The organism is Tropicimonas marinistellae (assembly GCF_001509585.1).
Taxonomy (GTDB): Bacteria; Pseudomonadota; Alphaproteobacteria; order Rhodobacterales; family Rhodobacteraceae; genus Tropicimonas; species Tropicimonas marinistellae.
Map to the genome: position 1 here is coordinate 111,843 of NZ_LNCI01000002.1, position 57,671 is coordinate 169,513.

42 protein-coding genes (1 of these 42 only partly in view) are annotated in these 57,671 nt (G+C 61.8%); 24 read left to right on the forward strand and 18 right to left on the reverse strand.

Annotated elements, in window-relative coordinates; all coding sequences use genetic code 11:
- Positions 1–570, forward strand: partial view of a LysR family transcriptional regulator gene (locus ARC39_RS03975; RefSeq protein WP_068110457.1) — the 3' portion only. 378 nt of this gene lie to the left of the window's left edge; the window shows 570 of its 948 coding nt (coding positions 379–948); the start codon falls outside the window, past its left edge; its stop codon occupies positions 568–570.
- 41 nt (positions 571–611) lie between these two features.
- Here the strand turns inward: ARC39_RS03975 and ARC39_RS03980 are convergent, their stop codons facing one another.
- Together ARC39_RS03980 and ARC39_RS03985 are read right to left on the reverse strand one after the other, a co-directional pair.
- Positions 612–809, reverse strand: a complete 198-nt coding sequence (locus ARC39_RS03980; protein ID WP_068111602.1) for a heavy-metal-associated domain-containing protein — start codon at positions 807–809, stop codon at positions 612–614.
- Between the two features lie 117 nt (positions 810–926).
- A complete protein-coding gene (locus ARC39_RS03985; RefSeq protein WP_068110461.1) occupies positions 927–1,958 on the reverse strand; it encodes a hydroxyacid dehydrogenase in 1,032 nt (343 codons plus the stop codon).
- Positions 1,959–2,057: 99 nt separating this feature from the next.
- On the opposite strand from ARC39_RS03985, the gene ARC39_RS03990 reads away from it, so the two are divergent.
- From ARC39_RS03990 to ARC39_RS04015, 6 genes are all read left to right on the forward strand, one after another.
- Positions 2,058–3,134 (forward strand): LacI family DNA-binding transcriptional regulator, encoded by a 1,077-nt coding sequence (locus ARC39_RS03990; RefSeq protein WP_068110465.1) that lies wholly within the window; start codon positions 2,058–2,060, stop codon positions 3,132–3,134.
- A 34-nt stretch (positions 3,135–3,168) separates the two neighbouring features.
- A complete protein-coding gene (locus ARC39_RS03995; protein ID WP_068110468.1) occupies positions 3,169–4,146 on the forward strand; it encodes a sugar ABC transporter substrate-binding protein in 978 nt (325 codons plus the stop codon).
- A 108-nt stretch (positions 4,147–4,254) separates the two neighbouring features.
- Positions 4,255–5,259 (forward strand): ABC transporter permease, encoded by a 1,005-nt coding sequence (locus ARC39_RS04000; RefSeq protein WP_068110471.1) that lies wholly within the window; start codon positions 4,255–4,257, stop codon positions 5,257–5,259.
- Positions 5,256–6,026 carry an ATP-binding cassette domain-containing protein gene (locus ARC39_RS04005; RefSeq protein WP_068110474.1) on the forward strand — a complete coding sequence of 257 codons (771 nt, stop codon included), beginning with the start codon at positions 5,256–5,258 and terminating at the stop codon, positions 6,024–6,026. Before ARC39_RS04000 ends, ARC39_RS04005 begins: the two co-directional genes overlap by 4 nt.
- 3 nt (positions 6,027–6,029) lie before the next feature.
- Positions 6,030–6,884: a sugar phosphate isomerase/epimerase family protein gene (locus ARC39_RS04010; protein WP_068110476.1), complete on the forward strand. Its 855-nt coding sequence runs from the start codon at positions 6,030–6,032 to the stop codon at positions 6,882–6,884.
- A gap of 15 nt (positions 6,885–6,899) precedes the next feature.
- Entirely contained in the window at positions 6,900–7,544 is a 645-nt protein-coding gene (locus ARC39_RS04015) for a nucleoside triphosphate hydrolase (protein ID WP_149866304.1), read from the forward strand.
- A gap of 547 nt (positions 7,545–8,091) precedes the next feature.
- On the opposite strand, the gene ARC39_RS04025 is transcribed toward ARC39_RS04015, so the two are convergent.
- A complete protein-coding gene (locus tag ARC39_RS04025) occupies positions 8,092–8,970 on the reverse strand; it encodes an AraC family transcriptional regulator (RefSeq protein ID WP_068110482.1) in 879 nt (292 codons plus the stop codon).
- 171 nt (positions 8,971–9,141) lie between these two features.
- On the opposite strand from ARC39_RS04025, the gene ARC39_RS04030 reads away from it, so the two are divergent.
- From ARC39_RS04030 to pglA, 6 genes are all read left to right on the forward strand, one after another.
- Entirely contained in the window at positions 9,142–10,566 is a 1,425-nt protein-coding gene (locus ARC39_RS04030) for a family 4 glycosyl hydrolase (protein ID WP_068110485.1), read from the forward strand.
- Position 10,567: 1 nt separating this feature from the next.
- Positions 10,568–11,452, forward strand: a complete 885-nt coding sequence (locus ARC39_RS04035) for a carbohydrate ABC transporter permease (protein ID WP_068110488.1) — start codon at positions 10,568–10,570, stop codon at positions 11,450–11,452.
- Positions 11,453–11,455: 3 nt separating this feature from the next.
- Positions 11,456–12,358: a carbohydrate ABC transporter permease gene (locus ARC39_RS04040; protein ID WP_078059059.1), complete on the forward strand. Its 903-nt coding sequence runs from the start codon at positions 11,456–11,458 to the stop codon at positions 12,356–12,358.
- Complete coding sequence (locus ARC39_RS04045; protein WP_068110491.1) at positions 12,358–13,476, forward strand: ABC transporter ATP-binding protein; 1,119 nt, start codon at positions 12,358–12,360, stop codon at positions 13,474–13,476. The genes ARC39_RS04040 and ARC39_RS04045 overlap by 1 nt, the downstream gene beginning before the upstream one ends.
- Before the next feature lie 43 nt (positions 13,477–13,519).
- Complete coding sequence (locus tag ARC39_RS04050; protein ID WP_068110494.1) at positions 13,520–14,788, forward strand: ABC transporter substrate-binding protein; 1,269 nt, start codon at positions 13,520–13,522, stop codon at positions 14,786–14,788.
- A gap of 84 nt (positions 14,789–14,872) precedes the next feature.
- On the forward strand, positions 14,873–17,491 hold the full coding sequence (pglA, locus tag ARC39_RS25530) for a polygalacturonase PglA (RefSeq protein WP_149866305.1): 2,619 nt from the start codon (positions 14,873–14,875) through the stop codon (positions 17,489–17,491).
- 22 nt (positions 17,492–17,513) lie between these two features.
- Here the strand turns inward: pglA and ARC39_RS04060 are convergent, their stop codons facing one another.
- Positions 17,514–18,542, reverse strand: a complete 1,029-nt coding sequence (locus ARC39_RS04060; protein ID WP_068110497.1) for a GT-B fold glycosyltransferase domain-containing protein — start codon at positions 18,540–18,542, stop codon at positions 17,514–17,516.
- Positions 18,543–19,315: 773 nt separating this feature from the next.
- On the opposite strand from ARC39_RS04060, the gene ARC39_RS04065 reads away from it, so the two are divergent.
- Positions 19,316–21,142, forward strand: a complete 1,827-nt coding sequence (locus tag ARC39_RS04065; protein ID WP_068110500.1) for a family 16 glycosylhydrolase — start codon at positions 19,316–19,318, stop codon at positions 21,140–21,142.
- A 262-nt stretch (positions 21,143–21,404) separates the two neighbouring features.
- Here the strand turns inward: ARC39_RS04065 and ARC39_RS04070 are convergent, their stop codons facing one another.
- The 10 genes from ARC39_RS04070 to ARC39_RS04115 all read right to left on the reverse strand — a co-directional run bounded on the left by ARC39_RS04070 (position 21,405) and on the right by ARC39_RS04115 (position 36,568).
- The gene (locus tag ARC39_RS04070) at positions 21,405–21,650 is read right to left on the reverse strand and encodes a hypothetical protein (RefSeq protein ID WP_068110503.1); all 246 of its coding nucleotides are present in this window, start codon (positions 21,648–21,650) and stop codon (positions 21,405–21,407) included.
- A gap of 91 nt (positions 21,651–21,741) precedes the next feature.
- Positions 21,742–23,373 carry an alpha-D-glucose phosphate-specific phosphoglucomutase gene (locus ARC39_RS04075; protein ID WP_068110506.1) on the reverse strand — a complete coding sequence of 544 codons (1,632 nt, stop codon included), beginning with the start codon at positions 23,371–23,373 and terminating at the stop codon, positions 21,742–21,744.
- Positions 23,374–23,376: 3 nt separating this feature from the next.
- The gene (gene malQ / locus ARC39_RS04080; RefSeq protein WP_068110508.1) at positions 23,377–25,314 is read right to left on the reverse strand and encodes a 4-alpha-glucanotransferase; all 1,938 of its coding nucleotides are present in this window, start codon (positions 25,312–25,314) and stop codon (positions 23,377–23,379) included.
- Positions 25,314–27,461 carry a glycogen debranching protein GlgX gene (gene glgX, locus ARC39_RS04085; RefSeq protein ID WP_078059061.1) on the reverse strand — a complete coding sequence of 716 codons (2,148 nt, stop codon included), beginning with the start codon at positions 27,459–27,461 and terminating at the stop codon, positions 25,314–25,316. The genes malQ and glgX overlap by 1 nt, the downstream gene beginning before the upstream one ends.
- Positions 27,401–28,837, reverse strand: coding sequence for a glycogen synthase GlgA (glgA, locus tag ARC39_RS04090; protein ID WP_068110513.1), 1,437 nt, complete (start codon positions 28,835–28,837; stop codon positions 27,401–27,403). Before glgA ends, glgX begins: the two co-directional genes overlap by 61 nt.
- The gene (gene glgC, locus ARC39_RS04095; protein ID WP_068110516.1) at positions 28,834–30,102 is read right to left on the reverse strand and encodes a glucose-1-phosphate adenylyltransferase; all 1,269 of its coding nucleotides are present in this window, start codon (positions 30,100–30,102) and stop codon (positions 28,834–28,836) included. The genes glgA and glgC overlap by 4 nt, the downstream gene beginning before the upstream one ends.
- A 30-nt stretch (positions 30,103–30,132) precedes the next feature.
- Positions 30,133–32,358 carry a 1,4-alpha-glucan branching protein GlgB gene (glgB, locus tag ARC39_RS04100; RefSeq protein WP_068110518.1) on the reverse strand — a complete coding sequence of 742 codons (2,226 nt, stop codon included), beginning with the start codon at positions 32,356–32,358 and terminating at the stop codon, positions 30,133–30,135.
- A gap of 43 nt (positions 32,359–32,401) precedes the next feature.
- Positions 32,402–34,795 (reverse strand): glycogen/starch/alpha-glucan phosphorylase, encoded by a 2,394-nt coding sequence (locus tag ARC39_RS04105; RefSeq protein WP_068110522.1) that lies wholly within the window; start codon positions 34,793–34,795, stop codon positions 32,402–32,404.
- Between the two features lie 342 nt (positions 34,796–35,137).
- Positions 35,138–35,635, reverse strand: a complete 498-nt coding sequence (locus tag ARC39_RS04110) for a flavin reductase family protein (RefSeq protein WP_201455710.1) — start codon at positions 35,633–35,635, stop codon at positions 35,138–35,140.
- Positions 35,636–35,674: 39 nt separating this feature from the next.
- Complete coding sequence (locus ARC39_RS04115; RefSeq protein ID WP_068111615.1) at positions 35,675–36,568, reverse strand: aldo/keto reductase; 894 nt, start codon at positions 36,566–36,568, stop codon at positions 35,675–35,677.
- A gap of 283 nt (positions 36,569–36,851) precedes the next feature.
- Here ARC39_RS04115 and phnC point away from each other — a divergent pair, with 283 nt between their 5' ends.
- From phnC to ARC39_RS04150, 7 genes are all read left to right on the forward strand, one after another.
- On the forward strand, positions 36,852–37,694 hold the full coding sequence (phnC, locus tag ARC39_RS04120; protein ID WP_438273251.1) for a phosphonate ABC transporter ATP-binding protein: 843 nt from the start codon (positions 36,852–36,854) through the stop codon (positions 37,692–37,694).
- A 71-nt stretch (positions 37,695–37,765) separates the two neighbouring features.
- A complete protein-coding gene (gene phnD / locus ARC39_RS04125) occupies positions 37,766–38,671 on the forward strand; it encodes a phosphonate ABC transporter substrate-binding protein (protein WP_068110530.1) in 906 nt (301 codons plus the stop codon).
- Positions 38,672–38,736: 65 nt separating this feature from the next.
- A complete protein-coding gene (gene phnE / locus ARC39_RS04130; protein ID WP_068110533.1) occupies positions 38,737–39,609 on the forward strand; it encodes a phosphonate ABC transporter, permease protein PhnE in 873 nt (290 codons plus the stop codon).
- Positions 39,606–40,934 (forward strand): phosphonate ABC transporter, permease protein PhnE, encoded by a 1,329-nt coding sequence (gene phnE, locus ARC39_RS04135; RefSeq protein ID WP_068110535.1) that lies wholly within the window; start codon positions 39,606–39,608, stop codon positions 40,932–40,934. Before phnE (ARC39_RS04130) ends, phnE (ARC39_RS04135) begins: the two co-directional genes overlap by 4 nt.
- A gap of 126 nt (positions 40,935–41,060) precedes the next feature.
- Positions 41,061–41,675: an LbetaH domain-containing protein gene (locus tag ARC39_RS04140; protein ID WP_068110537.1), complete on the forward strand. Its 615-nt coding sequence runs from the start codon at positions 41,061–41,063 to the stop codon at positions 41,673–41,675.
- A gap of 128 nt (positions 41,676–41,803) precedes the next feature.
- The gene (locus ARC39_RS04145; protein ID WP_068110540.1) at positions 41,804–43,009 is read left to right on the forward strand and encodes a glycerophosphodiester phosphodiesterase family protein; all 1,206 of its coding nucleotides are present in this window, start codon (positions 41,804–41,806) and stop codon (positions 43,007–43,009) included.
- Between the two features lie 1,021 nt (positions 43,010–44,030).
- The gene (locus tag ARC39_RS04150; RefSeq protein WP_236545118.1) at positions 44,031–46,151 is read left to right on the forward strand and encodes a GumC family protein; all 2,121 of its coding nucleotides are present in this window, start codon (positions 44,031–44,033) and stop codon (positions 46,149–46,151) included.
- A gap of 481 nt (positions 46,152–46,632) precedes the next feature.
- Here ARC39_RS04150 and ARC39_RS04155 read toward each other — a convergent pair whose 3' ends face one another.
- From ARC39_RS04155 to ARC39_RS04165, 3 genes are read right to left on the reverse strand one after another with little or no spacing between them, the layout of a single operon-like run.
- Entirely contained in the window at positions 46,633–48,000 is a 1,368-nt protein-coding gene (locus ARC39_RS04155; RefSeq protein ID WP_078059063.1) for a polysaccharide biosynthesis/export family protein, read from the reverse strand.
- Positions 47,997–48,659, reverse strand: a complete 663-nt coding sequence (locus ARC39_RS04160; protein WP_068110545.1) for a YjbF family lipoprotein — start codon at positions 48,657–48,659, stop codon at positions 47,997–47,999. The genes ARC39_RS04155 and ARC39_RS04160 overlap by 4 nt, the downstream gene beginning before the upstream one ends.
- Complete coding sequence (locus ARC39_RS04165) at positions 48,656–50,809, reverse strand: YjbH domain-containing protein (RefSeq protein WP_078059064.1); 2,154 nt, start codon at positions 50,807–50,809, stop codon at positions 48,656–48,658. The genes ARC39_RS04160 and ARC39_RS04165 overlap by 4 nt, the downstream gene beginning before the upstream one ends.
- Before the next feature lie 614 nt (positions 50,810–51,423).
- Here ARC39_RS04165 and ARC39_RS04170 point away from each other — a divergent pair.
- The gene (locus tag ARC39_RS04170) at positions 51,424–53,577 is read left to right on the forward strand and encodes a GumC family protein (RefSeq protein WP_068110552.1); all 2,154 of its coding nucleotides are present in this window, start codon (positions 51,424–51,426) and stop codon (positions 53,575–53,577) included.
- A 21-nt stretch (positions 53,578–53,598) separates the two neighbouring features.
- Here the strand turns inward: ARC39_RS04170 and ARC39_RS04175 are convergent, their stop codons facing one another.
- A complete protein-coding gene (locus ARC39_RS04175) occupies positions 53,599–54,705 on the reverse strand; it encodes a nucleotidyltransferase family protein (protein WP_068110555.1) in 1,107 nt (368 codons plus the stop codon).
- Between the two features lie 975 nt (positions 54,706–55,680).
- Between ARC39_RS04175 and ARC39_RS04180 the strand changes: the two genes are divergently transcribed.
- Positions 55,681–56,361: a sugar transferase gene (locus ARC39_RS04180; RefSeq protein WP_236545133.1), complete on the forward strand. Its 681-nt coding sequence runs from the start codon at positions 55,681–55,683 to the stop codon at positions 56,359–56,361.
- 440 nt (positions 56,362–56,801) lie between these two features.
- Complete coding sequence (locus ARC39_RS04185) at positions 56,802–57,194, forward strand: VanZ family protein (protein ID WP_068110561.1); 393 nt, start codon at positions 56,802–56,804, stop codon at positions 57,192–57,194.
- The last annotated feature ends 477 nt before the right edge of the window (positions 57,195–57,671 follow it).

Below are 57,671 nucleotides of genomic sequence, written 5' to 3' on the forward strand. Positions count from 1 at the left end.
GTCAGCCAGCACGAGTTGACGCAAGCGCAGATCTTCGACTGGCTGCGGCGCGCGGAGATCGACGTGGCGCTGGCCTACGATCTGGAAATCCCGGCGGAGCTGGAGTTCCTGCCGCTTGCCGAGTTGCCGCCCTATGTGCTGGTTGGCGCGGATCATCCCATTGCGGACCGGCCGGAGGTCTCGATCCTTGAGGTGGCGGAGCATCCGATGATCCTGCTGGATTTGCCCTATTCCTCCGACTACTTCCTGTCGCTCTTCGCGCAGGCCGGGGTGGCACCGCGGATTGCCGAGCGGACCCGCGACATGGCTGTGATGCGTTCGCTCGTGGGCAACGGGTTCGGCTATTCCATCGCCAATATCCGCCCCCTGTCGGACCGCTCGCCGGATGGGCGGGCGTTGCGATGCATCCCGCTGGCGGGCGCCGTGCGGGCGATGAAACTGGGGCTGGTGATGGTGCCGGGCGCGCGCTCTGTCCTGACGATATCGGCCTTTGCCGAACATTGTCGGGAGGTGCTTGGCGCGGGCGAGATCCCTGGGTTGGACGGTCCGGCGCCGCGGCCGGGCGCCTGACCCCCGCCGCGCAACGTCTCAGGAGGTCGGATAGGTGCCGCTCAGGCGGGTTGGGAGGGGTATCCGGCCGCTTCCATGGCCGCCTGCAGATCCTCTTGCGGAAGCGCACTGGTGATCGCGACCGTACGGTCGTCGAGGTTGCAATCAACCGACGAGCCGGTGTCGACCTCCTTGATCGCTTTCTCGATGGCGGCCGTGCAATGGCCGCAGCTCATGTCTGGCACCGTGAATCGGGGCATGGTGATCTCCTGTTTTTCCGCGACCGTGACGGCTTCCTGCGCCGGAAGGTCAAGCAAAAACTGCAGCGGCAGGTCGCGCCCATCGCCGCGGGTGGCGCGGTCGTACGGGAGGGTGGCTCAGTTCGTCTCGACCGGGCGTGAGCGCATGCGGCTGGCGGTTTCCCTTTCGGCGCGCTTGCAGCGCATGGGCGGCAGGCCACGGTCCATCAGGTCCATGTCTTCGAGCACCATGTCGCCCATTTGCTTGAAGGCCACATCGAGCGCTCCCGCTCTGTGCGCGGACCGAATGATACCGCTCAGCTGCCGTACCGGATGGTCGGGCGGCAACGGCTCTTCTGGGAAAACATCGCTGGCGGCGAGGATGTGCCCGCGCGATACCGCGTCGATCAGCGCATCGAAATCCACGACATCGGCGCGCGACAGCAGGATCAAGGCCGCACCCGGACGCATGCGGGCGAATTCTTCGGCGCCAAGGAAGCCACGGTTCTCGGCCGTGACGGCCGCCAGGACGAAAACATGGTCTGATTGTTCGAGAACCGTCTCAAGGCTGGCCGGGGTCACGCCGTGGTCTTGTAGGATCGATGGCGGCAGCCAGGGGTCGAACACCCGTACCGTGGCGCGAAATCCGTGCAGCAGGCGGTTGAGCGCCTTGCCGAGATCGCCGAAGCCGATGATACCGATCTCCGATCCGGTCAGGAGCCGGGCCGTTGCATTGCCGTCGCCGCCCCACTTCTCCGTACCTCTGCGGAAGTCGCTATCCGCGTCAACGATGCCGCGCGCGAGATTGAGCGCCAGCGCCAGCCCCATCTCTGCCACAGGCACGGCAAACACCGCACCGGTGGTCAACACGTGGATCCCACGCCGAAAGACCTCGTCATAGGGCATGTTGTCGATCAGATTCGACTCGACGTTGAGCACGGCCCGCAGGTTCTTCATCTGCGCCAGGGTCTCGGATGAGATCGGCGGCTGCCCAAGCACGAAACGCGCCTCGCGGAGCACGGCGGCGTCAAGCGACGCGACCTTGTCTTCGGTCGTTTCCACGAGGTCGTAGCGGCTGCGAAGTTGCTCCAGTTTTTCAATCGTGAAGATGAGATCCAGCGTGCGCGGCTCAGGCGCGCAAATGACGATGGGCTTCGGCTGTTCGATCATGACGAATCCTCCCGAATGACGGATAAATCGATTTACAGAGTGAGTAAACCGATTTATTTTGCGATTCTAGGCGGAATATTCCGGCCAAGGGGAGGATGTATGCCGCGGGAAGAAAAGCCACGTCGCGCCACGATTCACGATGTCGCGCGCCATGCCGGCGTCTCTGCGGCAACCGTGTCAAAGGTTCTGCGGGGCGTATCCTCGGTGAAGGCGGAGAACGCCGATCGCGTGCATGCGGCGGTGAAGGCGCTTGGGTATAGGATGGATCCGCTCGCTTCGGGTTTGCGCAACGAATACCGCCGGATCATCGGTGCCGTCGTCCCGGATCTCGAAAGTGCGTTCTTTGGCGCGTTGGTCGCTGGGTTGGAAGATGCGGCGGAACGCGCCGGCTACCACATGATCGTTTCATCGAGCCGCGAGAGCGAAGAACGCGAGGCTGATCTTGTAGCGCGAATGAACGACTGGCGTGTCGCCGGAACAATACTGGCGCCCGTGCGTTCGGAGCGCGGGCGCGGCGCGGCTATGCTGCGCGAACTCGACATGACGGCGGTGCTGGTCGACCGGGTTTCGGCCGATGATCGATACGACACCGTGACCGCGGATAATTTCGAGGCCTCCGCGGAGGTTGCCGACTTCCTCCTCGGGCTCGGTCACCGGCATGTGCTCCTGCACGGTGCGACGCAGATTTCCAAGGCCGTGCGCACGCGGCTTGCCGGTTTTTCCAAGCGGGCGAAGGCGCGAGAGCCGGGCGTGCACATCGATACGCTGCTCTCGGATGATGACCTGGAGGTCCAGCGCGAAGCCGTGCGTGAGTATTTCGACGTGGCCCTGGGCGAAAACACGCAGGGCGGGCCGACCGCAGTGTTCTCTCTCTCCCAGCACTCGACGCTTCTCGTGCTGTCGGAACTTGGGCGGCGTGGGTTGCGCGTGCCGCAGGATATTTCGCTCGTCGGCTTTGACGACGGGGAGTGGATGCAGACGACGTGGCCGTCGATTACCGCGGTGGCCCAACCCGTCGCGGTCATGGCCGAACGCGCGCTGGCCGCGCTTCTGGCCCGGATCGAGGGAGAGAATACCGGCTTCCCGGTGCAATGCCTGGAACCGTGCAAAATGCTGGTCCGCCAATCGGCCGGACCGGGAGAGGAGATGTCGCGCCAAAGGAGGGGCGGCAGGTAACAACGGACGGACGTATCAACAGGAGGAGAATACCATGTCCAAGAAGATGTCATTCGGAATGCTCGGTGCAACGGCCGTTGCGGCCCTGCTGGCCGTGACTCCGGCGCAGGCCGACGGTGAATACGCGATTCTCATGAAGACCCTGGCGAACCCCTTCTGGGGCGCAATGGGCGAAGGGGTGGAAGCCGGTGCCACGGAGGCCGGCGTACCCTATTTCGTACAGGCGGTGGAAAGCGATCAGGCGGTGGAGAACCAGCTCAACGTCTGCAACACGATGCTGGAGCGCAACCCTGTTGCTCTGGTCACCGCAGCGATCAACTCCACCAACCTGCTGCCGTGCCTGAAGGCCGCCCAGGAGGCCGGGATCAAGGTCGTCGATCTCGATGGCAATCTCGACCCGGCGATCCTGGAGCAGGAGGGGATCGACATTACCTTTTCCATTGGTTCAGACAATGTGAAGGCCGGCGGGCAAGGTGCTGAATACATGGTGGAAGTTCTGGGAGCCGATGCAACGGGTCCGGTGCTGGTGATCGAAGGCCTTTCGGGTAACGTCACCGGTCAGAAGCGGGCGCAGGGCTTCGCCGACAAGTTGGCCGAACTGGCGCCTGGGCTCGAAATCGTCGCCTCGCTGCCCGGTGACTGGGACCGCGGCAAGGCGGCCACGATCACCAACGACATCCTGACCCGCAATCCCGATCTCAAGGGCATTTTCGCAGCCAATGACGGCATGGCGCTCGGCGCGGTGGAATCCGTCTATGCGGCCGGGAAGGGCGGCGACGTGGTGATCATCGGCGTGGACGGAAACTCGGATGCCGTGAAGTCTATCGGACAAGGACGGCTGACAGCTTCTGTCGCACAGCTGCCCTATCTCGTGGGGAAACAGGCCCTTGAGAACGTGAAGACCGTTGTCGAAGGCGGATCGGTCGAGGGTCACATCACCGTGCCGACACTCGTCCTGACCAAGGAGGTCATGGATGCGGGCACCGAGCCGCTGCTCGAATTCGTGAAGTGACCCGCTTCGGCCCGGCGGGGATCACTCCCGGCCCCGCCGGGCCTCTCGGTACGATCCGAAACGTCGCCGGGGCGTGGTTTGCCTCCAGCGTATCAGCGAGAAATTGAGATGACCTCCACACCTTCACAGGCTGTCGCCGCTCCGAGCCTCTGGAGACGGCTCCAGACCGGCTCTATCGAGCAACTTCATGTGCGGCTCGAGTCGCTGATCGTGCTGATCGTGCTGGCAGGGATCATGGCGATGCTCTCGCCATATTTCCTCTCCGTCAGCAATTTCATGAACATCCTGCTGGCGACCTCCACGATCGGGGTGCTGGCCATTGCGGCGACCTTCGTGATCGGCTCTGGCGGGCTCGACCTGTCTCTGGGCTCGGTCATGGGGTTTTCGGGGGTCGTCGGTGCCTACGTGGGCGTCAACTGGGGCATGCCCATGCCGATTGCCGTTCTGGCCTGTATCGGCGCCGGCGCGCTTGCTGGTTTCGTCAACGGCACAATCGTCACGCGGGCTTTCGTGCCCGCCTTCATCGTGACCCTTGGAATGCTCGGCATCGCGCGCGGGCTGGCGCTGGTCATCTCCGATGGGCGCGTGATCTACGGGCTGCCGCAGGCGATGGTCTATCTGGGGCAGGGGCGCCCGTTGGGCATCCCGATGCCTGTCATCATATTCGTCACGACCGCAGTCATCATGCATTGCGTGCTCGCCTACACGCGCTATGGCCGCCACACGCTGGCGATCGGCGACAGCGAGAACGCCGCACGCACCGCAGGTATCAATATAGAGCACCATCGTCGTACGCTCTACACGCTGTCAGGCGCTCTTGCGGGGCTCGGCGGGCTGCTCTTCACGGCGCGGATCAACGCAGGCGATCCGACCGCGGGTCTTACCTATGAACTGACCGCGATCACGGCGGCGATTATCGGTGGGACGAACCTCTTCGGCGGGCGCGGCTCGATCCTCGGCACAATGGTCGGCGCGTTGATCATGGGCGTTCTGCAGAACGGGCTGAACCTGCTTGCGGTGCAATCCTACTACCAGCAGATGGCCATCGGTGCCGTCCTCATCCTCGCGGTCTTCATCGACCAGTATCAGCTCAGGAAGGAGACCCGCGTATGACCCTCCTCGACGTCAAAGGCATCACCAAGAGCTTCGGCGCGGTTCATGTGCTGCACGGGGTCGATTTCCGGGTGAAAGCGGGCGAGGTCGTGGGCCTCGTGGGCGACAACGGCGCCGGTAAATCGACGCTGATGAAGATCGTGACCGGTATCTACACGGCCGATGCGGGCACGATTGAGCTGGAGGGCAAACCGATCCTCGGATTCGACCCGGGCGAACGTCGCAGCCTTGGGATCGAGATGATTTACCAGGACCTTGCGCTCGCCAAGCAGCAGGACGTGGCGGCCAATATCTTCCTCGGCAGGGAGCCGGTGCGGAAGGTGCTCGGCATGGATTTCGTCGACCGTGCCACGATGAAACGCGAAGCACAGGCGATGATCGACCGGCTGGGTGCCCGCTTGCCCGCGATCTCCCGGCCCGTCGGCTCGTTTTCCGGCGGTCAGCAGCAATCAGTGGCCATTGCGCGGGCGCTCACCTTCAACCCGAAGGTGGTCATCATGGACGAACCCACGGCCGCGCTGGCGGTGCGCGAGGTGCAGGGCGTGCTCGACCTGATCCGCCAGCTCAAATCCGAGGGTATCGGCGTGATCCTGATCTCGCACCGTTTGAACGACGTACTCAGCGTTACCGACAGGATCGTGGTGCTTCGCCAGGGGCGTGCGACCGCGAATCTGACAACTGCCGACACGGACATGGCCGAAGTGGTCTCGGCCATCGTCGGCGGGAATGACATGGCCGAAGCGGCCGAACACGAAGCTAGAGGTTGACCCATGGCGAGACTTGGCCTTCACACCTTCGCCGCTGCGCCGCGGTGGGATGTTGCCGCGATGCGGGCATTGCTGCCGAAGTTCGAAACGCACAAGGTGCGCGTGCTGGAGATCCCCCTTCTCGATCCGGCGGAGATCGACGTTACGGGCACGCGGGCTTTCTGCGAGGAGACCGGGATCGAGCCGGTATGCTCGCTTGGCCTGCCGGACGACATCGACGTGATCTCGGATCCGGAGGTCGGGCTCGCCTTTTTGAAGCCCGCCTTCGAAGTGGCCTCCGGTGTCGGGTCGGCGGCGCTTGCCGGCGTGACCTACGGGACGATCGGAAAGATATCCGGCGCACCGCGTACACAGGCAGAGGTTGACGGAACCTGCCGGTTCATCGAGCGTGCCGCGAAACTGGCGGCCGAGCATGGGCTCCGGATCGGGTTGGAGCCCTGCAACCGTTACGAAACGCATATCATGAACACCGGTGCCGACGGGCGCGCCTATTGCGAGGCGGTTGGAGCCGAGAACGTCTTTATCCACCTCGATACCTATCACATGAACATCGAGGAAACCTCCTATGCCCAGGGATTCCGCGATTGCGGGGAGTTCCTTGGATACGTGCACCTTTCCGAGGCCAACCGTGGCGCTCCCGGCAGCGGAACAATCAACTGGACCGAGGTCTATGAGACTCTTGCAGAGATCGGCTTCGACGGTGTCACCACGCTGGAGAGCATGAACCATGTGCATCCGGCCATCGCGTCGGCCCTTGCCATCTGGCGCCCGGTGGCGCTCAATCCCGATGATGTGATCGATGTCGGTTTGCCGTTCCTGCACCGTGCGGCGGAGGCAGCCGGCTACCGGTACGAATGAGGGACGTTGAAACGGATGAACACGGACATTGGCGCCACGATCGCCCGCCAAGCGGCTATGGTCGCCGAACGGATCGGTGGCCTGCCGAAAACCGACGCTAGGCAGCTTTGCGCCATCGCTGGGCCACCGGGCTCCGGTAAATCGACCCTGGCGGAGGCTGTTGTGGAAGCCCTTGTTGCGCAGGGACTCGCCGCGGTTCTTATGCCAATGGACGGTTTTCACCTCGACAATCGGCTGTTGGAGCCGCGTGGTCTGCTGCCCCGCAAGGGGGCGCCGGAAACCTTCGATTTCGGCGGATTCGCCAGCACTCTGCGAAGGATCCGTACCGAGGCGTCGGTGATTTTGCCGGTCTTCGACCGCACGCGGGAGATTGCCATCGCTGGCGCAGAAGAGATCCGCCCGGAAACCCGGATCGTCGTTGTCGAGGGCAACTACCTCTGCCTTGACGAAGCTCCGTGGCGCGACTTGATGACGTTTTGGGATTTCTCGGCATTTCTGGATGTGCCTGTCGACGAGCTGGAACGCCGCCTTCTGGACCGTTGGCTCGGCTTCGGATTTGCCTCCGATGTTGCGCGGGAGAAAGCGCTCGGAAACGATATCCCGAACGCCAGACGTGTGGCCGCCGCCCGCATGCCCGTGGATTTGGTGATTCCGCACTGACGGCCGACCGATTTGCCACGCAAGATCGGCGCGCGGAGCGTTGCGCCGGCACGTTCACCTGTTTTCGCTCCCGCCGTCGCGCGGCTTGGGTGACCCAAACGCGCCAGTGCTAGCAAATTTCGTGTTGTTGTTCGTGCTTTTTGCTAGATACAGTGTAGATGCCGTAATCTAGGATACAGTCGAATATCCGGGTCTACATTGGGGGCGGGCTTATGGAAGTATGGAAGCCGTGCGTGTCAGCATCGGTTGTTTTTTCGTCGTTGTTCTTCGGAGACGCGGTCCGCGCGCAAAACGATGCCGCCCGTGCCTACCAACTTGCGGCTCAACAGGGGGCTTGTGCCGGACGCGGTATCGAGAGCGCGTTCTTCAACACGTCAGGGCAGATCCAGGTCGCATGCAGGGGCATGGCCGCGCAAAAATCGCTGAGACAAAGCGTCGTTCCGCCAACGGCTTTTGCCATGTTCGGTTTGCTTGCCGGACAGAAGGGAGATTCGGTGAGCGCGACCGGGTCGACTGCCGGAACCCAGTGAGTTCCTGGGTCAATCGCCTATTCCACGTAGTGATCGTGCATCCGCAACTCGCGATCCTTCGACTTGAGGCGGTAGGAGGATGGGCTCGCCCCGATGTAGCGCTTGAACATGCGCGAGAAATAGTACGGGTCCCGGTAGCCCAACTCGTCCGCGACGTCCTTTACCGACCGGCCGAATGACAGGTAATGGACGGCGCGCTCCATCTTCTTCAGTTCGGCGAATTTCGGCGGCGTGTATCCGATACGGTCACGAAAGGCGCGGCGGAAGTACTCCGCATTGTAGGGAACCTTCGCAAGGGCAGCCTCGACAACGCCGGCGTCCAGCGGCTCTGCCGAGATCCGGGCCGCCACCAGCATGATATGCAGTGACAGTGCATCGCGGTTTTCCACCGCCGCCATGGCGCTTTGCCGCCAACCAAGAAACGCGTCCTCAATGAAGGCCGTCAGGACAACCATGAATGCGTGGTGTTGCGCCAATGTTGTTGAGGTGAGCGGCGCGGCGTCGTGATAGTGCTGTACAAGGGGCTTAAGGTAGGGCCAGCCACTCAATCGAACGGATGGGCGCAATTCCATTTGTGAAATGAAGTCCACGTTGCCAAAAAGTTCGAGAGTGAAATGCTGCGCGATGCCGGTGTATCGCTGATCCGACGTTCTGTGGCCCCGGAACCTGCACTGGGCCGGGATGAGCATCGCATCTCCCTCCGTAAGGTGAACAGCCGTGCCGTCGACGACGTATTCTGCGCCGCCGGTCAGGCAAACGACCATGTCATGCACTTGATTCGATTTGTCGACCCGCCATGATTTTCCGTGGTGCATCTTGATCGTGGATCGCGTCAGGTGCACCGAAAGCGCCTCGGGCGGAATGCCGGTCAAAACGGTATGTTCGGTTTCGTCCATCTTTTTGTGCGGCTCCCTTCATTTAATCTGCGAATTTCCCGTGCATACTGGCATATTAGTTGAACAGGAACAAAGTGCCTCGAGTCACGGGGTGAAATTCGGGGGGAGATTGCGCGGGTCGCGCGGCTACGCTGCAAAGCAGTAGGATCGCGGGGTCATCGCTTCGGAAACATGCACGATTCCGGATTTCCGCAATGTGGGAGAGGTCTTAGGGGCGCGACAGAGGCCGTCATCGCCTATGTCGGGGGCGGCTCGCTGAACTGGGCGCCGACCCTGATGGGCGATTTGGCGGCGCACGGCGGCGTGAGCGGCGAAGTGCGGCTGTTCGATATCGACCGAGAGTCGGCCGAACGCAACGCAGGCCTCGGGAATCGGTACGCCAAGGAAACCGGCTGCAGGATCCGCTATGCCGCCGAACCCGATCTGACGCGCGCCTTGAGCGGCGCGGATGTCGTCGTCATCTCCATTCTTCCCGGTTCCTTCGAGGCAATGGCATCCGATCTTTCGATTCCGGCCGCCCACGGCATCGCCCAGTCGGTCGGGGACACGGTCGGCCCGGGCGGATTCATGCGGGCATTGCGCGCAATCCCGATGATGGCCGTGATCGGGCGCGCCATTGCCGCCCATGCACCACGCGCCTTCGTGTGCAACCTGACAAACCCCATGTCGGTTCTGACCGGCACTCTCCACGCGGTTGCACCGGAGGTTCGCTCCTGGGGCGAATGCCACGAAGTGACCAAGCTCCGCCAGATTGCGGCCCGGATCGGTAACCAGCGCCGCCCCGGCGAAGGGTATACCCACCGCGACGTGCAGACGAATGTACTGGGGATCAATCATTTCACCTTCGTCGATGCGATCAGCCTCGACGGAATGGACCTGATGGATGACTACCTGGCCTTCGCCGACGCGCACAGCGCAGATGGCTGGAGAGAAACGCCCAGCGACCCCGACAACGAGTGGCAGTCGTATTTTGAAGACGTCAACCGGGTGAAATTCGACCTCACGTCGCGATATGGGATCGCCGCCGCCGCAGGAGACCGGCATCTGGCAGAGTTTCTACCGCAGTCGGATTACCTCGCCGCTGCTCAGAACTGGGGCTTCGGCCTTACGCCCGTCGAGTTCCGGATGCGCGACCGAGATGCACGGGCGGAACTGCTGGAAGGGTGGTCGCACGGCGACGGGGCGCTCCCGCCGGTCGAACGCTCCGCCGAGGCCTTCCTCGATCAGATCGTCGCGTTGCTCACCGGCGAAGTACACATCAGCAATGCCAACCTGCCCAATCGCGGCCAGGTGGCCGGGCTGCCGGCTGGCGCTGTCGTAGAGACGAATGCCGTCTTCTCCGGCCTCGGCGTTCAGCCGATCCAGGCTGGGCGGCTACCCGCCGGGCTGGAAGCAATCGTTGCCGATCACGCCGAGCGCCAGAGCGCGTTGGTCCGGGCCGTGTTGGCCGGCGATCGCGACGCCCTGTTCCCGCTCTTTGCGTCGGACCCCGCGCTGTGGGGGCTCGGCGAGGATCAACGATACAAGATGTACACCGACATGCTGGCGGCCACCGCCGCATGGCTCCCTGAAACACTGACCCCGGAGGCCGCCTGATATGGGAGGAGAAAGCCGATACATGGGTCTGGCCTATGTGATGCCCTACGTGGTGGGGCTTCTCATCTTCACGGCCTTCCCATTTCTCTATTCCTTCTACCTGAGCTTCACCGACTACAGCCTGATGTCCGCCCCCACCTGGGTGGGCCTCGACAATTACGAGAAGCTCTTCACCCGTGACCGGACGTTCGACAAGTCGCTCAAGGTTACGTTGATCTATGTCTTCTCCACGGTGCCCCTGAAGCTCGCCTTCGCGCTCTTCATCGCGGTGATCCTCAACTACCGGTTGAAGATGATCAATTTCTTCCGCACCGCGTATTACGTGCCCTCGATCCTTGGCGGGTCCATCGCCATCGCAGTGCTGTGGCGCTACATCTTCGCTGACACCGGTCTGGTGAACATGTTCATCGGCGTGTTCGGGCTGGAGCCGGTCAACTGGTTCGGCGACCCGACCAACGCGCTTTTCACAATCACACTGCTGCGCTGCTGGCAGTTCGGATCGGCGATGGTGATCTTCCTCGCCGCGCTTCAGAGCATAGACAAGTCGCTCTACGAGGCGGCCTGGATCGATGGCGCGAACCAGTGGCAGACCTTCCGCAACATTACCCTGCCGCTGATCACGCCGGTCATCTTCTTCAACATGATCATGCAGACCGTGCAGGCGTTCCAGGAGTTCAACGGCCCCTACATCATCACCGAGGGCGGGCCACTGAAATCCACCTATTTGCTGCCGCTCTACATCTACGAAAAGGCCTTCAAAAACTTCGACATGGGCTACGCCTCGGCCATCGCCTGGGTGCTCTTCACCATCATCATGGTGCTGACTTTGATTGCCTTCTGGTCGTCGAAGAAGTGGGTCTACTACGCCGGCGACAAGAGGAGCTGAGAGATGACTGTCACAACTCCCGACATCGCAGACGAACTCGCCCTAACAGAACACCAGGTCCGGCTGCGCCGGCGTGCCAGGATCAACGCCGCGATCCGCTACACGATCCTTGCCGCCGTGGGACTGATGATGCTCTACCCGCTGATCTGGCTGATCGGAGCATCCTTCAAGACCAACAGCGAGATCTTCTCCAACCCGGGTTTCATCCCGCGCGAGCCGACGCTCGACGGCTATATCGAAGGTTGGAAGACCTCCACGCCCTACACTTTCGCTCGGTTCTTCTGGAACACCTTCCAGATCGTGATCCCGAAGGTGCTGTTCACGGCGATCTCTGCGACGATGGTGGCCTATGGCTTTGCCCGCTTCGAGTTCCCGGGCAAGAAGATCTTCTTTGCCACGCTGATCGCCACGCTGCTGCTGCCCAACGTGGTGACGCGCATCCCGCAGTACCTGCTTTTCCGCGACATCGGGTGGCTCGACAGTTTCCTGCCGCTCTGGGTGCCTTCGGCGCTGGCGGGCGACGCGTTCTTCGTCTTCATGCTGGTCCAGTTCCTGCGCGCCATCCCGCGCGACATGGAGGAGGCCGCCCGCGTGGACGGCGCGAACAGCCTGCAAACGCTGATCTTCATCGTGGTGCCACTTCTGAAACCGGCGATCATCTCGGTGTGTCTGTTCCAGTTCATGTGGACGATGAACGACTTCCTCGGGCCGCTGATCTACATCTCGTCGGTCGACAAGTTCCCGATTTCACTTGCGCTGAAACTGTCGATCGACACCACCGAAGCGTTCGAATGGAACCGCATCCTGGCGATGTCTGTCTTGGCGATCACGCCGGCGCTCATCGTGTTCTTCATGGCCCAGAAACACTTCATCGAGGGCATCTCTGCAGGGGGAGTCAAAGGCTGATGGCTGGCTTGCAACTCAGAAACGTCGAAAAGACCTACGCCAACGCCTTCAAGGCCGTGCATGGGATCAATCTTGAGATCGAGGACGGCGAGTTCATGGTGCTGGTGGGCCCGTCGGGCTGCGCCAAATCCACCACGTTGCGCATGATTGCCGGGTTGGAGACGATCACCGGCGGCGAGGTGAAGATCGGCGACACCGTGGTCAACGACCTGGCGCCGGGTAAGCGCGGCATCGCCATGGTGTTCCAGAATTACGCGCTCTACCCGCACATGAAGGTGGCCAACAACCTTGGCTTCGGCCTGCGGCTGAAGCGGCGTCCGAAGGAGGAGATCGCGAAGGCGACCGAGGAGGTCTCCCACACGCTTGAGATCGAGGAGCTTCTCGACCGGCTGCCCAAGCAGCTTTCGGGCGGGCAGGCGCAGCGCGTTGCCGTGGGCCGCGCGCTCATCAAGTCGCCGGAGGTGTTCCTCTTCGACGAGCCGCTATCGAACCTCGATGCGAAACTGCGCGCCTCCATGCGGGTGCGGATCACCGACTTGCACAAGCGCCTGAAGGCCGAAGGCCGCCCAGCGACCGTGGTTTATGTGACCCACGACCAGGTGGAAGCGATGACCATGGGGGACCGGATCTGCGTGATGAAGGACGGACACATCATGCAGGTGGCCGATCCGGTGACGCTCTACGAAAAGCCTGCCAACGCCTTTGTCGGCGGCTTCATCGGCATGCCGGAGATGAACCTCGTTGATGCCACGCTGTCGCTTGAAGATGGCGGCAAGATCCGGCTTGGCGACCAGATACTTGACGTCGAACCGGCGCTGGCCGAAAGGCTGACGCATCCCGGTGGGGCAATCACCCTCGGTATTCGTCCGCAGCACCTCGAACTGGTTCCCACCGGAACGCCCGGTGCGCTCAAGGGCACGGTGCGGATCGTCGAGTTCATGGGTCACGAAGTGAACCTGCACGCCGATATCGAGGGGCATTCCTTCATCTCGGTCGTGCCGTCGGAGCAATTCGACCGGAGCTTGAAGAACGGCGATACGGTGGCCTTCCATCCGCTCGCCCGTCACATCCACGTCTTCGATCGCGGCAGCGGGCAAAATGCCTCGCTTGGCGCGTGAAGTTCAACCGCACGAACGTAATTCCATATCAGGGAGGAATCCGATGAAACGTTCAACGACCGCACTTGCCACGGTGCTTGCGCTTACCGCGCTTTCGGCAAATGCCGCCGATCTGCGCATGTCGTGGTGGGGCGGCGATAGCCGGCACCTGGCCACGCAGGAGGCGCTCAAGGTCTGTGGCGAGAAGTATGGCCATACGATCGCGCCCGAGTTCACCGGCTGGTCCGGTCACCTCGAAAAGGTGACGACGCAGCTTGCCGGCGGCACCGAGGCCGACATCATGCAGATCAACTGGCCCTGGCTGCCGCTCTTCTCCATGGACGGATCGGGCTTTGCCGACCTGAACGATTTCGCCGAGATCATCGACCTCAGCAACTGGACCGAGGATCAGCTGGCCGCCGCCACGATGAACGGCCACCTGAACGGCCTGCCGCTTTCCACGACCGGCCGGGTCTTCATGTTCAACAAGGCCACCTACGACAAGGCCGGCGTGCCGGTACCGGCGACCTGGGACGATGTGATCGCCGCGGCGCCAGTGTTCAAGGAGAAGCTGGGCGACGATTATTACCCGCTCACAATGGCCTATGACGCCAGCGGCGTGAACACGGTGCTGACGGTGTCGCTCGTCGCTGCGCAGAAGACCGGAAAGGACCTGATCGACCCGGAGACCAATACGGTTGCCTGGACGCCGGAGGAACTGGTCGAGGCCATCGAGTTCTACAAAATGCTCGTCGACAAGGGCGTCGTGCGCGCCTGGAAGGACGCCGCCGCCGCCGGCAACGTGAAGTTGCATGAAGACCCGAAATGGGCCGACGGGCATCTGGCCGGCTCCTATGAGTGGGATTCCACCTACTTCAAGTATTCCGACCCGATGGGCGAGGATCAGGAGTTGGTACCCGTGCCGCTGCTGAAGATCGACGGTGCGGTGACCGAGGCGGTCTACCGCAAGCCCTCCATGGTCTTCTCGATCTCCAAGAACTCGGAGAACCCGGAAGCCGCGGCACAGATCGTCAACTGCATGCTGACCGAAACCGACGGCATCGACGCCATGGGGTCTGCCCGTGGTCTTCCGGCCTCCAAAGCCGCGGCGATGCGGCTCCAGGAAACCGGCGTGATCGATCCCGTGCTTGTCGCCGCCAACAAGATCATCATGGACGGCGAAGGCCCCGGCGTGTCGCCTTTCAACGAGCACCCCGAGGTCCGGTCCGCCTTCAAGGATGCGCTTGAGTTCTACGCCTATGGCGAGATCTCGGCCCAAGAAGCCGCCGAGGAGATCATCGTGAACGTCAACGAGATCCTCGAGAAGTACTGAGCGATTTACGTTCCTCCTTATCGCTCATGACAAGATGTGCGGCGGTGGCGCCGCCGCACATTCACCGAAAGCCGCGATGGTTCCATGTCCGAAGCTCCTGACCTCCGCGTGAGCTGCCTCACGCCCCGAACCGCTGTTGTCCTGTGCTCTGCGCCCGGCCTGCGCTACCGGCTGCCCGCGCCGATCTCCTGGACGCTGACCGACGACAATGGAGCCGTCGATGGAAGCGCGGAATGCGCGGCCATCTTCCTCGACCGCCTGAAACCCGGCACCGACTACGCCTTCTGCGCGGGGAGGAAAGAGATCCGGTTTCGCACGCCCGAGTGCGCCGGTCATGTTCATGCAGCAGAATACGGCCTCGACGCGGGTAGCGCGAACAATGCACCGGCCTTTTCGGCCGCCTTGGCTGCCGTCCCCGAGGGAGGCACGCTCATCGTTCCACCGGGAACATGGCGTACCGGACCGATCTTTTTGCGCCCCCATATGACGCTGCATCTGGAAACCGGCGCGCGTCTTCTTGGCGTGGCGGATCGCACGGCATACCCGATCCTGCCTGAGCGCGACGAGGCCGGTCGGATGCTCGGTACATGGGAAGGTTTGCCCGCAGCAAGTTTCGCGTCGCTTCTTACCGCAATCGGATGCGACAACCTCGCGATTACCGGTGCAGGTACCGTGGACGGTGGCGCCGACAGTGCCGATTGGTGGGATTGGCCGAAGGAGACGCGGGACGGTGCCCGGCGGCCGCGCACGATCTTTGCCACCGGCTGCACCGGCCTGACCCTGTCCGGTATCACCGTCTGCAATTCCCCCAGCTGGACGATTCATCCGGTCGCTTGCAGGGATCTGCGGATCGCCGGCGTGACCGTGACGAACCCGCCCGACAGCCCTAACACCGATGGTCTCGACCCTGAAATGTGCCGGGATGTACGGATCGAGGGCGTGCGCTTCACGGTGGGCGACGATTGCATTGCCATCAAGGCGGGCAAGCGTGCAGATGACGGGCGCGCCGACCATCTTCTGCCGACGGAACGTGTCTTGATCCGAAACTGCCGCATGGAACGCGGGCACGGGGCAGTGGTGATCGGCTCGGAGATGTCGGGGTCAGTCAGGGAGGTTCGCATCGAGGATTGCGAATTCGACGAGACGGACCGCGGATTGCGCATCAAGTCACGCCGTGGGAGAGGCGGGCAGGTGGCCGCTATCTCGATCCACGATTGCGAGATGGATCGGGTCGACACCGCCTTCGTGGCCAACGCGCATTACTATTGTGACCATGACGGGCATTCGGCGGAGGTTCAGAGCCGCGAACCGGCAGAGGTGACCGAACGCACGCCGTCAATTTCCGGGATAGACATCGCCCGCGTGAAGGTCACCAACACCCGTCTTGCCGTTGGCGCGTTTCTCGGTCTTCCCGAGGCGCCGATTGCAGGCGTTTCGATGTCGGAGGTGGATTTCAGCTTTGATCCCGGCGCGGCAGCGGCGATTCCGCTGATGGCCGACGATGTGCCTGCAATGCGGCACGCCGACCTTTGGTCGCAAAACGCGGAGGTGTCTTGGACCGGGCGAGTCAACGGGTCCTCCGTTTCCGTCGACACCCTCTCGTCAACGAAAAAGGTACTGGCCTACTTCGACGCCTTCGCCGCCCGGCACCAGCCCTACAAGAATGGCAACTGGTGCTACGAGGACGGTCTGGTCTACCTGGGGCTCATCGCGCTCCACCGCGCCACCGGCGACCGGCGATGGTTTCGTCACCTGCGCCGCTTGGTTGATGCGAGGATCGGACCGGACGGGGCCATCGATGGATACGACATCTCCGAATACAACATCGACAATGTTCTGGCGGGCCGGTGCCTGTTCCATCTGATCGACGAGGTGGGCGACAGCCGATATAGCCGTGCGGCCGATCTTCTGGCGACCCAACTCAGAAACCACCCGCGCACGAACGACGGCAACTACTGGCACAAATTGCGGTATCCTTGGCAGGTGTGGCTCGACGGTCTCTACATGGGGTTGCCATTCCAGGCCGAATACGCGCTGCGCGCGGGTGACGATCCATTGCTTGCCGACGCGCTGGCGCAGATGCTTCGTGCGCTGGCTCTGCTCTACAAACCCGAAACCGGGTTGCATGCCCACGCCTATGACGAGAAACGCATGCAACCTTGGGCCAGACCGGACACCGGGCACAATCTTGACCACTGGGCTCGTGCAAACGGCTGGCTGGCCATGGCACTCGTGGATCTGTGTAACGTGCTGGGAGCCAAGCGCGCGCACAAGGAAGGCATCGCGCAGGCGACCGACGCGCTGCTGACACGGATCGTGTCCATGCAGACAAAGGGTGGATTGTGGCTGCAGGTTCCGGACCGGCCGAAACTGGACGGCAACTACGAGGAAATGTCAGCATCCGCGATGTTTGCCTATGCCCTGCTGCGTGCAGAACGGCTGGGTGTTGGGTGCTATTCGGGCGCTGGCCTGAACGGCTATCGGGCGTTGGAGCAGCGGATCGCCGACACAGCCGATGTGGATGCCGGGACGGGCTTCGGCCCCATGTGCCACGTCGCCGGGCTGGGTCCGTTCGAAGGCCGGTTCCGCGATGGATCGGCGGCCTACTACGTGTCCGAGACGATCTGCGAGGACGACCCCAAGGGCGTTGGTCCGATGATGATGGCGACGGCCGAGGCCCTGATGGCGCGTTCTGGGAACTGATTAAAGGCCGGGACCGGCCAATTCACCGCATCCAGAGTTTTGCAGCCTTGATCCGGTTGCGGATCTTCTGTTCCGGGCTCGGGAGATCTGCGCGGTCGAACATCTCTCGAACCTTTCTGCCGCGCCCCTGGTAGACCATGCGCTTGAACGGCTCGTGCTCCTTCAGCACCTTCTTGATCCAGTTTGGCGCGGCGACCTCTTCGAGGACCTCCACCACCCGGTCGCATTCGCGCGCGTAGAGCAGCGGCAGGACGCGCCAGTGGCAGGTCACGCCCCCGTCCATTCCGTCTAGCTCCGGACCCGGTCGGCCACCGCCGAAGGAATGGATGACCAGCGGTAGAACTATCTGATCGAGCCAAGGGTCGAGCGATTGGCACACCAGTTCCTCTGGCGGGTCGTTCCGCACGGACAGCGCGTAGTCGAGGAACCGTTCACCGAACGCCTTGGGGTCGCGGTAGAAGAACCAGCCGGCGTTGAAGTAGAGGTACCGTCGCCAGAACTCATCGGGCTGCGAAAGATCCAGCGAACTGGCGAAATCGAGGCCGAAGCGACGGTAAAGGGCCCCCCAGATCGCATTGTAGCCGGGTCCGTAGAGCTCGATCTCGGGCCACGTCGCCTCCCGGCGCATCGAAGCGGCGGGACGGTCGAAGTTGAACGGCACATCCGAGAGTGCGCCGGTAATCAGCGTGTCACTGTCCAGAAACAGGAATGGCTCGCCTTCCGGAAGAGCCGTCAATGCCTCAATCTTGTTTCCCTGAGGGTAGGCCGCGCCGAAATGGTTGGCCTCGAATGGCACAACCTCCGCGCCGAGCCGTGCAAGAGCGGCGCGCGTTGCCTCGCCGCGAATACGCGGGTCTCCGGGCCACGCGCCGCCGGGCTGCGGTTCCAGAAGGATGAGCCTGCCTTGAAAGGCTGGATCGCAGGCACGCAGCGATGCCGCGAGCAGCAATGCTTCGTATTGTAACCGTCCACCCTGCGCGATTGCCGCAAGGTTGAAACTCGATCCGCTTTTCTGGGTCACGTTGCCAATGCCTGCTTGTCGGCCCGCCATTTGATGCGGGCGTGAGCATAGGCTGCGAATCCGGTCAAAAAAAGGACCCCGCCGGACGAATCGACCGACCTGTCGCGGCTTTGCCGACAGGTGATTTCTGCTGCTGGACGGCAATTGCCGAGCGAAAGTTTCGATTCGTCGAGCGATGCCTGATCGCAACGAGGGAAGGCAAGTCACGCATGTCCGATTGTCGCAGCTTTCACCGGCTGAAATCCGCCGAGCGCCTGCCAGCGTCTCGATTCGCTGCGCAATCGATCGAAATGTGTATCGGAGCGTGTCCCCTTTCCGCGTCTGGCGAGGGACATGGCAGGCCCTTCGGGCCGTATTGTTCGACAAAACCACACTGAAACAACGCCGCATGCATCAATCCGGCGAAACAGACCAGATTGTCGCCAAGCTTCTGATCTGGCGTCGCAATCTCGGGCGCCCGGTCTGAAATCCCTGGTTGTGCTTCCCCATGGACTGCCGTGGCGGGCGCCGTCCGATCGGCCCTGGGGCGAGTCGTGGCGTGCGTCTTAACCCGGTCGACACGTTTTTCTGGACTCCTTGTGATCGCGCACGCGGCCAGCTCGGAACGGGTTCTACGGCCTGTGGGGCGGTCTCCTTTCTGCCCGAAGCTCGGCACATTAACGCCGATTTTCGGTCGGCAAGCTGAATCGAATTCAAATGAAATGCTCCCTCGCTAGGTTCGCGTGAATGACCAAAACGGGGGGCACGCGGTCCCGCCGATGTGGGGACCATCGGCAAGTGGACAAGCAAACTGGGATGTACGAATGAGCTTTACGGACAACTTCGATACCATCGACCAGGACTTCTGGTATCTCGCCGATTTCTCGATTGCCAACTCGTGGCAATGGACGGCATGGGAAGCCGACTACATCAAGCAACTTGACGGCGAGATTGCGTTGGAATTCGACGCGACCACCGCCAAGGACAAGAAACACACCAAGGATTACACGGGCTCCGAGATCCAATCGAAGGACTACTACGGATACGGGTATTACGAGGTCGACATGATCGCTTCGGGAGAATCCGGGGTGGTTTCGTCGTTCTTCCTGTTCACGAACGACTTCTGGGGGGCCGACACACATAACGAGATCGACTTCGAGTTCCTCGGCGGTGACACCACGGTCGTCAACATCAACTACTACTACGGCGACAAGAGCATGGGCTCTCTGAACGGCAGCGTTCAGATCGATCTCGGTTACGATGCCGCCGAAGAGATGCACACCTACGGCTTCGATTGGCAGGAAGACTCGATCACCTGGTACATCGATGGCGAGGTCGTCTACGAGGTAACGTCTGCCGACACCGGTATTCCGATCCCTGATGAAGAAATGAAAATCATCATGGACGTCTGGTCGGGCACCTTCGACAATTGGCATGGCGAACTCAGCGACTACCTGGAAAACGGCGGCAAGACGGCGGCCTATTACTCTCGCGTGAGCTACGATGAAGATGGTGCGCCCTACGGGTCGGACGGCGGCAGCACGTCGGGTGAAGACGAACGCGACGACACCACGACAGGCGCGGAATCCGGCGACGGTTCGCGGGATGACGTGAGCATCGAGGACGGTGCGCTTCCGGGCTTCGGCACTGTGGGCACCAATGCGAACGAAACGCTGTACGGTGGCGGATCGGCCGACAGCATTGACGGTGGGCGCGGCAACGACATGATCATCTCGCGGGGCGGTAGCGATATCGTGACCGGCGGGGCTGGAAACGACGAAGTCCGCGCAGGGGCTGGCAACGATACGCTGGTCTACGTCATCGGCCGCAACTACGGATCGTCCGATCACTACAAGGGCTATTCGGGCGTCGACACGCTGCAGATCTATGGCACAAAGGAAGAGCTGGCCGATAGCGGGCTCGTTGCCGATATCGAGAAGCTCAAGGCCTTCATCGCGTCGAACTACGATGCCGGATCGCACAGTGGTAAGGACTTCACCTTCAGCAGCATCGGCTTGACGGTGCGGGCCATCGAAGCGGTGGAACTCGTTGTGATCGACGACGATGGAGCGGGCTCCGGCACCTCGGGAGAAGACATCGATGTCGTGCCCGACGTCGACGACGACAGCACCACGACCGACGAAACAGACGGCGATGACGAAAGCGGCGGCGAAACCGGCGGTGGAACGGAAGTTGACAGCGGGTCATATCCCGACGCCGACAAAAACGGTGGTTCCGGGGACGAAGACATCTATGGCAGCGGGAGCGCTGACAGCATCAACGGGCAGGGCGGCGACGATTACATTGTGAGCCGCGGTAGCTCTGATGTGATTGATGGTGGCGCTGGCAGCGACCACCTTCGGGCCGGTGCCGGCAACGACATCCTGGCCTATCTGATCGGCGACAACGGTGGCGAAGAAGACCGCTACGAGGGCATGGCCGGGTTCGACACGCTGAAGGTGTACGGTACCAAAGCGCAACTTGCGGATGCAGATCTCCAATCCGACATTGCTGCACTCGAGACTTTCATGGCGGACAACTACGACACCTCCCGCCATGGCGGTCCGGAATTCGAACTGGAAAGCCTTGGCCTAACAGTGCGTGGGATCGAAGCAGTTGAACTGATCGCGATAGACGACACGGTTCTCTGATCTGAACACGGCCAAGCAATCGGGGCATCGCTTTGCGCGGTGCCCCGATTGCTTTTGCGGCGCTGTTCGAGGCTCGCTGCCCGAAACGCAGATGCGGCGGGTCTTGTGGACGAACCGCGCCGACAATCGCGCGCGCCGCCGCCACGGAGTGCACCGCGGCGGACACGGAACTGTCTCGGGAAGCAGGGCGCCGTCGATCTGCGTGGATCGGTCTCGACCCCAGCAAAACCGGAACGGACATGTGACTTGCTCAAGCGATCTGCTACACGCGGGATGCACGCCTGCTTCGGCCTCGCGTGCTGTCCGGCGTCTGAGAAATCAGCGCGTACGAGGCAAACGTCGTTGGCTCGGAATAGACCACGCCGCTCTTTTCGTTGATCAATTCACTCTTGTTGGCGTTCGCCGCGAGGAACTCGGCGATCTGGTTTTTGTAGCTGACGGATGGTTGGCCGGGCACCAGGCTCTGTTTCAGGAGCCTCTCGAAGAGATGTCCCGACGAGGCTTCCACAATGCTTGCTCCGGCCCAGTGGATGCGACCAGCATCCCCAATGAAGCGGGTAGGTGCTGGTTGTCACGGTTTGTGACAAGGCGGCGCGTCGTCAGGTGCGCACGTCAGGTCCGTCGCGACCAGTTCGCTCGCGGATTCCGGCAATTGCATCGGCCGCTGCGATGATGTCGGCTAGCGCCTCCTGTGGGTCCTTGTGCATCTCCGCGGAATCTTCGCAAAGGTCTTCGAGATAGACACGCAGCGTGGCGCCCACGGTTCCGGTGCCGGAGAGGCGGAAGACCACGCGACCCCCACCCTCGAACCCGATGCGGATTCCCTGACCTGCGGAATGCGAGCCGTCGACCGGATCATCGTAGGAAAACTCGTCAGCACTGGCGACAGTCCTACCGGCAAAGCTCTGGCCGGGCAGGGTGGAAAAACGAGCCCGCAGCGCGTCCATCAGCCCCTCCGCGGCCGCGTTGTCTACGCCTTCGTAATCGTGTCGGGAATAGTAGTTCCGGCCGAACTCGGCCCAATGGTCGTCCAGCATCTGCTGAACGGACTTGCCGGTTTTGGCCAGGATATTGAGCCAGAGCAGCACCGCCCACAGCCCGTCCTTTTCCCGCACGTGATCGGAGCCGGTACCGGCGCTTTCCTCACCGCAAAGCGTTGCGCGACCGGCATCCAGCAGGTTACCGAAGAACTTCCAGCCCGTCGGCGTCTCATAGCAGTCGAGCCCGCGCTTGGCGGCGACGCGATCCACGGCGCCCGATGTTGGCATGGAGCGCGCGACGCCCGCCAAACCTTCGGAATAGCCGGGTGCGAGGTGGGCGTTGGCGGCGAGCAACGCCAGCGAGTCCGACGGAGTTACATAGGCGCTCTTTCCCACGATCATGTTGCGGTCGCCGTCACCGTCGGAGGCGGCACCGAAGTCCGGTGCATCCGCCCCATACATGATATCCATCAGATCCTTGGCCCATATCGGGTTCGGGTCCGGGTGGCCGCCGCCGAAATCGGGCGAGGGGACCGCGTTCACCACCGAGCCCGCAGGTGCGCCGAGACGATCCTCGAGGATGGACTTGGCGTAGGGACCGGTGATGGCATGCATCGCGTCGAAGCGGATACGGAAGCCGCTCTCGAATAGTGCCGCGATCGCGCCGAAATCGAAGAGCTTCTCCATCAGTGCGGCGTAATCGGCGACCGGGTCCACGACCTCGATTGCCATATCGCCGAGAGACGTCTCACCGATTTGCGAGAGGTCTACGTCCTGCGCTTGCATGATGTCGTAGCTCTCGATGACCTTTGTCGCCTCGAAGATCCTGTTCGTCACCTCTTCCGGCGCCGGCCCGCCATTGGGGGTATTGAACTTGACGCCGAAATCTTCTTTTGGCCCGCCGGGATTGTGCGAGGCCGACATGATAATGCCGCCATCGGTCTTGCGGATGCGGATCATGTTGGAGGCCGCAGGCGTGGACATCAGCGCATCCCGTCCCACGATGATCTTCGCGCAGTCCTGGGCTGCGGCCATACGTAGGATCACCTGCGCCGCGCGGTCGTTGAAGTAGCGTCCATCTCCGCCAAGAACGAGCGTCTTGCCGGCGACACCGCCGATACCGGTGAAGATCGCTTGGACGAAATTCTCAAGGAAATGAAGTGCCATGAAGACGTTTGTCTTTTTTCGCAGGCCGGACGTACCCGGCTTCTGGCCTTCGATTGGCGTTGTCTGGACGGTAATGCGTTCCATGGCTTACTCCTGTCGGCCGCTCGTAGTTCGACCAGTCTCTCTCATAATAACCGAAGCGCGTGCGATCGCTCTATGCCCGCCGAGTTCGGCGGCAGGCACCGGCAGTCGCCGGCGCCAGTTGGGGTGGGTGTCGACGGTGCCCGGCAGGTTCGCCTGTTCCGGAAGGTCCAGAATATCCTCGATCTGGAGCGCAACGAGACGGCTCCGCACGCCGCCGATGAAACGGTGCATGGCTTCGCTCGCGCCGTCCTGTGTGCCGGCGAGCGTGTCGAATCCACCGACTTCGCCACGTCGCCAGTCCTGTCCGTTGCTGAAATCCTCGTCCGACAGAATTCCGATCTGGTGGCGCACCTCTATGTCGCGCCCGGCACGCCATCCCTTCCAGGTCGGCAAATCATGTGTGCCGAATGAGGCAAGCGCCGCTTCGGTGTACTCCTCCGGGCGGCGGAAATCGCCATGACTGTACTGCTCGAACATCGCAACGCGGCACCCCAGAATACCCGATGCGGCAAGCGCCGTTTGCAGACCGTCGGGAATATTGCCGAGATCCTCGCCAACCACCGTGGCGCCTGCGCGGGTCGCCTCGATGCGGACGACAGCGAGCAGCGCGTCGCGGGGCATGGCGACGTAGGCGCCGGGTGTCTTGCCGTCGTCGGGCACCCAGAAGGCCCGTTCAAAGCCAAGGGCATGGTCGATGCGCAGGAGCCCGGCATAGCGAAACTGCCGGCGAAGCGTCTCCGCGAATGGGCGGAAGTGCGCAGCTGCGAGCGCATGCGGGTTGAACGGTGCCAGAGCCCAGACCTGTCCATCGGGCGAGAAGGCGTCGGGCGGTGCCCCGAGCGAGACACCGCTTGCAAAGGCGTGCCCCTCGGACCAGGTTTCGGCACCGTGTGGATGGGTGCCAACGGCGAGATCGAGGTAGAGCCCGTATCGCATCCCCCGCGCGCGGGCAGCCTCTGCCGCTTCCGCCAGCTGTCGCTCTGCCATCCATTGTGCCCAGGCGTGGAACCGGATGGAGCCGGGGTTTTTCGCGCGGAACGCGGCCACGTCCGGCGAGGCGTGGTCTCTTAGCGCTTCGGGCCAGTCGAACCAATAGGGGCCGTGCAGGTCGGACAGGGCTTGATAGGTTGCAAATCGCTGCAGCGATGCCCCTTCCTGCGCGACCCATGCGGCAAAGTCGGGGTCCTCTCCGCGGGCCTCGAAGGCGGCAAAAGCCTGTTCCAGTCCGGCACGATGCTCGCGGATCGTGGTCGGGTAGTCGATCAGAGGGCCGCCACCGTTCAACCGTCTGTCCGGAAGCGCGATATGCACTGTATTGAAACGCCGCCTGTGAGACGGGGAATAGGGGCTGAATGCATTGGGATCGGCGGGAAATCCTGCATGCACCGGGTTGAGGCCGACAAAGTCTGCACCGCCCTTCGCAAGCCCTTCGACCGCGCGGGTCAGATCGGAGTAGTCGCCGTAGCCGCCCTCGTCCTCTGTGCGCAATCCGTAGAGCGGCAGCGTCACGCCCCAACCCGGATCCGGCAGCGGCAGATGTTCGGGCGCTGCGAGTAGCGTGGTCTCGTGGCCGTCCAGCAAAAGCCGGTGAATGCCGAGTGGAAGGGGCGGCAACAGCAGCATGTCGTCCGCTGCGTCAAGCGGTTCTTCGCGTCCGTCCTCGCATATCAGCAACACGGCGCAGACAGCGCATTGCAGCGGATGGCTGGAAGCGGCTTCCGGCGGTACGATCAGCCATCGCGGCAGAGCGCGGACTGCCGCCTCCGCCCGCAGCCCGGCGAGCGTTTCGGCGGCTTCGGCCTCCGTCGAAGCGGAAAAACCCATAGCGCCGAGCAGGGCACGCACGGTATGTTCCGAGGTTTCAACGCGATGACCAGTCTGGTCCCAGTAGTCGTGGTGGATGCCGGTCAGGTCAACGAGGTCACGCAGCGTTTCGTTCATCACGCCGCCCCCAAAACGAACACGGACACGGATTGTGCGGAGCTGGTGAATTCGTTCCGTCTCATTGTTCCGCCGCTGGCGTCAGGTTCGGACGTATCGATCGACCATTTCCATCTTTGACCCTTCGGTGGCACGGGGAGCCGGACCTTGGTGTCGCCGCCGGCGTTGAATACCATGAAGATCGCGTTTTCCGTGGCGGCATAGATCGGCGTGCCGGAGGCCGTCCGCATCTCGACGCAGACGATCTTGAGGCCGGGGTCGACCCAATCGGGCGTCGCCATCGGTTTGCCGTCGGGGCGCCACCAGAACAGATCCTCCCGCCCGTCGATCCGGCGTTCGCGGGAGTGCAGAAAGACCTTCTGCCGCAGGATCGGATGGTCCAGCCGGAACCGGATCATCTTGGACGTGAACGCCATGAAGTCCATGTCCGCCTTGTCCCAGTCGATCCAACTCGTGGGATTGTCCTGCGCATAGGCGTTGTTGTTGCCGTTTTGGCTATTGCCCAGCTCGTCCCCGGCAAGCAGCATCGGTGTGCCCTGGCTAAGCAGCAACGTGGCAATCATCGCCCGTTTGCGCCGCGCGCGTGCCTCGTTGATTCCAACGTCGTCTGTCGGGCCCTCATGGCCGAAGTTGTCGGAATAGTTCTCCGAATGACCGTCGCGATTGTCCTCGCCGTTAGCGAGGTTGTGCTTGCCGTTGTAGCTCACCGTGTCGTGCAGGGTGAAACCGTCATGGGCCGTTATCAGATTGACCGAAGCCGTGGCCGGCCGGCCGGAATGATCGAACTCGGCAGCCGAACCCGTGAGACGGCCCGCAAGGTCGGGTGCACGCCCGGCATCGCCGCGCCAGAAACGCCGCACACCGTCGCGGAACCGGTCGTTCCATTCGTGAAACGGCGGCGGGAACCCCCCGAGGCGATAGCCGCCGGGGCCAACGTCCCAGGGCTCCGCGATGAGTTTGACCTGAGTTAGCACCGGATCCTGGCGGATCGAGTCGAAGAAACTTGCGCCTTGGTCGAAGCCGTAGTCCGTGCGCCCAAGCGTGGAGCAGAGATCGAACCGGAACCCGTCCACATGCATCACCTGCACCCAGTAACGCAGGGAATCCATCACCATGCGCAGCACCATCGGGTGGTCGAGGTTGAGCGTGTTCCCTGTGCCGGTGTCGTTGATGTAATAGCGCCGGTCTTGGATCAGGCGGTAGTAGGATCGGTTGTCGAGGCCACGGAAACTCAGCGTTGGGCCCAACTCGTTCCCCTCGCAGGTGTGGTTGTAAACCACGTCGAGGATAACCTCGATTCCCGCGTGGTGGAGCCGGGCCACCATCTGTTGAAACTCGCTGATCTTTCCTTCTGAGAGATAGCGCGGGTCAGGGGCAAAAAAGCCGAGCGTCTGGTAGCCCCAGTAGTTCGTCAGGTTCTTGTCGTGCAGGAACCGGTCGGTCAGGAAGGCCTGAACCGGCAGGAGTTCCACCGCCGTGATGCCGAGTCTGTGGAAGTACTCCAGCATCGGATCGGTGGCGATACCGAGGAACGTACCCTCCGGAGCGACCTTGGGATGCAGCTGGGTCAGGCCTTTTACATGGGCTTCGTAGATAACCGTGTCTGCAATCGGCGTTTGCGGCGGGTGGTCGTACCCCCAGGAGAACGCGGGGTCCTCCACAACGCAACGCGGCATATATGGTCCGCTGTCGCGGGTGTCGAAACTCAGGTCGCGGGCATTCGAACCGATCTGATAGCCCATCAGCGCGTCGTGCCACACGGGCTGCCCGGTCAGTCGTTTCGCATAGGGGTCCAGAAGCAGCTTGTTTGGGTTGAAGCGATGCCCTTCGTCCGGCCGGTACGGGCCGTGGGCGCGCAAACCGTAATACTGGCCCGGCCGCAGGCCGGAGACATAGCCGTACCAAACGTCACCATCGCGTTCTGGCAGGCGCAGGCGCTGCAGTTCCGTCTTGCCGTCATAGCTGAAGAGGCAAACCTCCATCGCCGTCGCATGCTGCGAAAAGACGGCGAAATTCACGCCATCTCCGTCGAACGTGGCGCCAAGGGGCGCCGGACGCCCTGCGGAGATCGCGAATTCGGGGTGCCTCACGGGTGTTTTGCCGCCTCTGCAAACAACGCCGCATAGGCCGCGGCCGATGTGTCCCATCCTACAGGGAACTTCATACCGTTGCGTTGCATCTGCTGGAAGACCTTCGGTTCTGCCCAGAGGTCACATAGTTGCCCAATCGCCTCTTGCAGTGCCTGGACACTGTTGGGGGCAAATTGGATGCCGGTCGCGACATTGGCGGTACGGGTGGCGACCGTGTGTGGGATCACCGTGTCGGCAAGCCCTCCCGTCTGGGCCACGACAGGCACCGTGCCGTAGCGCAGCCCGTATAGCTGTGTCAGCCCGCAGGGCTCGAAGCGCGAGGGGACGAGGATCGCATCACCACCGGCGATGATCCTGTGCGACAGTGGCTCGTTGTAACCGATCCGTACGGCAACCTTGCCCGGGTTGGCGACGGCTGCTTCGGCGAACTGGCCCTCAAGCCAGGGGTCGCCGGAGCCCAGAAGCACAAGGCGGCCATCGCGCTCGATCAGATCGGGCAGGGCGTGCAACAGCAAGTCGAGCCCCTTCTGTTCCGTCAGTCGAGAAACGACGACACAGATCGGGCCGCCCTCCGGCGCAAGCTCCATCTCCTCGATCAGCGCGGCGCGTGCCTTGCCCTTGCCGGGCAGCGTCTTGTAGGTGGCGATTTCCGGGTCGTTCGCGGGGTTCCAGGCCTCGGTGTCGATACCGTTCAGAATTCCGACGAAGTCCTTGCCCTTGTAGCGCAGGGTTCCGTCGAACCCCATTCCGAAGCCCTCTGTCTTGAGCTCCTCGGCGTAGGTCGGGCTCACGGTATTGACCTTGTCGGCGTAGGCGATTCCGGCTTTCAGTGCCGATATCCGTCCGTAGAACTCAAAGCCACCTGCGTTGTATCCCTCCGCGGGCAGGCGAAGGCTCGCGATCATATCGGCGCCCGCCGATCCGGTGAAGGCGATATTGTGGATCGACATGACTGAGCCAACCTTGTGGGAGGCTCCAAGGCGCTGCATGTAGACCGGAGCGAGACCGCCTTGCCAGTCATGGGCTTGCAGAACGTCGGGTTGCCAGCCGTGCAGGTGCCCCTCGTTGCAGAGCCGCGCGGCCATCCAGCAAAGCGCGGCGAAACGCTGCGGATTGTCCCACCAATCATAGCCGTCCGGAGCGGCATAGGGTCCGCCGTCACGGTAGAACAAGTGCGCAGCGTCGAGCACGTAGAGATCAAGCCCCTCCGCCTGACCGAACAGGACCTGCGCCGGCCCGCCGAAAAGATCGCCGTCGGTCATGATCTGCGTTCCATCGCCCAGTGCAGACAGGACCGACGGATAGCCCGGCACAAGAGAGCGCATCTCGACGCCCAGATCCTTCAGCGCGGCCGGCAGCGCACCGGCAACGTCCGCCAGCCCGCCGGTCTTGATCAGGGGGGCGATTTCGGAGGCAACCGAGAGGACCTTCATGAGAGCGCGGCATCCCTTCTGTCGAGCATGCTCTGGGTGATCAGCGTGATACCCTTACCGGACACGCGGAACCACTTGGCATCTTCTTCCGGGTCCTCGCCGACGACCAGCCCCTCCGGAATGACCACGCCACGATCGATGACGCAGTTCTTCAGCTTCGCGTAGCGGTTGACCGTCACGTAAGGAAGCGCCACGGCGTGATCCAGCGACGCGTAAGAATTGGCATGAACCATGGTGAACAGCAGCGAGTTGCGGATTTCGGTCCCTGATACGATGCAACCGCCGGAAATCATGGACGAGACAGCGGTGCCGCGACGGTCCTCTTCATCGTGTATGAACTTGGCGGGCGGCACGGATTCCGAATAGGTCCAGATCGGCCAGTTGTGGTCCCACAGGTCGAGTTCGGGCGTGAAATCCGTCAGGTCGATATTGGCTTTCCAGAAAGCGTCCACCGTGCCCACGTCGCGCCAATAGGCAGGCGCCTCGGGTTCGGACTTGACGCAGCTATCGGTGAACCGGTGGGCAACGGCCTTACCGTTTTTCACCAGGGAGGGGATGATATCATTCCCGAAGTCATGGCTGGAATTGGGGTCGGCCGCGTCTTGCAGAAGGATCTCGCGGAGAAACTTCCAGCTGAATACGTAAATGCCCATGGAGGCGAGGGTCACCTCCGGATCGTCCGGCGTGCCCGGCGGGTCAGCGGGCTTTTCCATGAAATCGATGATGCGACCGGTGGCATCCACATCCATCACGCCGAAGGCGCTGGCCTCCTCGCGGGGAACCGTCAGGCATCCGATGGTCACGTCGGCGCCGGAGTCGACGTGCTGCTGCAGCATCATCTCGTAGTCCATCTTGTAGATGTGATCCCCGGCAAGCACGAGGATGTAGTCGATATGATAACTGTCGATGATGTCGATGTTCTGCGTCACGGCGTCGGCCGTGCCCATGTACCAGTTCTCGCCGCCCATGCGTTGCGAGGCGGGTAGGATATCGAGGAATTCGTTCCGTTCCGCACGGAAGAAATCCCATCCGCGCTGGCAGTGGCGGATCAGGGAATGGGCCTTGTACTGCGTCGCAATCGCCATCTTCCGGATACCGGAGTTAAGCGCGTTCGACAGCGCAAAGTCGATGATCCGGGCCTTGCCGCCGAAATAGACCGCCGGTTTCGCGCGGTTGTCAGTCAGTTCCTTGAGGCGGCTGCCCCGTCCGCCCGCCAGAACGAAGGCCATTGCCCTTGCGGACAATCTCACGTGAGCATTCGGCATCGGTGGTATCCCTCCCTCGTTTTGTGCACGTCAGCTGCCATCATGCACAAGAATAATTGTCGTGAGCGGCGGCAAGGTAAGGCCGGCGGAGTGATCCTGGCCATGCCAGTCCACCTCTTCGGTCGTCACCTCTCCCATATTGCCGCGCCCCTGGCCGCCGTAGGCCTCGGAGTCTGTATTGAGCGCCTCGCGCCAGCGTCCTGCCACCGGAAGGCCTACGCGGTAGCCACTACGTTCGACCGGCGTGAAATTGCAGACGACGACCACCGGCGGGTCATCCGGGCCACCGTGGCGCACCCAGGCATAGATCGAATTGTCCATGTCGTTGGCTTCCAGCCACTCGAAGCCGCCGGGTTCGCAATCCTTCAGGTAGAGGCTCGGCGTATCGCGATAGAGGTGATTGAGATCCTTCACCAGTTTCTGCACGCCGGCGTGGGTCCCGTATTCGGCCGCCTGCCAGTCGACCTGATCCTTGTAGTTCCACTCCGACCACTGCGCGATCTCGCAGCCCATGAAGAGGAGCTTTTTGCCGGGATGGCCCCACATGAAGCCGTAGTAGGCGCGCAGATTGGCGAATTTATCGCCCTCCAGCCCCGGCATCTTTGTGAGCATCGAGCCCTTCCCGTGCACCACCTCGTCATGGCTGATCGGCAGAATGAAATTCTCCGAGAAGGCATAGTGGATGCCGAAGGTCATCTGGTGGTGGTGGTGCTTGCGGTGGACGGGTTCGCGGGAGATGTAATCCAGCGTATCGTTCATCCATCCCATGTTCCACTTGAACCCGAAGCCGAGGCCGCCAGCATCCACCGGCTTGGACACACCGGGGAAGGACGTACTTTCCTCGGCAGCGGTCATGATGCCGGGCACTTCGCCATAACAGATGGAATTGGTGCGCTGGAGCAGGCTGATCGCCTCGTAATTCTCCCGCCCGCCATCCTTGTTGGGTATCCATTGGCCCTCTTCGCGGGAGTAGTCGCGGTAGAGCATGGAGGCGACCGCGTCCACGCGCAGCCCGTCGACGTGGTATTCCTCCAGCCAGTAGAGCGCGTTCGAGATCAGGAAATTGGCGACTTCGTTGCGCCCGTAATTGTAGATCAGCGTGTTCCAGTCCTGGTGGAAACCCTCGCGCGGGTCGGCGTGCTCATAGAGCGCCGTGCCGTCGAACTGCGCGAGGCCATGAACATCGGTGGGGAAATGCCCCGGCACCCAGTCCAGGATCACGCCCAGCCCGGCCTCATGGGCCGCGTCGACCAGATCGCGGAACTCGTGCGGCGGCCCGTGCCGGATGGTCGGCGCAAAGAGGCCGATCGGCTGGTATCCCCAGGAACCGTCGAATGGGAACTCGCTGAGCGGCAGGAACTCCAGATGCGTGAAGCCCATGTCGGCGGCGTATTTCACCAGATCTTGCGCGGCTTCCTTGTAGGACAGCGGCCGGTTTCCCTCGTCGGCAACACGTTTCCAGGAGCCGAGATGAACCTCGTAAACTGAAATCGGCGCGTCATGGGCATTGTTGCCTGCACGTGTTTCCATCCACGCATCGTCGTGCCAACCGTAACCCGTGATGTCCCGAACGACGCTGGCAGTCTCGGGCGGATGCTGCGCGCCGAACCCGATGGGGTCGGCCTTCTGCGCCATCAACTGCCCCTGCGCTCCGATAAGCTCATACTTGTAGGCAGCGCCTTCGGTGAGGCCCGGCAGGAAGATTTCCCAGACGCCGGTCTGGCCGCGCAGCCGCATTGGATTGCGGCGGCCATCCCAGGAATTGACGTCTGCAACCACCGAGACACGCCGGGCATTGGGAGCCCAGACGGCGAAATGGGTGCCCCTGATACCCTCGTGTTCAATCACATGGGCACCGAGCACCTGCCACACCCGTTGGTGCGTGCCCTCCGCGAGCAGGTATTCGTCCATCTCTCCGATTACCGGGCCGAAGCGATACGGATCTTCGTTCAGCCAGGTCTCTCCGGCCGCATTGGTTCCGCGCAGAAGATAGGGTGCACGCGCCGGAACCGGGCCGCAGAAGACGCCCGCCGCGCCATCGACAGGAGCAAGCACGTGAACGGTCCCGTCTCCGGACCCGTTCATCAGGACCTCCATGGTGCTTGCGCCCGGGTCGAAAGCGGTGACCCAGACCTGGCCGCCGTACTCGTGCGGACCAAGGATGGCGAAGGGATCATGCAGGACGCCCTGAGCGATCTGCTGTGCCGTCTCGGAGGACAGCGGCATCTGCGGGTAGGGGGCGGGAGTGTCTGTCATGGTGTCAGGCTACTCCATCGCCCCACAACCGCAAGCGCAACCCTCAGCCTGCGGCGACATCGCCCTCCGTGGCAGGTTCAGCGTGCCAGATGTCCGACATGTAGCCCCGGATCGTCCTGTCGGAAGACAACCAGCCGGCCCGCGCGGTGTTCAGAACGGCGGTGCGCGTCCATTGCTTTCGATCGGTGAAGGCCGCGTCCACCTCTCGCTGCGCCCGCCAATAGTCGGTGAAGTCCGAACACACCATGAAGTAGTCGTGGTGCGTCAGGTTCTCGGTGATCGAATGGTAGCGACCCGGCTCGTCGGGGCTGAATATCCCGGAACGGATCGCCTCCAGCGCGCGGCCAAGGCGCGGGTCCTCTGCAATCGCGCGCGCGGCATGGCCGCCTTCCTTGCGGCGTTCCATCACTTCGGCCGCGGTCATGCCGAAGAGGAAGAAGTTCTCGGCACCGACAAGGTCGCGGATTTCCACGTTGGCGCCGTCCAGGGTTCCTATCGTCAGTGCCCCGTTCAGCGTGAACTTCATGTTGCCAGTGCCCGACGCTTCCTTGCCTGCCGTCGAGATCTGTTCGGAAAGATCTGCCGCAGGTATCAACCGTTCGGCGAGGCTCACGTTGTAGTTCGGCGGGAAAACAACCTTCAGATACCGGGATGTCAGCGGATCGCTGTTCATCACCGTCGCCATGTCGTTTGCGAGACGGACCATCTCCTTGGCGTAGATATAGTTGGGGAACGCCTTGCCACCGAAAATCTTCACCCTCGGAACCCAATCGGCGTTGGGGTTGTCGCGGATTTCCTGCCAGTGCGCGATCGTTTCCAGCAGATTGAGGTGCTGGCGCTTGTATTCGTGGATACGCTTGACCTGGATGTCGAATATCGAGTCCGGGTCGACGCTGACCTTCAGCGTCTCGGCGATCCACTGAGACAGATCCACCTTGTTGGCGCGCTTCGCGGCCAGGAAAGCGTCGACGAATGCCGAATCGTCTGCATGCGCTTCGAGCTTTTCGAGTTGCTCCAGATCGTCCACCCAATCCTCACCGATGGTGTCGGTGATGAGGCCAGACAGGCGCGGGTTGCATGAGAGTAGCCAGCGGCGCGGTGTCACACCGTTGGTTTCGTTCACGATCCGATCGGGATGCAGTTCGTGCAACTCCTTGAAGACGGTCGACTTCATCAATTCGGTGTGCAGCGCCGCCACGCCATTGACCTTGTGGGCCATGATGAAGCCCAGCGTGCCCATGTGAACCTTGCCGTCCTGGTGCGCATTGAGGCTGTGGGTGCCGGTTTCGCGGCGATGCAGGTCGTCGATCCGGTCGATAAGCTGCATGTGGCGCGGCAGCAGCCGGCCCATGCGCGCCTCGCCCCAGGTCTCCAGCGCCTCGGGCAGCAGCGTGTGGTTGGTGTAGGAGAGTGTCGCACGGGCTATGCCGACGGCCTCTTCGAAGTCCATGCCGCGCTCGTCATGCAGGATCCGGACCAATTCGGGTCCCGCGATGGCGGGGTGGGTGTCGTTGATCTGGATCGCGGCCTTCTTCGGCAGCAGCTTCAGATCGTCGTATTCGCTTTCGAAGCGACGAATGATGTCCCGCAGGCTGGCGGCGGTGTGGAAGAACTCCTGCTTGAGCCGGAGTTCCTTGCCCTGTTCGGTGTGATCGTCGGGGTAGAGCACCCGCGAGAGCGTGCGGGCCAGTGCCTCCGGCTCCGCGGCGGCGGCATATTCACCGCGGTTGAACCGCGCGAGGTCAAAGCCGTGCATCGGCCGCGACTCCCACAGGCGCAGTGTGTTGCCCCAGCGGCCCTTCCAGCCGATGACCGGCGTGTCGTGCGCCATGGCGATGAGCATTTCGGACGGGTACCAGTTGGCGCGACTGCCAATCTCCTGCACATGACCGCCGAAGCCGATGTCAATGGAGACTTCGGGGCGCTCGAATTCCCAGGCGTGTCGCTGGCTGAGCCAGTCCTCCGGTTCCTCGATCTGCCGGCCGTCCTCGAACCGCTGGCGGAAAAGGCCATTCTCGTAGCGGATGCCGTAGCCCATCGCCGGCAGGCCGATGGTCGACATCGATTCCATGAAACAGGCGGCCAGACGTCCGAGGCCACCGTTGCCAAGGGCGGCGTCCGGTTCGTCCTCCAGGATTTCCCGGTAGTCCAGCGCCAGTTCTTTCAGCGCGCCGGTTGCGGCTTCCTCCAGCCGCATGTTGACGATTGCATCCTTCAACAACCGTCCGATCAGGAATTCCAGCGACAGGTAGTAGACGCGCTTGAGGTTACTGCCATAGGTACGCCGGGTGGCTGCGAACCACCGGTCGACGATCCGGTCGCGCACTGCAAAGGACAAGGCCATTCGCCAATCGTACACATGGGCGGTCGCCGCATCCTTGCCCAGCGTGTAGACCAGATGATGCAGGATGGCATCTTTCATTTCGGAGGGGGTCATAATGTCGTCCTCGTAACGCGGCCGCGGGAGGGGAGGCGGCGCTTTCAGTCCACCGGGGTTATTCCCGAGCCTCCCTACAGGCGCAACCCCGGGAAACTACTGAGGCGGTAAAGCGGTCCGCACGGGGCATTTGAGGCACGATTCGGCTACCAATTGCTTAGGACGCGGGTTTTTGTGCCGCGAGAGGAGGCAGTGTTGCCCGACGACCGGCAGTAATTCGGGCAGCGGTATTGGCCTTCGCGCACGGCATTGCAGGGTACCGGTTCACGATGGATTACCGCCAGCACCGTGCTGCGGGACGCGGGTGTCGGGCAGCGGTGTATTCACGCGTCTCGCGTGCGATCAGAGGCTCGAAGCGAAGCGGCCGTAGGCGCCGAGCGCAAAGACGAGCGGTACACCCGGAGTGTGTTCTACCTTCTCAACGAGGCCCAGCACGATCGTATGGTCGCCGGCGCCATGGGCGGCGAAGTGGCGGCAATCGAAGCGGGTCAGGCAGCCCGAGATCTGTGGGGTCCCGTTCGGACCTTCGCGCCAATCGACGCCGTCGAAATTGCGCGCCTCGACAGCAAACCGTTCCGAAAGCTGGAGTTGCTGCGCTTCCAGCACATGAACGGAAAAGTGCTGGGTCGAAACGAACGCATCGTGCCGTGGCGAGGCGACGGCTGGGCACCACAGCAGCAGCGGCGGATCGAGCGACACGCTAGTGAAACTGTTGGCGGTGAATCCCAGCGGTCCGGTCTCGTCGCGACATGTGACGACCGTAACGCCGGTGGCGAAGGCGCCGAGCGCAGTGCGAAGTTCCCGCTCGCGGCCGGGACCGGGCGTGAAGCTCTCTTTCATGCGGTCGGCCTCCTTTCGGCTCATCGCGCGGCGCGCCGGTCAGGGAACCTCGTGGCCCAGAGCGGCGGTGTAGAGCGTGAACCACGTCTGGCGGTCCATGTCGACTGCGAAGGCATCGGAAATCCGACGAATCCGATCCAGCGTGTTGGTACCCACGACCGGCAGGATACAGGCTGGGTGCGTCAGCAGCCACGCGAGGGCCACCGCCATCGGGCCGACACCATCCCGCTCCGCTACCTCGCGCAAGGCTGCGTTCATCGCATTGTGGCCAGAGGACAGGAGGGCACCACCCGCCAATGGCGACCAGGCCATTGGTGCAACGTCCAACTCCTGAAGAAACGCCAGATCGCCATTCGTCATCGGATCGTGCCGCAGAAGGCTGATCTCGATCTGGTTGGTTGCCAGGCGTGTGTCCATGGCGCTCTGCAGCAACCGCCAGTCATGTGGCCGGAAGTTGGAAACCCCCACGGCCCGTACCTTGCCCGAGGCAACCGCCTCGTCGAGCGCGCGTCCGGTTTCGAAATGATCCATCAGCGGGTCGGGACGGTGGAGCAGGAGCAGGTCGATCCGCTCGATGGCCATGTTGCTAAGAGAGGAATCGATGGAGGCTGCGATATGCGCGGGGCTCGTGTCGTAATACTTGACGCGCCGGTCGGCGTATTTTCCAACCGGGGCGACGATATCGCATTTGGTGACGATCTCGATCTGCGCCCGCAGGTGCGGCGCCGCCCGCAGGGCCGCCCCCAGCAGCGCCTCCGCCGTGTAGCCGCCGTAGATATCGGCCTGATCGAAACTGGTGATCCCCTGTTCCAGACAGGCCTCCATCTTGGCCTGAACACGCTTGGGCGACGTGTCGGGGTCGTCCCCGAGCCGCCACATGCCGTAAACGATCCGGCTCAGTTCGAGGCCCACGGTTAGTTCCACCCGTTCCATTTGCGTCCCCCTGAAGTCGCTGAATCGGCCGACGCGCGGCTGGCGCCAGAGCACCACAAACGCGCGTACGTTGATACCCCAATCCGACGCTGGATAGGTCCGTGTCCCGGCCAGCACGTTGTCGCCGGCGAGGCACGCCGGGGCGAGTATACGGCCCCGCCCGTATGACGATCCGGCGGCGTGACTGTCACAAATCCGTTTCCCGGCCGTCGTCAAAGCTTCGCTGTGCCGTAACAAAACCGTCGCTGGCTGCTCCTAGAGCGGAACTTGCCGAGAGCTGGGGGTGAATGTGGCACTTGTCGTCGAGCAGGTAACGAAAATGTTTGGCCAGAAGGCAGCCGTGGACAAGGCAACCTTCCGTGTCGAAGGATCTGCGATGATCGGGATTATCGGCAGGTCGGGTGCCGGCAAATCCACGTTCCTGCGCATGATGAACCGTCTGACGGACGCAACATCGGGACGCATCCTGTTCAACGATAGAGATATTTTGAGCCTGACCGGCGCGCGCAGGCGCGCGTGGCAATCCGATTGCGCGATGATCTTCCAGCAGTTCAATCTGGTGCCGAGAATGGATGTGGTCTCCAACGTCCTGCATGGAACGCTGAACCGCCGGTCCACGCTGGCCACGATGTTCAACCTTTACCCGACCGCGGACATTCACAAGGCGATCGACATTCTCGACCGGCTCGGCATCGCCGACCAGGCCGCCAAGCGTGCCGAGGTGCTCTCGGGCGGCCAGCAGCAGCGCGTCGCCATCGCCCGCGCGCTTATGCAGGACCCCGAGATAATCCTCGCCGACGAACCCATCGCCTCGCTCGACCCGATGAATGCCCAGATCGTCATGGAGGCGCTCCGGCGCATCCACGAGGAGGACGGGCGCATGGTCATCGCCAACCTGCACACGCTGGACACCGCGCGGCGCTACTGCGACCGGGTGATCGGCATGCGGGACGGGCGCATCGTGTTCGATGGCACGCCGGAGCAGCTTACCACGGGCGTGGCGCGCGACATTTACGGCGCCGGCGCCGACTTTTCGGAGGAGGCGACGTCGACCGAGATTGGCGCCATCGCTCGGTCCGACGCAGCCGCCCAACTCATCCGCAAGGCGGAGGCCGAAGCCGGCTGACTGCGCACTTCAGCATTCATCAGCCCGGCGCCGGTGGTCGGCAGCGGGCCAATCCAACGGGAGAAACGACGATGAAAAAACTGGTTGCCGCCCTCGTGGCCACGACCGCGCTTGCTGCTCCGGCCTTGGCCCAGGACAGCATCGAGGAATTCCGCATCGCCATCCTCGGCGGCGAGAACGCCCAGGATCGCGTTGCCAACAACACCTGCCTGGCCGAGTACATCGAGGAAGTCCTCGGCGTCCCGACCAAGATCTTCACCCCCGCCGACTACGATGGCGCGATCCAGGGTCTGCTCGGTGGTACCATCGACGTGGCCTGGCTTGGCGCCTCCGGCTACGCCAAAACCTATCTGACCGATCCCGAAGCGGTCGAGCCGGTGCTGGTCAAGACCAACCTCGACGGCTCCTTCTCCTACCACTCCATCGGTTTCGCGCGCGAGGACAGTGGCATCGCCTCGCTGGCGGACATGAAGGGCAAGGTCTTCGGTTTCGGCGACCCCAACTCCACCTCGGGCTATCTGATCCCGTCGGTCGAGATTCCGGAACTCATCGGCGCTTCCATGGAATCGGGTGATTATTTCGGCGAAGTGAAATTCACCGGTGGTCACGAGCAAACCATCGTCGCGGTGTTCAACGGCGACATCGACGGCGGCGTGACCTGGGCCGACGGGCTCGGCGCCTGGGAAGACGGTTACAACTCCGGGGCACTGCGCAAGGCCGTCGATTCCGGCCTCGTCGACATGAATGACATGGTCGAAATCTGGCGTTCCAAGCCGATCCCGGAAGGCCCGGTTGTGCTGCGCAAGGCGCTGCCCGCGGACGTCAAGGAGAAGGTCACGGCCGTCTATGCCGGCCTGCACGAGAAGGATCAGGATTGCGCCTACGGCGTGGCCAACGGCGAGACCGCCGGTTTCCAGCCGATCGGCCACGACGCCTATCTCTCGATCATCGCGACCCGCCAGGCGAAGTCCAACTAAGACGCGACCACATCTTCAGGCGGGCTCCGGCAGACCGGGGCCCGTTACATTCCCAGAGGCATCCGATGGCCGACGCCGCATCCCAAACACCCGACCGCATCGGTACGCTGCAGCAGAGTTACCTGGCTCATGTGCGCCAGAAGCGGCTCTATAGCGGATTGATGCTGGCGGTGTTCGTCCTGCTCTACGTCGGCGGCTTCGGAATTGCCGAAAGCCGGAATGCCGGTGGCTTCCTCGACGGCCTGCACCGTGTGTTCGATTTCCCCTCGGAAGTGGTTTCCGAGGCGGCGGAAAAGGCCGCGAACCTGCCCGGCCATCTCGTAACCTACTTCCCGGCGCTCCTGGAGACGCTGAACATCGCCGCGGTCTCCACCATTCTGGGCGTCATCGTCGGGGCTCTGCTGTCGCTGCTGTCCACCCGCGGACTCGCGCGCTTTCCCCGGTTCATCTGGCTGTTTCGCCGTCTCATGGACACCATGCGCGCCTTTCCGGAAATCGTCGTCGCGCTGGTGCTGATCTTCATTCTCGGTGGCGGCCCCGTGCCGGCGATGATCGCTATCGCCATCCACACCGCCGGCGCCATCGGTAAGCTCTATTCCGAGGTGAACGAAAACGCGGACCTGAAGCCGGTCGAAGGCCTCGCCTCCGTCGGTGCGACCTGGATGCAGAAGATGTGGTTCGGCGTAATCCCGCAGGTGGCGCCAAACTACCTCAGCTACGCCCTGCTGCGCTTCGAGATCAATATCCGCGCATCGGCCATCCTCGGCTTTGTGGGGGCGGGCGGCATCGGCTACGAGCTGCGCAATGCCATGTCCTGGGGCAAGGGCCGTTTCGACCAGGCGGCGGCGATCTTCATCCTCCTGTTCCTCACCATTGTCGTGGTCGACCATTTCTCCAGCGTCTATCGCGACCGTTTGACGAATGGGCGCAACGCATGAGTGACACCGCCGCCCACCCGATCTCCGGCGAGGTCACGCGCGATTTCGGCCGCAAGCGCCGTGTCGCGCTGGCCGTGCCGGTCCTGCTCTTGGCCTATTTCGTCTATGTCTTCTTCGCTTTCGACATTCCCGGCCTTGCGCAACGCGCCAGTATGGAAAACGCGCGGGTGCTGGTGTCGGACGCCTATAGCTACAAGACCCACGTCACCCGCAACAACCGAAGCGGTGAGCTGACTGTCGCTGTCGAAGGCAAGCGCAACCACATCTACGCACCGGACCGGATGCCGGCCTGGATCACGGCTAGTGGAGAGACGACGGAGATCGCCCTGCGCCACGGCCATCGCGTCACCTATGCGCCGGACGCCGTGATCTATCACTACCCGACTATCGGAGATATCCGGATCACTAACCCTGACGGTACCTTCCTGACGGAGATCCCCGAGGGCCTGCCGGATGGGATCGTGAATGCCACCGGCGCCCGCGTCTCGATCGGGACAAACGCCGGCCGGCTGGCGGTCACCCGGTCCAAGGCGGAGACCTTTCGGTATTTCAACGGCTGGGAGCTGTTCTTCTTCACCCTGGACAGCCCCTATCGCGGCCATTCGGCGTTCGAGATCCTTTTCGGACCGCAGATCGATGTGGCGCGCGGGAACTGGGCGGGCGCGGCGCAGGATTTCTGGGGCAACACGCTCTGGCGCCACAAGGATGTCGCCTGGGCGATGTTCGAAACCATCCTGATGGCGTTCCTGGGGACCTTCGGCGCGGCCATGGTCGCGCTTCCGCTCGCCTTCCTCGCGGCGCGAAACTTCACGCCGCTGATGTCGGTGCGGTTCGCCGCGCGCCGGGTCTTCGATTTCGTACGCGGCGTCGACGCCCTGATCTGGACCATCGTCCTCGCGCGTGCCTTTGGGCCCGGCCCAATGACGGGGGCCCTTGCGATCCTGGTCACAGATACCGGCAGCTTCGGCAAGATTTTCTCCGAAGCGCTCGAGAACGTGGATGATAAGCAGATCGAGGGGATCCGCTCCACCGGTGCCCGCCCGATGCAGCGATATCGCTTCGGAGTGATCCCGCAAGTGACCCCGGTGCTGCTGAGCCAGATCCTCTATTTCTTCGAATCCAACGCGCGGTCGGCCACGGTCATCGGCGCCATCACGGGCGGGGGCATCGGGCTGATGCTGACCCAGGCGATCAATACGCAGCAGGATTGGGAGCAGGTGACCTGGTATATCGTGTTGATCCTGATCATGGTGGTGGTGATGGACACACTTTCCGGCTGGCTGCGCGCCAAGGTCATCAAGGGCGGAGAGGACCCGCTTCTGTAGCCGACCGGGCACGAAGAGTTTTCATGCCTCCGGCGGGGATACTTGAAGACAGAAGAAGCGCACGGTTTCTCTTGTCCACAAATATCCCCGCCGGAGGCAAGATGTTCCCAAAATGCGGGGGTGCGCATGCCACGTCTGAGCGAAGAGTCACCAGTCATTCATTCGGACTGTGACCTGACCGACGCCACATTCGGACGGTTCGTGGAAATCGGGCACGGCAGCCGGGTCGCGCACAGCCGGATCGGAGACTACAGCTACTGCGACCGCTATTGTGACATTGCGAATGCCGAGGTCGGGAAATTCGCGAATATCGCGAGTTTCGTCCGGATCGGGGCGACCGATCATCCGCTACGCACAGCCAGCCTGCACCATTTTCTATACCGTTCCGCGGATTACTGGGACGATGCTCCCCATGACGCCGACTGGTTCGCGGCCCGTCGGGCGCGGCGTGCCTGGATTGGGCACGACACGTGGTTGGGGCACAATGCGCAGATAAAGCCGGAGGTGCGCATCGGGCACGGCGCGGTCGTGGCCTCGGGTGCAATTGTTACCCGCGACGTTGCGCCCTATACGATTGTCGCTGGCGTGCCGGCACGGCAGGTTCGTTTGCGCCAGCCGGTAGACGTCGCCGAGCGGTTGGTCGCACTGGCGTGGTGGGATTGGGACCACGCCCGGCTGCGCGCGGCACTGGCGGATTTCCGGGCACTTCCGGCAGCAGCGTTTCTGGAGAAACATGAATGAACTTGGTGCGGTAGAGGTGATGCCGCGGGCGGCTGAGAAAACGACACCGAATTGTAACCGAACCCTTACCTCGGTGACACGTTGCGGCGCGATAGACGCTTCGTTGAAACACCTTTCGGGGACATGCAATGAAGACATCCACTCTCGCCCTCTCGCTGCCAGCGCTACTGCTGGCGAGTGTTGCCACCGCCGACGTCGTCGAGGTCGGCGTGCGCCCGCTCTACCTGATCGACCGCATGGAAGACGGCGAGCTGAAGGACACGCTGGCAGCCTGCGCCGGTCAGCCGGTCAAGCGCACGCTTTTCTCCATCGGGCACCGGGGCGCCCAGATGCAGTTCCCTGAGCATACCGTGGAGGCCAATGTCGCCGCCGCGCGCCAGGGGGCCGGCATCCTGGAATGCGACGTGACCTTTACCAAGGACAAGGAACTGGTCTGCCGTCACGCCCAGAACGACCTGCACACCACGACCAACATCCTGGCCACGGACCTGGCCGACACCTGCGTGGTGCCCTTTACCCCGGCCGAGGGCGAGACCGAAGCGGCCGCCGAGTGCCGCACCTCCGAACTGACGCTCGCCGAGTTCATGTCGCTCACGCCGAAAATGGACGCCGCAAACAAGGCTGCCACCACGGTCGAGGGGTACTTGGACGCGACCGCAGGGTGGCGGACCGACCTTTACGGAGTCGAGCCCACCACGCTGATGACCCACGCGGAATCCGTCGAGCTGTTCAAGTCGCTGGGCGCTAAGTTCACGCCCGAATTGAAGACCCCCTCGGTAGAAATGCCATTCGACGGCTTCACGCAGGAAGACTATGCCCAGAAGCTGATCGACGAGTACAAGGCTGCCGGCATCCCTGCCTCGGACGTCTTCGCACAGTCGTTCAACTGGTCGGACGTCAAGTACTGGATCGACAACGAGCCCGATTTCGGTGCCAATGCCGTCTACCTCGTTGAGTGGGAGGACGGATTCGACGAGCAGGACGCGAATACCTGGAGCCAGGACTTCGTCGAGCTGAAGGGGCAGGGGCTGAACTACATCGCGCCCTCCATGAATATGCTGGTCACGACCGAGGGCGAGAGTATTGCCGCCTCCGCCTATGCCATGGCCGCCAAGGAAGCGGGTTTGAAGGTTATCACCTGGACCCTCGAGCGATCCGGCCCGCTCGTCCTCGGTGGCGGTTGGTACTACAAGTCGACCAATGACATCATCCATAGCGATGGCCAGATGTACGAGTTGCTGGACGTTCTTGCGCAGGATGTCGGGGTTGAGGGTGTCTTCTCGGACTGGCCTGCGACCGTGTCCTACTACGCCTCCTGCATGGGATTGAACTGAGCCCAGAGCGGTTTCGGCCCGGTCCGTCTGTTTCGTTCGGCAGACGGGCTCGTGCCGACACGCCAGGCTTAATCACCACGATGCCCCGGCCCATCGGGCGGGGCACTTTCATTGCAGCCGCCCCGACGCTCCAATCCCGTTTTGATCGGGTTGGATGACCCTTTTCCCTGACAGTCGCCGTGTTTTTGGCCGGCGACTGATCGCGGGCAACTGCCGAGAGCCGCGCAACCGGCACATCGGCTGCGGCGCTTTGCGTACCGGGCCATACGCTCCTCAATGGTTGCTCGTCGCGACGCTGAATTTGTTGGGTCTGGCTGCGCCTGTTTGTGCTGCGCTTGTCCTCCAGCGATGGCCGCCGGGAGTTGGACAGCCCGGGGTCAATCACGCTGGCCGTCAGCATGAACCGGCGCCTAGGGTGGCGGAGCCTGTGGCCGAAAGCTGCCGATCCTCGCGCCCGACTCCCGCAAGCTTCAAAACCGCTTGCGGGCGATGTCGGAATGGCACAATTTGGCGAAGAGCAGTTTAAAACAATCGACGACGACACTGTTCGAATGGCAGGCAGCGGTTGCCTTTGATTCGATGGTCGGCGTGCGGGCATTGGTCGGGATCTCGAAATCGGCGTCCACCCCGAGAAAGGAACACGTAGAGTGATCTACTGTGAGGTGAGACGCGGCACGCACCGAATGGCGAAGCACACCGGCGCTATGGTCTCTGCACATGCGAGCGAACGGATGCTCCCCGTCACTCTGCGCGCGGGCAGGGAACGACGGTGTGCCGGAACACAACGGTGCCGCGTGCAATCAGAGACGGCTGGAATTGCAAAGCCAGTCACGCGGGAGGGAACTGGAGCGCGTTCGGGTGAACTTGCCCGGGGGACACGAAACGTCGCTATTTACGGCGTGGTGCCAATCGATCGATCGAGCTGCGGAATTTTCACGAAGGTCATATCGAAGGTGGACATTTGCAGATGAAGACGGAACGTATTGAAATGTACCGACCGGGATCTCGACCAGGGCCACAGATGTCGGATCACCAGGACAAAGACACAATCGACCTTTCTGCTCTTTTCGGCATCCTGTGGCGCGGAAAGTGGTTAATCCTGGCAACCTTCCTAATTGCGGTGGTGCTTGGCGGGATTCAGGCTTTCTTTCGCGCGGTACCAATCTACTCGGCCACCACGGTCCTTATGCTGGACCCTCAGCAGGAGCAGATCGTTACATTCGATGCCGTCATGGCGAGCATGACTGGCGACGACACGGAGGTGAACTCGGAAGTCGAGGTTCTCAAATCCCGTGAACTGGTTCGCAAGGTGGTTGAAAAGCTCGACCTGACCAAAGATCCGGAATTCAATGAAGATCTCCAGGAGCCGGGTTTTCTTGCCGGTTTGAAGGAGCAGGTCAAATCAAACCTGCCAAGCGCAATAAATCCGTCGTCCGGATCGGATCAGATGGAGTCGCTTCAGGACCCGATCGAGAAAACCGTCAGCGCAGTCATTGGGGCGTTTTCTGTCCGAAATGTTCCGAATACCTATGTTTTGCAGGTTACGACCAGATCCGAGAACGCCGCGAAATCCGTTCTGATTTCCGATACGATTGCGGACCAGTACATTGTCGATCAGATCGACGAGAAGTTTGAAGCCACGGAAAAGGCGTCGGCCTGGCTTTCTGAACGCTCGGCCCAGCTCCGGGAAGAATTGGAGGCCGCAGAAACCGCTCTGTCGGAATTCAGCGGCAGCACGGATCTCGTGAGCCCGGATTCCCTGAAGCAAATGGAGCGCCAACTTAAAGACTTCCGGGATCGGGCGGATGCCGTCTCCGAGTCTCTGCAGCAGAGCGACGCACGGATAGCGGCGTTGCGGAATGCGGCAGATCGGCAAGCCCTGGCCGAGGTCTCCGGAGATACGCAACTGATGCGTCTCGCTGCGGCACTGCAGGCTTCGCCAGACAACACGGGGATTGCCGCACAATTCGATTCCTTGGCCGACAGCCTTGTCCGGCGGGCAGAGGTCGATGCGGCGCGGGATCGCAGCCAGTTGAAAACCCTGGAAGCGTCCCGAGATCTCCTGGCAGAGCAGATCGAGTCGCAGAGTCAGGACATGATTCAGATCCAGCAACTCACCCGCGAGGCGGAAGCCAGCCGGCTGCTATACGAGTATTTCCTGGGCCGTCTGAAGGAAACCTCGGCACAACAGGGTATTCAATTCGCGGATGCCAAGATCTTGTCCTACGGGGTGTTGCCCGCTGGGCCTTCGGCGCCGAAAAAGTCCGTCATCCTCGCGATGTCCGGATTTCTCGGCCTGCTCCTTGGTAGTATGATCGTTTTCCTCCTGGAGGCTCGCAAGAACACGTTCCGCACGGCGCGGGAACTCGAGGACAGGACGGGCTACGTCGTGCTTGGTCAGGTGCCGGTCTTTCCCAGTCGGTCGCGAAAGAACACGATCTCCTATCTCGTTGAAAAACGGAACTCCGCCGCGGCCGAGGCCGTGCGCAATCTGCGGACGTCGATCCTGCAATCGAACATCGATACCCCTCCGAAGATCATATTGCTGACCTCCGCCGTACCCAGTGAGGGCAAGACGACACTGACGTTGGCGCTGGCAAACAATTTCTCGGGAATGGGGCTTAGAGTTCTTGTCGTCGAAGGCGACATCCGCCGCCGGGTGTTCGGCCAGTATCTCGGGCATGATACCGACAAGCTTCCGGGGCTGGTTGCCGTTCTTTCCGGTCAGGCCACGCTCGACGAAGCTATCACGCGGCGGCCGGAGATTGGTGCTGACTTCCTGCTTGCCGATCACCACGATACCGTGAATGCAGGCGATTTGTTCTCCTCGCAGAAGTTCTCCAAGCTCATGGATGTGTTGCGCGCGTCCTATGATGTCGTCCTGATCGACACGCCGCCGGTTCTCGTGGTCTCGGACGCTCGAGTCATGGCCCCGAGTGTCGACGCTGTTCTGTACGTTGTGGGCTGGGATTCGACCGGAAGAGATCAGGTCGATGAAGCGCTCCGCCAACTTGAACTGGTCAGCTGCCCGCCGACGGGCCTCATTCTGAACCAGATCAGTCCGAAAGGCATGAAACGCTACGGGTACGGTGGGAAGTACGGTTCCTACGGCACGTATGGTTCAAAATACTACAAAAGCTAAGGAGTGGGCTCGCAAGAGTTACGCCCATTGTGACGCGTAGCGAGTGAGACTGCGCCGAGGCGGCGTAGTAGGGGCATGACCTCTCGGGGGAGGGGGTCCGTCGACAGCCGGCCAAACTCAGGGCGTGCCGCCGACCGGGTTCGGGCGCAAAGCTCGCGCATTACGCGTTTGCACAGCATGCCGAAATGGTCTGCCGACATCCATGGTCGTGAACTCGGTTTTCCGAGCTCTTCCCGACCACGATCGCGGCAATGGTCGATCGATGACATCGAGAACCGTAACTGCCCGTCAGAATTGAGTTGGCAAATCGCCCTCCTCGTCGGTCACGAAGAAGGCGATGCACTGCTCACCGATCTCCGCGGTAGCGGTGCGGCCAACGTCTGAACGGGCGCCGCGTGAAAGCTCGGGCAACGTATCGCCACCGTCGAATTTCAGGTGCGCCGCTACGCGAACGGCGCGTCACGAAAACTCCGGCCCGCGCCTATTGGGCGATGCTGTTGATCGTCGAGTTGAAAACGCCCGGTCCCATCTGCGAGATCACGCGGTTCCAGCTGGTGATCGGCTGCTCCGCGACGAAGATGATATCGTTGGGTCTCAACTCGAAACGGGTTGCCAACAGCAGCGACGCCGCGTTCTTCGCGTTGAGTTGCCAAGCGGTTATCGATGAGAAATCCCGCGCGTCAGCTTCGCCGCGAATAACGTAGATTTCCGCAAGGTCGCCGTTGATCGTGGGGATGCCGCCCTCCTCGAACACCGCATCTGCGAGAACGGCGCGCTGGTCGAAGGGCAGGGGGAAGCGGCGCTGAGTCTTGAGTTCACCGGTCATGTAGACGTAGTCACGATCGACCGCGTCATATCGCATGCGGGCGTCGAAGTTCTCCCGGGCTTCGTCAAGCGACCCGCGGCGAAGTTCCATCTCGTAGTTCAGTTCCTGGATGGCATCCCGACGCGCGGTGCGCTGCGCCTCGCTAAGCCGGATCTGCTCCTCGAAGTAGGCCTGCGCCCGGCCAAGGTCGAATTCGGTGTCGATGAAGATACTATCGCCATCGACAAGCCGGATCTGCTGCAACTCCTTTGAAGAGTAGAGTTCCTCCAGCGGAATCTGATACAGGCTTCCGTCGCGGAAGAGGCGGACGCTGACATAGTCAATGTCGTTTGCCGTGACGCCACCCGCACTCGCCAGTGCCTCGTTGAGGTAAAGCGGACGCAAGTCTATCGGAAGCACAGTCGGTTTTGCGACGGCGCCGCCAATCGACACCCGCTGCGAATTGAATTCCGCGACTTCGAGGCTGAAGGCCGGGTCAATCTGATTTTCGACCAGCGCCTGGAACACCATCTCGTTGGCAACCGCGAGTGTCTCGCCAGCAAGGTAGATCCTGCCGACGTCGGGAATGGAAATAGCGCCGTCATCCTGAACGACGTACCCTTGTCGGCGGTTCTGAGCGGCCAGAAGACCTGTGAGTTCTTCAACCGAATTGGCCGCTGCCGGAGTCGCCAGCACGAGGACGTCGCCGATGCCGATCTGGTACGGCATTGCTTGTACCGCGGGTGGAATTCGCGTTTCCATCAGCGCGGGCCGAACCTCGGGCTCAACGGCCGGGTCGGGCAAGGCCCCGGCGCCGCGCAGACCGCTTCCGCCACCTGCCGTCTGCCCGAACACCGCTGGCAACGAAGAGGGCTGATAGGGGGTCTGGTTCGCTGCGAGCACTGTCTCCGCGGTCAGCGGGACCACGCGCACCTTGGCTCCGTTGAATGTTCCTTCGCTTACCTGCGGGCTCGTGTACACGACGCCACACCCGGTGAGCGCGAGCGACGATGCCACGGAGGCCGCAACCAACAGTCGTCTCATTCCTGATCTCCCGTGGCGTCTGCCTGTGATGTGTGTTGTGGATCCGGATGGCGCAGATTTGCGTATCCAAGCTGTGAGCCGAGCCATTGCCGCGACTGGATCATACGTCCCTGCCGGTCACGCCAATAGTAGTTCTCGAATGTGGTGTCCGCGTTGCGGCAGGCCACGCGCGTTTCCACACCTTGTTCGATGACCCCGTTCCGGGGATGGGAAACGGTGGCCGGCGCGGAGATTTCGCACACGTAGCCGCGGATTCGAAGGCCGGTGGAGTCGGAGAAATACCGATGGATGACGGTGGTAACCCGCGGCGTGGGCAAGTCGTCCCAAGCCGATGGAAGCTCTGCGTCGATAGAGACGATATCCGAGCCCAGGCCCTGCGTCGCGATAACCACGCCCTGCCGTTCGGTCAGGTTGACCATATCGTCCGTTAGCCACACGGTTTCGTCACCATAGATTTTTACCGGCGACAGCAATGCGCTGGCCCCGTACTGCTCGAATGCGACGGCGAGTTTTTGGCGCTGGATTGTTTCTTCCGCTTCAACGCTCGTCGTTTCGATGATTACCTGACCGGACGCTGGCTTAGAGCCCAGGGCCGAAAAATCGCACCCGGTCGTTGCAAGAATACACACAACAGCCGTCAGGAAACTCTGCCGTTTCATCGCCAGAATTTCCCCCAGCGACGCTCAAGTGTGGGTTCCTGGTCGTCCTTTACGACGCCATAGAGACGGTTGCGGACAGCAAGACGGGCGCCGCCGTCGCGTGTGAGCGGGCGGATTGTTGTCCCGAAACCGTTCAGCGATGGCTCTCCGGAGATCCAGGACATGGGGATCTGGAAGAAGATACCCTTGTCGAATGACCCTTCGCCGAAATCCTCGGCGCTGACGTCAGTGAAGGTTGCAAAGGCGCCCACGCGCCAGCCATTCGCGAAATCCCGGCTAAACGTGAATGTGCTGCCCCAGTCGCCGGCCAGGTATCGGCCTGCATCGACCTGACCGAAGTACCCGTTGCCAAATTCATAATACGCCGAGGCGTGGCCGGTCATTACTTCGTAGTCCAGAAAGCCGAAGCCGCCTTCGTAGTCGCGTTGGCGGACATAGTTCAGATCGGCGCCGAAGGCGAACGGGCTGGTTACAGGTTTCCAGAGCAATTCGCCCGAAACGCCACCATACATGCGTTCCAGATAGCCAGCCGTCGTGCGGCCGTAGAGGTCGGCTCCGGGCTTGAAGAAGTACTCGCCGGTGAGATGGCTGAGGTAGGACGGGCCATTCTGGTCGTAGAGTGCCAGGTCGGAGCGCACATGGGGCAGGACGGAATCGGACTCGCGCGTGGCTTCGTCCCGGTTGCCGACGAGTTTCAACCGGTATCGCCCACCGAGGACAACCCCCGGTGCCGGCGCGTAGGCGAGGTTGAACTCGGCGCCGGCGTCAGCGCGAAACGGATCGTCCGGATCGAAGAGCGAGGCTGAGATATAGGGTTTCAACCTGAAGTCGGTATTGGGATAGGCCGCGGGCAGGTAATTGCCGTAACCGAGCTTACCGTAGGAATCTTCGACCTTTGTGCGGACGTAGCTTTTCCAGGCCCGTTCGGGATTGGTCTCCAGGTCTTCGAGGTCCGACCGTCGCACAGTGGAGGTCGATGTCGGCAGTTCCGTGTTGATCAGCGTGATCTGGAACGTTTCCACGCGATCCGGCAAGATCGCGGCCATCACGCGGGAGGCACGGCCAATCGCCTGCGGGGTGGCGTCGTACCGGTTGTTGCGCATCTTCACCCGCGCGGTGGAGCCCTGAACATCCAGCGCGACGAGTTCAAGTCCCTGTGTATTGAATCCCTCCGCGGTGGCGGTTTTGATCTGTTCGGCCGACGCGGATTCCAGCTGATGCGAGGGCAGGCCCCAGGCTGCGAGGTCCACTTTGCTACCGTGTCGCACCGACACCGGCGGCGGCGCTTCTTCGCGGCCGCCCGGGAAAGGCGGTTCCTTGGGGTTGACTGTCACAGTCGCCCGGATGCCGAATTCCGAACCGTAGAGCGAATAGGCCCCGAGATCGAGCCAGGGCAATACGCGGTAGGTCACGCCGAAGTTGAACGGGCTGTTGTAGTCGAATTCGCCCGATTCATCTTCGAGCTTGTAGGCATCGGACGAATACTCGGCCACGAAGCCCAGCTTGTCCGTGGCTTGCCAACTCACGCCTGCAAACACGGCGGCGGGACCGCTGAACCAGTCATCGGCACTGAATTCGCCGGGCGCGTTTCTGATGCCGGACGTGACGCGTGTGTCGCCGGATATGATTTCGGAGCTGCTGTTCGTTCCGAGCCGTCCCCAACCGACACCGGCGGAGAAGGTCAGGTCCGGGCGCAGGTGTTTGGTCGCCACGATATGCTCGGACGCGAAAAAGCCGGTACCGCCGAAGTCACTGATCCCCAGCGAAACGGCCGGTCGATAAACGCCCTCGTCGATAAACCGGTACTGAAAGGAAAAGGCGCGGTCGTATTGTTCAAACTCACCATAAGACTCGGACTCGCCAAACAGCCCTTCGGTATAGGAATACTGGAAGGTCCCTGTCAGGCGCTCTGAGATCTGGAAATTGATCGTTGTACGCCAGCCGCCCTCCCGAATTGCCGCTGTGGTCGAGAACTGGCCATCGGGTTGCATGTCGGCACTGGGCATATCAATGTAGCCCGGCGTTCCCTGAAACGATAATTGCGGCCGGGAAAAGGTCTCTGCCCGGGTTGCCGTGGGAAGGGGAAGAACAATTGCGCTGGTGCCTGCGGCGGTCGTGGCCAAAAGGGCTGCGTAACGCCACCTAGCCATCGCGCGAAACCTCTTGCCTGCTGTCGGGCGTCGGTTGGGCCTGCATCCGTTGTGCGAAACTCCGGGAGCCTGGGTGGGCTCCGGCACGCACCCATATCGGCCTCGCGTAGAGAACCGCCCCTCGTGTGAACGAGGAAGTTGAACTGCCCAACATTTTTACCTGCCACTTGATTTGTTGTTTCTTGGCTTGGCGAATTTATATCGGCCGGCCGTAGCCCTGTCACGTATTGAGGCCGTCGGTTCGACCATGTGTTGTATAAACTCCCGGTTATTGTGCACGTCGTATGATTTCAGGCCGTAAACAGCGACTTTTTGCAGCAATTGTCTCTGCTTGCGGCCCCCGCGCGAAGCTGTTCCGAGGCCTGGTCTTGCCGCCTTCGAAAGCTGTCATGAAACCGTTTCAATTGGCGGATCCGATCCTGTCAGACGCCGTGGGATCGACGTGTGGTTGGGTGTGCAAGATCTTCTGGCCGAGCGGCGTCAGAAATGTGCCAGGTGTGTCTGTCCGGCATAACGCCGGGCCTGATCGGTGCATTTTTTTCATTTTTCTTACCGTATTGCGCTCGGACTCGTTAAGGTTCCGCAACAAGAGCAGTCAATAAAAGCGAAAAGCTATGAACCAGCACAATCGTCTCGTTGCGGACGGTTCCGGCAGTCGGGCGGCCGATTTGGCCGAGGACGACGATGTCGTCGATATCTACTCGATACTGCTCGCATTGTCGCGGGGGCGCATCTGGATCGGTGCGGCGATGGTGCTCGGTTTGGCGTTCGGCATCGTCTGGGCCGAGTTTCTCTCAACTCCCGTCTTCCGGTCCACGGCGACAATCAAGCTGGAGAATGACGAAACGGAGGTCGCGGGCCTGCCCTCGCTGATCGGCAACAGCAACTTCCTGTGGAACGACGCCCTGATGACGACCGAGGTCGGGGTAATCGAATCCTACAATCTTGCCGAGAAGCTCGCGGTCGAACTCGACCTCATGAACGATCCGGAGTTCAACCCATTCCTCGTTGTTGAGGGTGAGGATGATGCGGGGGGTGGCCTGTTCGGGCGTGGTGCGCAAAGTGAGGCGGCCGAGGATATTCCGACGGAGGACGAGATCCTGTACGAGATCGCCTCCGGGTTGCGCAGGCAGGTCTACGTCACCAACCCGGAATGGTCCTATTTGCTCGACATCTCGGTGATCGACACCGATCCCGACCGCGCGGCGCTTCTGGCGAACACGCTGGCAGAACTCTACATTCGCGATCAGATCGAGGTGCGTTTCGAGCGCACGCGGGAGGCCAAGAACTGGCTGTCCGACGAGACGGTGGCGTTGAAGAAGGACCTTGAAGCGTCCTCAAGCAGGATCGAGGCGTTCCGGGCGAATTCCGACTTGCAGAGCGAAGAAACGCTGGAAGCGCTGAACTTCCAGCTCAAGACGCTGCGGGAGAGAGTGGAAGGCGCCGAACGCGATGTGCAGATGCTCGAGGACAGGAAGGCCAGGCTGGTCGCGGCGCAGGCGTCCGGTTCCATCCCGCAGCAGGCGGCCGTCCTTCAGGAAGTGACCGGCCGTTCCCTTGGAGCCGAGATTGATGAAAGTTCGCCCGCTTCCGTCGACGCCTTCGAACGTCAATTCGCCAAGGCCATGCAGGACACGGACACGCGACTGAGCCGGGAGCGCGACCAGGCCCGGACGCTTCGCGCATCCCTCGACCGCCAGCAGGAAACCATTGATCGTCAGTCGGCCGAATACGTTGAACTGCGCCAACTGGAGCGGGAGGCCGAGGCCGACAGGATGATCTACGAGTACTTCCTCGCCCGGCTGAAGGAGGCGTCCGTCAAGGAGGGGTTTGCGCAAGCCAACGCGCGGGTGGTGTCACCGGCCTTCGAGGGAATGCAGATTGCCCCGAACAGCCCCGCCATCGTCACGATGACCACTTTCATCGCGCTTATCGCCGGGTGCGGTCTTGTCCTGCTGAGGGATCGGTTTAACGATACCTACCGGCTCGGCGAGGCGTTGGAAAACGACACCGGGCTGCCGGTGCTGGGGCAGATCCCGCAGATACCCGGAGAATCCCGCGCCGACTTGATTTCCTATATCGTTGAGAAGCCGAGTTCGGTGCCGGCTGAGGCCATTCGCGGATTGAGAACATCACTTCAATTCTCCTCTTTCGACGCCGTGCCGCAGACATTTCTCGTCACGTCTTCGGTTCCGGGCGAAGGCAAAACGGTGACGTCTGCCGCATTGGCCCATCACTTCGCCGGGTTAGGCAAGGCGGTGCTGTTGGTGGAATGTGACGTTCGCCGCCGTGCCTTTTCGGAGATGTTCCCGACACCGCCCAAGCACTCGTTGCTATCGGTCATTTCGGGAGAGGCGGGGCTATTGGAATCCGTGCAGAGCCACACGTCTCTCGGCATTGACGTGCTCGCCAGCGCAGAGCCGCCCGCGAACCCGGTGGACATTCTGTCGTCGCACGCGTTCGGCTGCCTGATCGACGTTGCCCGAGAGGCCTACGACATCATCGTGATCGACACGCCACCGCTGCTTCTGGTGCCGGACGCGCGTGTCGTCGGTCAGTATGCCGACCGGATCCTGTTCATGGTCCATTGGGACAAGACACGGCGTGCCCAGGTGCGCGCTGCGCTTGCCCAGCTTCGTCTCGGCGGGCTGTCGCCAGATGGTCTGGTGCTCACAAACATCGACACCAAACGTCTGCAGGCCTACGGACACGGGGAGCGCTATGGGGCATATTCAGCGAAAGGCGCTTCGAAGTACTACGAGAACTGAGGCGCTCCGGCGAGACTAGCGTTAACGGAAACCGTCACGCCGACTTGATTGGCGGCGCAATGCGGCGCTCAGGAGTCGCCAATTGCTCAGCAACTTCAAGTAGTGGCGACGGCGCTCCCGGTCTCGGAGAAAGTCCCTGGCGTGGAATTTCAGGGTGTAGAGGTCGAACCGCCAACGCGCCACGCCAGGTGACCCGAAGACGCGCAAGGCGCCGTCGGCCCAGGCGTTCTTCTGTTTGGAATCCGGATCGAATAGCCGGGCCGCGAGCGCAATACTGTTCTCGAACGCCCGGCGATGCCCGGCCCGGTCGAACCGCTCCTGTATCGCCGCAATCGCCTCCGGGGCAAGTTGTCGCCTGAGCAGATGCAGATCCACTGCATCCCTCAACGAGATTGGTCGGCCAGAGAAGCGCTCCGGATCGCTGAGTTGCCAGTGTGCGATCACATGGATCAGGCGCCAGTGGGTCGATGGTACTCCGAGGTTCGACGCGGAATCTGTCACTGCCTCCGCCAACACTTGCTTGGAGTCGACGATGTTTCCGGCATAGCCTGGCGCGGCTTGTCGGTGGAGTTCTACAGGTGCGGGCCAGCCTTCCAGAAACAGTGGCGGAAAATGGTGATGGTCGACCCACTTGTGATGATCGGCTTCTTCCTGCGTCGCTCCGCGTGCGAGAAGCGCCTGCCGCAAGGTTAACGCGTCCTCAGGCGTCAGCAGGACGTCGACGTCGCTGAGCATTCGGGCCCCCGCGGCAGGGTAGAGGGGCGAGATCAACTCGGCGGCACCCTTCAGGGCCACCGCGGTGAGCCCAAGGGCCTCGGTCATCGATCCAAGGGAACGAACCTGCGCGAGGATGGCCTCGTTCCTGCGGGCATTCGCGTACTGGATCTCCTGCAGGAACAGACAGAGATCGTCGGGGACGCACTCCTTCAGCGATGGGTCTTCGGCAAAGGCGGTGGCGAGCAAGGGGTGGATCAGGTGAGCAGAGGCGATTGCAACCAGTTCGCCTGCGTCACTGTGCGCGAGATCCTGATGCAGACCTTCCCGTGCAGGCAGGCCCAGGGCCACGGGCAGAAGGCCCAGAATGGCACGGTGCGGCGCGGACGCGCAGGCAGCCAGGTGGACTTGCATGGCGGGCTCGATTTCCGTTGCGAGTTGCCTTTGACCGCGAGCATAGCGCGAAGCAGCCCGCGAACGAAAGGCGGTCGCCGAGCCTGTCCAGGGCGCCCCATCTTGCGGCGGTAGCGCAAGGTCGAGGCAGATCGAGCTATTTAATGAAACACCTGTGCTGGGCAAAAAAATTGCAATTATTGAATGTCTGGAAAGGTTAATTTACCCACTCAACCATTATATGAACTCGGACGGTACGGCGTCATGGTTCTGATACAATTGAGTCAGCCAAGTCGATATCAGAATTCGCGATATTGCTTCTTTAAACGAATCGCACGTCTCGTGTGTCCGTTGTCCCCGCGCCGATCACGAGATCTGCCCCATTCGGCGCGCTGCGACGCGTGTTTTCACCTCAGCCTCGGCAGCTGCTGCGTTGCAGAATCACACCGGCGGTACGTTCTCCGTGCAAGTCGGCCAGTTGAACCGCATCCGCGACCGGTGCGAGATGGGGATGCTGCCAGCAACACGATGGGACTGCGCTGCAACCAACAGGAAATGTTAAGAAAAAATTAACATTCGCGTGATTCATTAACCAAGTCTTGCTGGGAACGCACTCTTCGTCGGACGCCGCGTTCGAGGTCGATTCGCAGGAAGACGCGCTGCTGGAGCGCATAGTGCACCCGCGGAAACCCACATTGCGGCAACACGGGCACCCACATCACATGGTTATGCCCGGATGTCGCCCTGAAACAGCCAAGAAAGTAGGCAAACAAGAGCAAAACAGGTTAGCAATTTAGTAAAAAGTTACACAGGTACAGCAGCAGTGGCGGTGGGCCATCATTGGGTTGCTCGCTAATATGGTTAATGTTAACGAGACCCTATAACGGCCGCCTACGACGGTAAGATTGGTAGTGTGTGACGAGCAGTTTTGTATTTGGCCGGCCGCCTTGGAATTGGGGTTTCGTTTAGCAGGCTAGGATCGCAAAATTGACCTATGTGGACAAGCTGGGCGGCAGTGGTCGCGCGGACACTATTGTTGCGTCTTTGCCGACGGGGAAGTTCGGCGGTTCGCAGGTATATCCCCGGGCCGTGAAGCCCTCGGTTGAATTCCTGATCATTGTGGCGACGGCACCGATTACGCTTGCCCTGGTGTTTATTTTGGCCCTGCTCATCGCAACTGACGGTAGCAATCCGTTCTATACGCAAGTTCGAGTTGGTAGAAACGGCAAATTATTCCGGATCTGGAAGTTGCGGACAATGGTCCCGAATGCGGATCGCATGCTGGCGGCTTATCTCGCGAGCGACGATACCGCGCGGGAAGAGTGGGAAAAGACCCAGAAACTGAAAAAAGATCCGCGCGTGACGCGCTTGGGCCGTTTCCTGCGGAAATCATCGTTGGATGAGTTGCCGCAACTCTTCAATGTATTGAATGGAACGATGTCACTGGTTGGACCGCGCCCGATGTTGGTCAATCAGCAGGAATCCTATCCCGGTTCTTCCTATTACAAGATGAAACCCGGAATTACCGGTGTGTGGCAGGTCTACGCGCGCAACGAATCCGGATTCTCCCAACGTGCGAAATACGATGACCTTTACCATCGCGTCATGTCATGGAGAACGGACGCGACGCTGCTCTTCAAAACAGTGGGCGTGGTGTTCCGGAGCACGGGTCACTGAGACGGGTCATTGTTGCCCGGCGGAGGTGCTTCAACGCCCCCAGGGGGCAGGGCTCGGTTCTGGGTTCGATTTGTCCGCTCCCGCGCCCGACCATTCCATTTCGACGGCGGCTGTGGTGGTAACCCGCAGGCATTGCGCGAGATTCTTTGATGAGTTGCTTTCGGCCCGACGGCACTGGAACGCGACCGCACGATGGGACAGGTACATTGTCTTGTGTTGCGTCCCCATCCTACGCGCAGGCCGTATCAGCATGCAGATAGGTTGGTCTGGCGGCGGCAAAATCACACGCCTAAATTGCCGGGCAGGGTAGACGCTTGATCGCTTCATGCCCGGCGAAGCTCGTACGTGTGCCGCCACACAGTTGACAAATTACTCGCGCATCTCTCTTGGATACGGAACATGGAACTCGGGTCGAGCGACCCAAACCGGATAGGCTGAAGTTGCGATACGCTGCAAATCCCGAACAAGAAAACCAGTGGATTGTTGTCGTCGCGACGGTTTTGCTGGGTATCTTGATTGCCATTGCAACGCTTGCTCCGATCACAATCCTGCCGGAGTTTCCCGCCGGAATGGACAAGTCCGGTCACGTGGCGGCGTTCGCCGCGTTGACTTTTCCCGCGGCGCTGCTTCGACCGCGATTGTTAATGTGGTTCTTTCCGGTTTGCGTCCTGTTCGGCGGGCTTATAGAGATCATTCAACCGCACTTTGGACGTCAGGTTGAATTTCACGATTTCCTCGCGGATGCAATTGGTGCCACCTTCGGGGTAGGATTTGGCTTCCTTATTCGCGCGCTTACTTGTCCGAAAGCGATTTATGTTCAACCGGAACGATAGCCGATAGGACTTCAATTTCCACCTTTAGTACGGACTTCCTATTTACAGGTATGCTCAGGGATTAATCAAAAAACGATGCGTACCCTTGGCCTGTAATTGCGCTACGTCAAAAATATATAACTATACCAAAGGGTTATAACCGCTGCTGTGCGCTTGGCTCGACAGGATGCTCCAGATGCGCACGACGTGGCGCCGGTTGGAGAACTTCCGCATCCAGTCAAGCGCGGCGAACACGGCCTCTGGAAGGCTATGACGCGGTCTGCCACGATGGATGACTTCCGATTTTGAATCGCTGGCCGCCGTCTCGCCCGGCCAATCGTGATCCCCGTTGGCGTTGCTGGCAGTTGGCTCGACACCTGCGACCCGCAAGCGCTCCGGCCGGTTGAGCCGCACTTGCCGGATTCAATTGGCAGGTATCGTGGTTAGGGGGTGCTGTTTGATGAGAACATGCGGGCGCATAGTCAATCGATGGAAATC

What these genes read in the sequence shown, in the direction of transcription:
- ARC39_RS03980 (WP_068111602.1), bottom strand. Translation starts at nt 809, where the DNA reads ATGCCCCGATTCACGGTGCCAGACATGAGCTGCGGCCATTGCACGGCC.
- ARC39_RS03985 (WP_068110461.1), bottom strand. Translation starts at nt 1,958, where the DNA reads ATGATCGAACAGCCGAAGCCCATCGTCATTTGCGCGCCTGAGCCGCGC.
- ARC39_RS03990 (WP_068110465.1), top strand. Translation starts at nt 2,058, where the DNA reads ATGCCGCGGGAAGAAAAGCCACGTCGCGCCACGATTCACGATGTCGCG.
- ARC39_RS03995 (WP_068110468.1), top strand. Translation starts at nt 3,169, where the DNA reads ATGTCCAAGAAGATGTCATTCGGAATGCTCGGTGCAACGGCCGTTGCG.
- ARC39_RS04000 (WP_068110471.1), top strand. Translation starts at nt 4,255, where the DNA reads ATGACCTCCACACCTTCACAGGCTGTCGCCGCTCCGAGCCTCTGGAGA.
- ARC39_RS04005 (WP_068110474.1), top strand. Translation starts at nt 5,256, where the DNA reads ATGACCCTCCTCGACGTCAAAGGCATCACCAAGAGCTTCGGCGCGGTT.
- ARC39_RS04010 (WP_068110476.1), top strand. Translation starts at nt 6,030, where the DNA reads ATGGCGAGACTTGGCCTTCACACCTTCGCCGCTGCGCCGCGGTGGGAT.
- ARC39_RS04015 (WP_149866304.1), top strand. Translation starts at nt 6,900, where the DNA reads ATGAACACGGACATTGGCGCCACGATCGCCCGCCAAGCGGCTATGGTC.
- ARC39_RS04025 (WP_068110482.1), bottom strand. Translation starts at nt 8,970, where the DNA reads ATGGACGAAACCGAACATACCGTTTTGACCGGCATTCCGCCCGAGGCG.
- ARC39_RS04030 (WP_068110485.1), top strand. Translation starts at nt 9,142, where the DNA reads ATGCACGATTCCGGATTTCCGCAATGTGGGAGAGGTCTTAGGGGCGCG.
- ARC39_RS04035 (WP_068110488.1), top strand. Translation starts at nt 10,568, where the DNA reads ATGGGAGGAGAAAGCCGATACATGGGTCTGGCCTATGTGATGCCCTAC.
- ARC39_RS04040 (WP_078059059.1), top strand. Translation starts at nt 11,456, where the DNA reads ATGACTGTCACAACTCCCGACATCGCAGACGAACTCGCCCTAACAGAA.
- ARC39_RS04045 (WP_068110491.1), top strand. Translation starts at nt 12,358, where the DNA reads ATGGCTGGCTTGCAACTCAGAAACGTCGAAAAGACCTACGCCAACGCC.
- ARC39_RS04050 (WP_068110494.1), top strand. Translation starts at nt 13,520, where the DNA reads ATGAAACGTTCAACGACCGCACTTGCCACGGTGCTTGCGCTTACCGCG.
- pglA (WP_149866305.1), top strand. Translation starts at nt 14,873, where the DNA reads ATGTCCGAAGCTCCTGACCTCCGCGTGAGCTGCCTCACGCCCCGAACC.
- ARC39_RS04060 (WP_068110497.1), bottom strand. Translation starts at nt 18,542, where the DNA reads ATGGCGGGCCGACAAGCAGGCATTGGCAACGTGACCCAGAAAAGCGGA.
- ARC39_RS04065 (WP_068110500.1), top strand. Translation starts at nt 19,316, where the DNA reads ATGAGCTTTACGGACAACTTCGATACCATCGACCAGGACTTCTGGTAT.
- ARC39_RS04075 (WP_068110506.1), bottom strand. Translation starts at nt 23,373, where the DNA reads ATGGAACGCATTACCGTCCAGACAACGCCAATCGAAGGCCAGAAGCCG.
- malQ (WP_068110508.1), bottom strand. Translation starts at nt 25,314, where the DNA reads ATGAACGAAACGCTGCGTGACCTCGTTGACCTGACCGGCATCCACCAC.
- glgX (WP_078059061.1), bottom strand. Translation starts at nt 27,461, where the DNA reads ATGGGACACATCGGCCGCGGCCTATGCGGCGTTGTTTGCAGAGGCGGC.
- glgA (WP_068110513.1), bottom strand. Translation starts at nt 28,837, where the DNA reads ATGAAGGTCCTCTCGGTTGCCTCCGAAATCGCCCCCCTGATCAAGACC.
- glgC (WP_068110516.1), bottom strand. Translation starts at nt 30,102, where the DNA reads ATGCCGAATGCTCACGTGAGATTGTCCGCAAGGGCAATGGCCTTCGTT.
- glgB (WP_068110518.1), bottom strand. Translation starts at nt 32,358, where the DNA reads ATGACAGACACTCCCGCCCCCTACCCGCAGATGCCGCTGTCCTCCGAG.
- ARC39_RS04105 (WP_068110522.1), bottom strand. Translation starts at nt 34,795, where the DNA reads ATGACCCCCTCCGAAATGAAAGATGCCATCCTGCATCATCTGGTCTAC.
- ARC39_RS04110 (WP_201455710.1), bottom strand. Translation starts at nt 35,635, where the DNA reads ATGAAAGAGAGCTTCACGCCCGGTCCCGGCCGCGAGCGGGAACTTCGC.
- ARC39_RS04115 (WP_068111615.1), bottom strand. Translation starts at nt 36,568, where the DNA reads ATGGAACGGGTGGAACTAACCGTGGGCCTCGAACTGAGCCGGATCGTT.
- phnD (WP_068110530.1), top strand. Translation starts at nt 37,766, where the DNA reads ATGAAAAAACTGGTTGCCGCCCTCGTGGCCACGACCGCGCTTGCTGCT.
- phnE (WP_068110533.1), top strand. Translation starts at nt 38,737, where the DNA reads ATGGCCGACGCCGCATCCCAAACACCCGACCGCATCGGTACGCTGCAG.
- phnE (WP_068110535.1), top strand. Translation starts at nt 39,606, where the DNA reads ATGAGTGACACCGCCGCCCACCCGATCTCCGGCGAGGTCACGCGCGAT.
- ARC39_RS04140 (WP_068110537.1), top strand. Translation starts at nt 41,061, where the DNA reads ATGCCACGTCTGAGCGAAGAGTCACCAGTCATTCATTCGGACTGTGAC.
- ARC39_RS04145 (WP_068110540.1), top strand. Translation starts at nt 41,804, where the DNA reads ATGAAGACATCCACTCTCGCCCTCTCGCTGCCAGCGCTACTGCTGGCG.
- ARC39_RS04150 (WP_236545118.1), top strand. Translation starts at nt 44,031, where the DNA reads ATGTCGGATCACCAGGACAAAGACACAATCGACCTTTCTGCTCTTTTC.
- ARC39_RS04155 (WP_078059063.1), bottom strand. Translation starts at nt 48,000, where the DNA reads ATGAGACGACTGTTGGTTGCGGCCTCCGTGGCATCGTCGCTCGCGCTC.
- ARC39_RS04160 (WP_068110545.1), bottom strand. Translation starts at nt 48,659, where the DNA reads ATGAAACGGCAGAGTTTCCTGACGGCTGTTGTGTGTATTCTTGCAACG.
- ARC39_RS04165 (WP_078059064.1), bottom strand. Translation starts at nt 50,809, where the DNA reads ATGGCTAGGTGGCGTTACGCAGCCCTTTTGGCCACGACCGCCGCAGGC.
- ARC39_RS04170 (WP_068110552.1), top strand. Translation starts at nt 51,424, where the DNA reads ATGAACCAGCACAATCGTCTCGTTGCGGACGGTTCCGGCAGTCGGGCG.
- ARC39_RS04175 (WP_068110555.1), bottom strand. Translation starts at nt 54,705, where the DNA reads ATGCAAGTCCACCTGGCTGCCTGCGCGTCCGCGCCGCACCGTGCCATT.